58 protein-coding genes and 1 other RNA gene (2 of these 59 cut by a window edge) are annotated in these 57,671 nt (G+C 33.8%); 39 read left to right on the top strand and 20 right to left on the bottom strand.

Annotated features, from left to right (window positions below):
• On the top strand, nucleotides 1-1,258 hold the 3' portion of the coding sequence (locus tag AC23L6_RS04645; RefSeq protein ID WP_487561199.1) for a gluzincin family metallopeptidase. The gene continues 1,484 nt to the left of window position 1, outside the view; the window shows 1,258 of its 2,742 coding nt (coding positions 1,485-2,742); the start codon falls outside the window, past its left edge; the stop codon is at nucleotides 1,256-1,258.
• A gap of 35 nt (nucleotides 1,259-1,293) precedes the next feature.
• On the opposite strand, the gene AC23L6_RS04650 is transcribed toward AC23L6_RS04645, so the two are convergent.
• Nucleotides 1,294-1,650, bottom strand: coding sequence for a helix-turn-helix domain-containing protein (locus AC23L6_RS04650; protein ID WP_487561198.1), 357 nt, complete (start codon nucleotides 1,648-1,650; stop codon nucleotides 1,294-1,296).
• A gap of 230 nt (nucleotides 1,651-1,880) precedes the next feature.
• Between AC23L6_RS04650 and AC23L6_RS04655 the strand changes: the two genes are divergently transcribed.
• From AC23L6_RS04655 to AC23L6_RS04665, 3 genes are all read left to right on the top strand, one after another.
• Nucleotides 1,881-4,043 (top strand): T9SS type A sorting domain-containing protein, encoded by a 2,163-nt coding sequence (locus AC23L6_RS04655; RefSeq protein WP_487561197.1) that lies wholly within the window; start codon nucleotides 1,881-1,883, stop codon nucleotides 4,041-4,043.
• Between the two features lie 282 nt (nucleotides 4,044-4,325).
• Complete coding sequence (locus AC23L6_RS04660) at nucleotides 4,326-6,728, top strand: alpha-ketoacid dehydrogenase subunit alpha/beta (RefSeq protein WP_487561196.1); 2,403 nt, start codon at nucleotides 4,326-4,328, stop codon at nucleotides 6,726-6,728.
• A 103-nt stretch (nucleotides 6,729-6,831) separates the two neighbouring features.
• Nucleotides 6,832-7,311, top strand: a complete 480-nt coding sequence (locus AC23L6_RS04665; RefSeq protein ID WP_487561195.1) for a nuclear transport factor 2 family protein — start codon at nucleotides 6,832-6,834, stop codon at nucleotides 7,309-7,311.
• 3 nt (nucleotides 7,312-7,314) lie between these two features.
• Here AC23L6_RS04665 and AC23L6_RS04670 read toward each other — a convergent pair whose 3' ends face one another.
• From AC23L6_RS04670 to AC23L6_RS04690, 5 genes are all read right to left on the bottom strand, one after another.
• A complete protein-coding gene (locus AC23L6_RS04670) occupies nucleotides 7,315-8,352 on the bottom strand; it encodes an o-succinylbenzoate synthase (RefSeq protein ID WP_487561194.1) in 1,038 nt (345 codons plus the stop codon).
• A 13-nt stretch (nucleotides 8,353-8,365) separates the two neighbouring features.
• Nucleotides 8,366-9,562: a tetratricopeptide repeat protein gene (locus AC23L6_RS04675; protein WP_487561193.1), complete on the bottom strand. Its 1,197-nt coding sequence runs from the start codon at nucleotides 9,560-9,562 to the stop codon at nucleotides 8,366-8,368.
• Nucleotides 9,563-9,572: 10 nt separating this feature from the next.
• Nucleotides 9,573-10,253 (bottom strand): metal-dependent hydrolase, encoded by a 681-nt coding sequence (locus AC23L6_RS04680; RefSeq protein WP_487561192.1) that lies wholly within the window; start codon nucleotides 10,251-10,253, stop codon nucleotides 9,573-9,575.
• A gap of 10 nt (nucleotides 10,254-10,263) precedes the next feature.
• Complete coding sequence (menA, locus tag AC23L6_RS04685; protein WP_487561191.1) at nucleotides 10,264-11,214, bottom strand: 1,4-dihydroxy-2-naphthoate octaprenyltransferase; 951 nt, start codon at nucleotides 11,212-11,214, stop codon at nucleotides 10,264-10,266.
• A 71-nt stretch (nucleotides 11,215-11,285) separates the two neighbouring features.
• A complete protein-coding gene (locus AC23L6_RS04690; protein WP_487561190.1) occupies nucleotides 11,286-12,119 on the bottom strand; it encodes a 1,4-dihydroxy-2-naphthoyl-CoA synthase in 834 nt (277 codons plus the stop codon).
• 259 nt (nucleotides 12,120-12,378) lie between these two features.
• Here AC23L6_RS04690 and AC23L6_RS04695 point away from each other — a divergent pair, with 259 nt between their 5' ends.
• The 7 genes from AC23L6_RS04695 to rlmH all read left to right on the top strand — a co-directional run bounded on the left by AC23L6_RS04695 (nucleotide 12,379) and on the right by rlmH (nucleotide 16,644).
• Complete coding sequence (locus AC23L6_RS04695) at nucleotides 12,379-12,519, top strand: hypothetical protein (RefSeq protein ID WP_487561189.1); 141 nt, start codon at nucleotides 12,379-12,381, stop codon at nucleotides 12,517-12,519.
• 604 nt (nucleotides 12,520-13,123) lie between these two features.
• Nucleotides 13,124-13,675 (top strand): hypothetical protein, encoded by a 552-nt coding sequence (locus tag AC23L6_RS04700; protein WP_487561188.1) that lies wholly within the window; start codon nucleotides 13,124-13,126, stop codon nucleotides 13,673-13,675.
• 177 nt (nucleotides 13,676-13,852) lie between these two features.
• Nucleotides 13,853-14,302: an SRPBCC family protein gene (locus AC23L6_RS04705; protein WP_487561187.1), complete on the top strand. Its 450-nt coding sequence runs from the start codon at nucleotides 13,853-13,855 to the stop codon at nucleotides 14,300-14,302.
• A 35-nt stretch (nucleotides 14,303-14,337) separates the two neighbouring features.
• A complete protein-coding gene (locus AC23L6_RS04710; RefSeq protein WP_487561186.1) occupies nucleotides 14,338-14,757 on the top strand; it encodes a VOC family protein in 420 nt (139 codons plus the stop codon).
• Between the two features lie 196 nt (nucleotides 14,758-14,953).
• A complete protein-coding gene (locus tag AC23L6_RS04715) occupies nucleotides 14,954-15,226 on the top strand; it encodes a DUF4242 domain-containing protein (RefSeq protein WP_487561185.1) in 273 nt (90 codons plus the stop codon).
• A gap of 178 nt (nucleotides 15,227-15,404) precedes the next feature.
• The gene (locus AC23L6_RS04720) at nucleotides 15,405-16,043 is read left to right on the top strand and encodes a trimeric intracellular cation channel family protein (protein WP_487561184.1); all 639 of its coding nucleotides are present in this window, start codon (nucleotides 15,405-15,407) and stop codon (nucleotides 16,041-16,043) included.
• Between the two features lie 127 nt (nucleotides 16,044-16,170).
• Nucleotides 16,171-16,644, top strand: coding sequence for a 23S rRNA (pseudouridine(1915)-N(3))-methyltransferase RlmH (gene rlmH, locus AC23L6_RS04725; RefSeq protein WP_487561183.1), 474 nt, complete (start codon nucleotides 16,171-16,173; stop codon nucleotides 16,642-16,644).
• 41 nt (nucleotides 16,645-16,685) lie between these two features.
• Here rlmH and AC23L6_RS04730 read toward each other — a convergent pair whose 3' ends face one another.
• Nucleotides 16,686-17,306, bottom strand: coding sequence for a hypothetical protein (locus AC23L6_RS04730; protein ID WP_487561182.1), 621 nt, complete (start codon nucleotides 17,304-17,306; stop codon nucleotides 16,686-16,688).
• Nucleotides 17,303-18,133, bottom strand: a complete 831-nt coding sequence (gene folP, locus AC23L6_RS04735; protein WP_487561180.1) for a dihydropteroate synthase — start codon at nucleotides 18,131-18,133, stop codon at nucleotides 17,303-17,305. Before folP ends, AC23L6_RS04730 begins: the two co-directional genes overlap by 4 nt.
• A 138-nt stretch (nucleotides 18,134-18,271) precedes the next feature.
• On the opposite strand from folP, the gene AC23L6_RS04740 reads away from it, so the two are divergent.
• The 7 genes from AC23L6_RS04740 to AC23L6_RS04770 all read left to right on the top strand — a co-directional run bounded on the left by AC23L6_RS04740 (nucleotide 18,272) and on the right by AC23L6_RS04770 (nucleotide 22,856).
• Nucleotides 18,272-18,820, top strand: a complete 549-nt coding sequence (locus AC23L6_RS04740) for a DUF1599 domain-containing protein (RefSeq protein ID WP_487561179.1) — start codon at nucleotides 18,272-18,274, stop codon at nucleotides 18,818-18,820.
• A 59-nt stretch (nucleotides 18,821-18,879) separates the two neighbouring features.
• Nucleotides 18,880-19,980 carry a BT_3928 family protein gene (locus tag AC23L6_RS04745; RefSeq protein ID WP_487561178.1) on the top strand — a complete coding sequence of 367 codons (1,101 nt, stop codon included), beginning with the start codon at nucleotides 18,880-18,882 and terminating at the stop codon, nucleotides 19,978-19,980.
• A 20-nt stretch (nucleotides 19,981-20,000) separates the two neighbouring features.
• Nucleotides 20,001-20,288, top strand: a complete 288-nt coding sequence (locus tag AC23L6_RS04750; protein WP_487561177.1) for a cytochrome b family protein — start codon at nucleotides 20,001-20,003, stop codon at nucleotides 20,286-20,288.
• 75 nt (nucleotides 20,289-20,363) lie between these two features.
• A complete protein-coding gene (locus tag AC23L6_RS04755) occupies nucleotides 20,364-20,867 on the top strand; it encodes a TlpA family protein disulfide reductase (protein ID WP_487561176.1) in 504 nt (167 codons plus the stop codon).
• A complete protein-coding gene (gene tpiA, locus AC23L6_RS04760) occupies nucleotides 20,867-21,619 on the top strand; it encodes a triose-phosphate isomerase (RefSeq protein WP_487561175.1) in 753 nt (250 codons plus the stop codon). The genes AC23L6_RS04755 and tpiA overlap by 1 nt, the downstream gene beginning before the upstream one ends.
• A 74-nt stretch (nucleotides 21,620-21,693) precedes the next feature.
• Nucleotides 21,694-22,527, top strand: a complete 834-nt coding sequence (prmA, locus tag AC23L6_RS04765; protein ID WP_487561174.1) for a 50S ribosomal protein L11 methyltransferase — start codon at nucleotides 21,694-21,696, stop codon at nucleotides 22,525-22,527.
• A gap of 53 nt (nucleotides 22,528-22,580) precedes the next feature.
• Nucleotides 22,581-22,856, top strand: coding sequence for an ATP-dependent Clp protease adaptor ClpS (locus AC23L6_RS04770; protein WP_487561173.1), 276 nt, complete (start codon nucleotides 22,581-22,583; stop codon nucleotides 22,854-22,856).
• Nucleotides 22,857-22,864: 8 nt separating this feature from the next.
• Here AC23L6_RS04770 and AC23L6_RS04775 read toward each other — a convergent pair whose 3' ends face one another.
• Nucleotides 22,865-23,278, bottom strand: coding sequence for a DUF6691 family protein (locus tag AC23L6_RS04775; protein WP_487561171.1), 414 nt, complete (start codon nucleotides 23,276-23,278; stop codon nucleotides 22,865-22,867).
• Between the two features lie 3 nt (nucleotides 23,279-23,281).
• Nucleotides 23,282-23,842 carry a YeeE/YedE family protein gene (locus AC23L6_RS04780; RefSeq protein WP_487561170.1) on the bottom strand — a complete coding sequence of 187 codons (561 nt, stop codon included), beginning with the start codon at nucleotides 23,840-23,842 and terminating at the stop codon, nucleotides 23,282-23,284.
• Nucleotides 23,843-23,950: 108 nt separating this feature from the next.
• Here AC23L6_RS04780 and AC23L6_RS04785 point away from each other — a divergent pair, with 108 nt between their 5' ends.
• From AC23L6_RS04785 to AC23L6_RS04805, 5 genes are all read left to right on the top strand, one after another.
• Complete coding sequence (locus AC23L6_RS04785) at nucleotides 23,951-24,436, top strand: DUF4199 domain-containing protein (RefSeq protein ID WP_487561169.1); 486 nt, start codon at nucleotides 23,951-23,953, stop codon at nucleotides 24,434-24,436.
• A 1-nt stretch (nucleotide 24,437) separates the two neighbouring features.
• The gene (locus AC23L6_RS04790) at nucleotides 24,438-24,887 is read left to right on the top strand and encodes a 2-dehydro-3-deoxyphosphooctonate aldolase (protein ID WP_487561168.1); all 450 of its coding nucleotides are present in this window, start codon (nucleotides 24,438-24,440) and stop codon (nucleotides 24,885-24,887) included.
• Nucleotides 24,888-24,961: 74 nt separating this feature from the next.
• A complete protein-coding gene (kdsA, locus tag AC23L6_RS04795; protein ID WP_487561167.1) occupies nucleotides 24,962-25,780 on the top strand; it encodes a 3-deoxy-8-phosphooctulonate synthase in 819 nt (272 codons plus the stop codon).
• 40 nt (nucleotides 25,781-25,820) lie between these two features.
• On the top strand, nucleotides 25,821-26,666 hold the full coding sequence (locus AC23L6_RS04800; RefSeq protein ID WP_487561166.1) for a hypothetical protein: 846 nt from the start codon (nucleotides 25,821-25,823) through the stop codon (nucleotides 26,664-26,666).
• 116 nt (nucleotides 26,667-26,782) lie between these two features.
• The gene (locus tag AC23L6_RS04805) at nucleotides 26,783-27,028 is read left to right on the top strand and encodes a hypothetical protein (RefSeq protein ID WP_487561165.1); all 246 of its coding nucleotides are present in this window, start codon (nucleotides 26,783-26,785) and stop codon (nucleotides 27,026-27,028) included.
• 62 nt (nucleotides 27,029-27,090) lie between these two features.
• Here the strand turns inward: AC23L6_RS04805 and AC23L6_RS04810 are convergent, their stop codons facing one another.
• From AC23L6_RS04810 to AC23L6_RS04830, 5 genes are all read right to left on the bottom strand, one after another.
• Nucleotides 27,091-28,527, bottom strand: a complete 1,437-nt coding sequence (locus tag AC23L6_RS04810; protein WP_487561164.1) for a sugar MFS transporter — start codon at nucleotides 28,525-28,527, stop codon at nucleotides 27,091-27,093.
• Between the two features lie 20 nt (nucleotides 28,528-28,547).
• Entirely contained in the window at nucleotides 28,548-30,647 is a 2,100-nt protein-coding gene (locus AC23L6_RS04815) for a glycoside hydrolase family 97 protein (protein ID WP_487561162.1), read from the bottom strand.
• 106 nt (nucleotides 30,648-30,753) lie between these two features.
• Nucleotides 30,754-33,045: a beta-glucosidase BglX gene (gene bglX / locus AC23L6_RS04820; protein ID WP_487561161.1), complete on the bottom strand. Its 2,292-nt coding sequence runs from the start codon at nucleotides 33,043-33,045 to the stop codon at nucleotides 30,754-30,756.
• 12 nt (nucleotides 33,046-33,057) lie between these two features.
• Entirely contained in the window at nucleotides 33,058-33,759 is a 702-nt protein-coding gene (locus AC23L6_RS04825; protein ID WP_487561160.1) for a carboxylesterase family protein, read from the bottom strand.
• Nucleotides 33,760-33,992: 233 nt separating this feature from the next.
• Nucleotides 33,993-35,195, bottom strand: coding sequence for an NAD(P)-dependent oxidoreductase (locus tag AC23L6_RS04830; protein WP_487561159.1), 1,203 nt, complete (start codon nucleotides 35,193-35,195; stop codon nucleotides 33,993-33,995).
• 208 nt (nucleotides 35,196-35,403) lie between these two features.
• Here AC23L6_RS04830 and AC23L6_RS04835 point away from each other — a divergent pair, with 208 nt between their 5' ends.
• The 4 genes from AC23L6_RS04835 to AC23L6_RS04850 all read left to right on the top strand — a co-directional run bounded on the left by AC23L6_RS04835 (nucleotide 35,404) and on the right by AC23L6_RS04850 (nucleotide 44,525).
• Entirely contained in the window at nucleotides 35,404-36,591 is a 1,188-nt protein-coding gene (locus tag AC23L6_RS04835) for a serine hydrolase domain-containing protein (protein ID WP_487561158.1), read from the top strand.
• Nucleotides 36,592-36,665: 74 nt separating this feature from the next.
• Nucleotides 36,666-37,062, top strand: a transfer-messenger RNA (tmRNA) gene (gene ssrA, locus AC23L6_RS04840).
• A 247-nt stretch (nucleotides 37,063-37,309) separates the two neighbouring features.
• Nucleotides 37,310-43,486: a PKD domain-containing protein gene (locus tag AC23L6_RS04845; protein ID WP_487561157.1), complete on the top strand. Its 6,177-nt coding sequence runs from the start codon at nucleotides 37,310-37,312 to the stop codon at nucleotides 43,484-43,486.
• Between the two features lie 10 nt (nucleotides 43,487-43,496).
• Complete coding sequence (locus AC23L6_RS04850; protein ID WP_487561156.1) at nucleotides 43,497-44,525, top strand: PorP/SprF family type IX secretion system membrane protein; 1,029 nt, start codon at nucleotides 43,497-43,499, stop codon at nucleotides 44,523-44,525.
• 131 nt (nucleotides 44,526-44,656) lie between these two features.
• On the opposite strand, the gene AC23L6_RS04855 is transcribed toward AC23L6_RS04850, so the two are convergent.
• The 4 genes from AC23L6_RS04855 to AC23L6_RS04870 form a co-directional block, all read right to left on the bottom strand.
• Nucleotides 44,657-45,571 carry a pseudouridine-5'-phosphate glycosidase gene (locus AC23L6_RS04855; protein WP_487561154.1) on the bottom strand — a complete coding sequence of 305 codons (915 nt, stop codon included), beginning with the start codon at nucleotides 45,569-45,571 and terminating at the stop codon, nucleotides 44,657-44,659.
• The gene (locus tag AC23L6_RS04860) at nucleotides 45,564-46,490 is read right to left on the bottom strand and encodes a PfkB family carbohydrate kinase (protein WP_487561153.1); all 927 of its coding nucleotides are present in this window, start codon (nucleotides 46,488-46,490) and stop codon (nucleotides 45,564-45,566) included. Before AC23L6_RS04860 ends, AC23L6_RS04855 begins: the two co-directional genes overlap by 8 nt.
• Before the next feature lie 85 nt (nucleotides 46,491-46,575).
• A complete protein-coding gene (locus AC23L6_RS04865) occupies nucleotides 46,576-46,965 on the bottom strand; it encodes a c-type cytochrome (protein ID WP_487561152.1) in 390 nt (129 codons plus the stop codon).
• Nucleotides 46,966-47,221: 256 nt separating this feature from the next.
• Entirely contained in the window at nucleotides 47,222-47,542 is a 321-nt protein-coding gene (locus tag AC23L6_RS04870; protein ID WP_487561151.1) for a rhodanese-like domain-containing protein, read from the bottom strand.
• Nucleotides 47,543-47,692: 150 nt separating this feature from the next.
• On the opposite strand from AC23L6_RS04870, the gene AC23L6_RS04875 reads away from it, so the two are divergent.
• The 3 genes from AC23L6_RS04875 to AC23L6_RS04885 are packed head-to-tail and all read left to right on the top strand — an operon-like array spanning nucleotide 47,693 to nucleotide 49,389.
• Nucleotides 47,693-48,145, top strand: coding sequence for a MarR family winged helix-turn-helix transcriptional regulator (locus tag AC23L6_RS04875; RefSeq protein ID WP_487561149.1), 453 nt, complete (start codon nucleotides 47,693-47,695; stop codon nucleotides 48,143-48,145).
• Nucleotides 48,146-48,161: 16 nt separating this feature from the next.
• On the top strand, nucleotides 48,162-48,794 hold the full coding sequence (locus AC23L6_RS04880; RefSeq protein WP_487561148.1) for an NAD(P)H-dependent oxidoreductase: 633 nt from the start codon (nucleotides 48,162-48,164) through the stop codon (nucleotides 48,792-48,794).
• Nucleotides 48,795-48,819: 25 nt separating this feature from the next.
• The gene (locus AC23L6_RS04885) at nucleotides 48,820-49,389 is read left to right on the top strand and encodes a YceI family protein (protein WP_487561147.1); all 570 of its coding nucleotides are present in this window, start codon (nucleotides 48,820-48,822) and stop codon (nucleotides 49,387-49,389) included.
• Between the two features lie 65 nt (nucleotides 49,390-49,454).
• On the opposite strand, the gene cysK is transcribed toward AC23L6_RS04885, so the two are convergent.
• Complete coding sequence (cysK, locus tag AC23L6_RS04890; RefSeq protein WP_487561146.1) at nucleotides 49,455-50,366, bottom strand: cysteine synthase A; 912 nt, start codon at nucleotides 50,364-50,366, stop codon at nucleotides 49,455-49,457.
• Between the two features lie 354 nt (nucleotides 50,367-50,720).
• Between cysK and AC23L6_RS04895 the strand changes: the two genes are divergently transcribed.
• The 9 genes from AC23L6_RS04895 to AC23L6_RS04935 all read left to right on the top strand — a co-directional run.
• Complete coding sequence (locus AC23L6_RS04895; protein WP_487561145.1) at nucleotides 50,721-52,121, top strand: anthranilate synthase component I family protein; 1,401 nt, start codon at nucleotides 50,721-50,723, stop codon at nucleotides 52,119-52,121.
• A 55-nt stretch (nucleotides 52,122-52,176) separates the two neighbouring features.
• Nucleotides 52,177-52,746, top strand: a complete 570-nt coding sequence (locus tag AC23L6_RS04900) for an anthranilate synthase component II (RefSeq protein ID WP_487561144.1) — start codon at nucleotides 52,177-52,179, stop codon at nucleotides 52,744-52,746.
• A gap of 54 nt (nucleotides 52,747-52,800) precedes the next feature.
• The gene (gene trpD, locus AC23L6_RS04905; protein WP_487561142.1) at nucleotides 52,801-53,793 is read left to right on the top strand and encodes an anthranilate phosphoribosyltransferase; all 993 of its coding nucleotides are present in this window, start codon (nucleotides 52,801-52,803) and stop codon (nucleotides 53,791-53,793) included.
• Nucleotides 53,794-53,795: 2 nt separating this feature from the next.
• Nucleotides 53,796-54,575, top strand: coding sequence for an indole-3-glycerol phosphate synthase TrpC (gene trpC / locus AC23L6_RS04910; RefSeq protein ID WP_487561141.1), 780 nt, complete (start codon nucleotides 53,796-53,798; stop codon nucleotides 54,573-54,575).
• 3 nt (nucleotides 54,576-54,578) lie between these two features.
• The gene (locus tag AC23L6_RS04915; RefSeq protein WP_487561140.1) at nucleotides 54,579-55,187 is read left to right on the top strand and encodes a phosphoribosylanthranilate isomerase; all 609 of its coding nucleotides are present in this window, start codon (nucleotides 54,579-54,581) and stop codon (nucleotides 55,185-55,187) included.
• A 9-nt stretch (nucleotides 55,188-55,196) separates the two neighbouring features.
• Nucleotides 55,197-56,378, top strand: coding sequence for a tryptophan synthase subunit beta (gene trpB, locus AC23L6_RS04920; RefSeq protein ID WP_487561139.1), 1,182 nt, complete (start codon nucleotides 55,197-55,199; stop codon nucleotides 56,376-56,378).
• A 7-nt stretch (nucleotides 56,379-56,385) separates the two neighbouring features.
• The gene (locus AC23L6_RS04925) at nucleotides 56,386-56,706 is read left to right on the top strand and encodes a gamma-glutamylcyclotransferase family protein (protein WP_487561138.1); all 321 of its coding nucleotides are present in this window, start codon (nucleotides 56,386-56,388) and stop codon (nucleotides 56,704-56,706) included.
• A gap of 36 nt (nucleotides 56,707-56,742) precedes the next feature.
• A complete protein-coding gene (gene trpA / locus AC23L6_RS04930; protein ID WP_487561137.1) occupies nucleotides 56,743-57,504 on the top strand; it encodes a tryptophan synthase subunit alpha in 762 nt (253 codons plus the stop codon).
• 113 nt (nucleotides 57,505-57,617) lie between these two features.
• Nucleotides 57,618-57,671, top strand: the beginning of a protein-coding gene (locus AC23L6_RS04935; RefSeq protein ID WP_487561136.1) for a hypothetical protein. It continues 429 nt past the right edge of the window; the window shows 54 of its 483 coding nt (coding positions 1-54); the start codon lies at nucleotides 57,618-57,620; its stop codon lies off the right edge, out of view.

The following is a 57,671-nucleotide window of genomic DNA, read 5'->3' on the forward strand; positions in this document are numbered from 1 at the left end:
TCCAATACCCGTGTATGGAGTAAAGAAAAATGAAATTATTTTTAAAAAATGGTACGATGACATCCAAAATGACAGCACTTTTACCTTAGAGCGAAAAAATGCTGATAAAATAGTTCTTAACTATAAAAACGAAGTGCCAGAATACAATTTGAGAAACAACTGGAAATCTTTAAAAGGCTTCTCTCCTACTAACAGACCCATAAAGTTTGCCTTCATGAAGGATTTAGAAGATCCCTATTACAATCAAATTTTATATGTTCCTATGCTAGCTTATAATCTTTATGATGGTGTAAGTCCAGGAATTAGATTTCATAACAAAACTATTTTAGATAAACCATTTACATTTGACGTTAACCCTTCCTACTCACCAAAAACAAATATGATGATAGGAAATTTCTCTTTCGGTATCAATCAAAATTACAGAGAAAGTAGGTTATATAATGTAAGATATACCATGAACGGTTCTTATTTTCATTATGCTCAGGATGCAGCCTATTTGAAAATAAACCCTGCCGTTATTATGAATATTAGAGAATCTAATTTTAGAGACAATAGAAAACAGGCCATTATTTTTAGATATAATATTGTTGAAAAAGAACCTTCAAAAATTATTAATGATACAAATGAAAATTATTCTGTATTCAATTTCAAATATTTCAATACCAAAACAGAAGTAACCAATCATGTGAATTTTAATTCCGATATTCAATTCTCTAGCGGTTTTGGTAAAGTAGCTGGAGAAGTTCAATACCGAAAATTGTTCAATAGCAATCGTCAAATTAATTTGCGATTGTATGCAGGAGCATTCACATACAATGATAATAAAACAAATTCCTATAATTTTGGTGTTTTTCAACCAAATGACTACCTCTTTGAACACAATTTATTTGGTCGATCGGAAACATCGGGATTGTTCAGTCAACAATTTATTCTTGCTGAAGGAGGATTCAAATCCAAAGTATTGACATCATCAATCAATCAATGGATAACAACATCAAATATGAGTTTTAATGTTTGGAATTGGATTGAAATTTATGGTGATCTTGGATTGGTTAAGAACAAATATACCAGCCCCGAATTTATCTATGATAGCGGTATTCGTCTCAATCTTGTAACCGACTATTTTGAGCTTTATTTTCCTGTGTATTCCAATTTGGGTTGGGAAATATCTCAAAATAATTATTCCGAAAAGATTCGGTTTGTCATCACATTAAGTCCAAAAACGTTAATGAATCTTTTTACAAGGAAGTGGTTTTAAACAATTGAAAAAGAATAATTGTTATGAATTAAAATTCAACGCTTCTTTTTTTTCTCTAATTCTTCAATCTTCTTATCTTTTTCTACTATCATTCTTTCATATAATTCTATTACTTTTTCTGAAAGCTGGTTAACTACAGTATTACTTATTATATTTCTCTTTTGATTTTCACTTATAATTATATATTTTTCCAAAGGAAGAATTAATTCTTCTTCTTCAATTTTATAAATACTACATATTTTATCAATCTTAGAAGTCCATGTGGCGGTTTCTCCTTTTTCCATTCTTGAGTATGTTGAAGTTGATATATTTAATCGTTCTGCAATTTCATCAAGAGTAAAACCATTTGATTTTCGCAATTGTTTTAACTTATTACCAATGGCCTTATTCATAATCAGATGGTTTTATATCAAAAATAGAAAAAAAATATTCATTTTGTGATGACTTATCTTAATAAAATGTTAACTAATTTTATAAATAACTCAAAATACAAAATTTATGATGTACAACTAGCAAAATTTAATATTATTTTATTTAAATGCTAAGAACAAAATAGCATTAGTCAGACTCTTTTCAAAACCATTTATTAAACAATAATATAACCAATTTAAATAATTACAGTATGAAAAACAAAACCTCAAAACCGTTATTAATTTTTTTATTTTTGAGTATGTCGGTAGTGTTATCTATTAATTCAGTTTATGCTCAAACTTGCATTCCATCCCCTAGACCTTATACGTTGGTTAATCTTATTGGAGCGGATGTTTCAAATACTAGCACAGATATATCAAAGACAATTATTAAAACTTCTACAATAAATATTAATAAATGGTATAACTCTGGTGGTGTATGTTCCCTAAAACTTCGAAAAGGTGAAAAAATTCAATATAAAGTTAATGCAAGTAACATCTATGTGAGTTTAACTCCATCAACTAATAATTATAACTATGATTTTAATAATACAAACTTGGTAAATGGAATTTATACTAGAGTTAATGGTACTCAGCATATAGCACATGTCTATAATAATGGTTCAACGACAAACAATTATGCGATTCCCTTGACTAGTTTTCTATCATTACCCCCTGTATATTCAATAGAATTTACAACAGACTCTAAAATTATATATAGAAGAGGTAGTACCACTTTGAATCCATCAGGAAATGTTTCTTCTGAAGTAAATGAGTTTGATATTGTTTTCTCTTTGTACAACGAAAATTCTCAAATAATTGATTTTCAAATTTTTAAATGTTGTGATGGTGATGATGATACCGACGGTGTATGCAATTCAGATGATAAATGCCAAGTGGGAGACGGAAAAGATCTTTTAGATGACAATCAAAATGGAATTCCTAACAGTTGTGATAATATAATTTCAACTCAATGTAATGATTATAATTTGTACCTCGATACAGAAGAATATTCAGGTATAGATATTTCAGGAGCTAATACTATTAAAAAATCATTTGTAGATAGTTTTACAAATGCTGGTATTAAAAATAGTAAAACCATACTAACTGAAGGAAGTTATTTAACTTATCAAGTTAAATCAGGTAAAACATTATTCTTGGGATTATCACCTAGCTCTTCCGTTGATGATAATTATGGTACAACTGGTATAAAACATGGAATATATACTAAGTCAGATAATTACATTTATGTTTGTGAAGATCAAGTAAATGAAAGAAAAACAGTAGAATACAATGAATCAACAATTTTTAAAATTTTATATGAAAATGGGAGGGTAAAATATTTCTATCGTGACAATAATTTTAATGATCCAAATTATTATAAACCAATTTACATTAGTAAAGTTTTGTATGTCCCTACCGATTTATTGAGGTTAGATTTTTCTTTGTATACAGAAGATTCAGAAATCAGAAATTTAAAAATTTGTACTCCAACACTTGCTTGTCAAAGCCCTACTGCAAATTCGACAGATAACAATAGAACATTTCCTTTTGGTAATCAATTTGTGATTACTTATAATACTGCAAATGTTACTAATGTTGTATTTAATTTGCCTGAGCCTTTAGTTGGCAGTTTTAATGAAAATCTACAAAAAATAGAAATTAAAAATAATTATATTAACAATCCTAATGGTCCTAATTTATTACCTATTGGAAATTTCAATTATTCCTTTGCTTTGACTGGACCTTGCGGTACTGTAAGCATTACTGACTCAATAGTTGTAAATACCCAATTAAGAGTAAATATGTTTTGTAATGTAGCATTGAGTGTGATGTATAACGTGATTCAAGCTGAATATGATTATGCCGCAACTCAATATCAATTTGAAATTTCAGGAGAAGCTCCATTCGCTACTCAAACTTTTTTGACTCCCGAAAGAAGTCCTAGTCATCCGAACCCCTATGCGATACAATTCCCTACAAGTTTTAACAATATTCAATATAATACGGCATATCAAATAAAAGTCAAAGCTAAAATAGCGAGTGGTTGGACCGATTGGGGGGCGGCGTGCACTATAACTACTCCAAATGCTCCATCTGCAAGAATGTCCAATACACTAAGCGATTCTATTTTTAATGTTAAAGCTTATCCAAATCCATTTTCAAGTCCATTTAAATTAGAGATCGAAAGTTCAAGCGAAGCTAGTTTAGAGATGAAAATATACGATATAATAGGACGTCAAATTGAAGCCTACAAAGCTTCAGCATCAGAACTGAATGTTCTTGAAATAGGTCGTAATTATTCCAAAGGTGTTTACAATATTTTAGTTTCACAAGGACAAAAAATAAAATCTTTGCGAGTAATCAAAAAATAATTTTAGGATAATAAATTTTGTAATGATTTTGTAAAAAAAACTCCACAAATGAGCACTGAATTTGTGGAGCTTTTTTAACTTTTAATCTTTTGAGCAAAAAACACTTCAAAAAAATTATCACAGATATACACCCAAAATCAATTCATTGCGAATTAATGAAAAAGAATTGAAATAAAGCTCCAAAAAGCAAACTAGAAATGATTAAATAGATATTTCACATTGCATATATGAATATCACTTGTTTTTAATTAAATTTGTTGCATTAAGCTATACTTTCAATTTATGATACAAGCAGAGACTAATGCGGCATTGACTTTTGAAGACTTCAAAACTGAGGTGTTAAATGATTACAAAATTGCCGTTACTAGTAGAGAATGTAGCCTTTTAGGAAGAAAAGAAGTTTTGACAGGTAAGGCAAAATTTGGAATTTTTGGTGACGGAAAAGAAGTCCCACAATTGGCCATGGCTAAAGCCTTTAGAACTGGAGATTTTCGTTCAGGTTACTACAGAGATCAAACCTTTATGATGGCTATTGGTAAATTGACTGTACAAGAATTTTTTGCTGGCTTATACGCTCATGCCGATATCAATTATGACCCTATGTCTGCTGGACGACAAATGGGTGGACATTTTCAAACGCATAGTCTAAACGAAGACGGAACTTGGAAAAATTTAACGCTCCAAAAAAATTCCAGCTCTGATATTTCTCCAACAGCAGCACAAATTCCTCGTTTATTAGGTTTGGCTCAGGCTTCCAAAATATATAAAAATGTTGAAGGTATTGATGCTACCAATTTTTCTAACAATGGTAATGAAGTAGCTTGGGGCACAATAGGTAACGCAAGCACCTCTGAAGGATTATTTTTCGAATCGATGAATGCTGCTGGAGTATTGCAAATACCTATCGTTTTGAGTGTTTGGGATGACGAATACGGAATTTCTGTTCATGCCAAATACCAAACAACCAAAGAAAGCATATCTGAAATTCTAGCAGGTTTTCAACGTAATGAAGAACAAGAGGGATTTGAAATTATAAAGGTTAAAGGTTGGGATTATGCTGAACTAGTTGCTACCTACGAAAGAGCTGGACAAATCGCCAGAGAAGAACATGTACCAGTAATAATCCACGTAATTGAACTCACTCAACCACAAGGACATTCAACATCTGGCTCTCATGAACGCTATAAAAACGAAGAGCGCTTAGATTGGGAACGCAATTTTGATTGTATCAAACAAATGAAATTGTGGATGATGGCCTACAATATTGGCACAGAAGAAGAATTGAATGAAATTGAGAAAAATGCAAAAAAGGAAGTTTTAGAAGCAAAAAAAGCAGCTTGGGAAGCCTACTTGAATCCTATAAAAACTGAAAAAGCAGAATTGATTGCTCTAATACAAAAAGTCGCTAATAGCAGTGTTAATAAAGTATTTGTACAAAAATATGCCTCTGATTTAGAGTCTAACAAAGAACCTCTTAGAAAAGATGTTTTAATAATAGCTCGTAAGGTTTTACGAATGCTTATTAATGACGAAAGTAAAGTAGAACTTTCGAAGTGGATACAAGATTACATAAAAAAAATTCAACCAAAATACAGTTCTCATTTATATTCAGAATCTAATTTTTCCGTTTTGTCCATAAAAGAAGTTTTACCTACTTATGATGAAAACAAGGAAGATGTTGATGCTCGTGTGGTTTTGAGAGACAATTTTGATGTTATTTTTAACAAATATCCCCAAACCTTAATTTTTGGTGAAGATGCGGGAAATATTGGTGATGTAAACCAAGGTCTGGAAGGAATGCAAAAAAAATACGGAAACTTTCGAGTTACTGATGTTGGCATTCGAGAAGCATCTATAATTGGTCAAGGAATAGGAATGGCTATGCGCGGATTGCGTCCAATTGCAGAAATCCAATATTTGGATTATTTACTGTATGCTATACAAATTTTAAGTGATGACCTAGCCACACTGCAATACCGTTCTTACGGAAAACAAAAAGCTCCATTGATTATTCGCACAAGAGGTCATCGACTAGAAGGTATTTGGCATTCAGGTTCTCCTATGGGCATGATTATTAATGCCTTAAGAGGAATTCATGTTTTGGTTCCTAGAAATATGACCAAAGCTGCAGGATTCTACAATACCTTGCTGGAAGCCGATGAACCTGCACTAGTTGTGGAGTGTCTTAATGGCTATAGATACAAAGAAAAATTACCAACCAACTTAGGAGAATTTAAAACGCCAATTGGTGTGGTGGAAACCATAAAAGAAGGAGAATCTATAACCTTAGTTTCTTATGGTTCTACCCTGCGTTTAGTGGAACAAGCGGCAAAAGAACTACTAGAAATTGGTATCGACTGCGAAATCATAGACGTTCAATCGTTACTGCCTTTTGATATTCATCATGATATTGTAAAGAGTATTATGAAAACGAATCGATTATTAGTTATTGACGAAGATGTACCAGGTGGAGCAACAGCCTACATGATGCAACATATACTAGAAAATCAAAATGCATACGATTATTTAGATAGCAAACCTCAAACTCTAACAGCTCAAGCACATAGACCTGCTTATGGCACCGATGGGGATTATTTTTCTAAACCTTCAGTTGAGGATATTTATGAAAAAGTCTACGCCATGATGAGCGAGGTAAATCCAAAAAAATATCCAAGTTTATATTGATATAAAAAACCAAAATACCAAAAAATCCCAATTACTGTAATTGGGATTTTTAGTTGATACCGATAAAATCATAAAATACTTTTAATGATAATTTTGTTGCAGTATGAATGAAAATCAGCACCTAATAGAACAATTTTATACCGCTTTTTCAAATCAGGATGCACAAAAAATGGCAGATTGCTATCATCAGCATGCTCAATTTAAAGACCCTGTGTTTGGAACTTTAAACAGAACTTCAACTGTAGCTATGTGGAAAATGTTGATTGAACGCAGTGAAGGTAATTTAAAAATTGAATTTTATAATCTGAATACAGCGGATAATAAGGGAACCGTAACTTGGGTAGCCACCTATAACTTTAGTAAAACCAAACGCAAAGTTGTTAATGTAATTGAGGCTTCGTTTGAGTTCAAAGACGGCTTAATCTACAGACATTCAGATGTCTTTAACTTATGGAAATGGAGCCGACAAGCATTTGGATTAAAAGGATTTTTATTGGGTTGGACTGCCTTGATGCAGGATAAAATCAAAAAACAAGCTAAAATAGCTTTAGAAAAATACCAGGTTGAGAAAAAAATCATTTAGTTTCTATTTCAAAACAAAATCCCAATCGCTATCTTTTTTATACCATAATTGACCATTGGAAACCTCTAAAGGACAGCTAAAATTATTTGTGTATAAAGCTCCCGTTCCTAATCCCTGTGGCAGTGCATTATTTTGAAGAAATGTCCATTGTGCAATCGCATTAAGTCCAACATTACTCTCTAAAGCGGAAGTAACCCACCATCCTATTTTGTGTTTATTTGCTATATCAATCCATTCTTGTGTACCACGAAAACCACCTATAAAACTAGGTTTCAAAATGATGTATTGAGGCTTGATTTTTTCCAATAACAACTCTTTTTCATTCGCAGAAAACACACCTATTAATTCTTCGTCTAATGCAATCGGAATGAGTGTGTTTTTACACAATTCTGCCATACTGTCAGTTTGATTTTTTTGAATAGGCTGTTCTATACTATGTATTTTAAATTCAGATAGTTGGTTAATTTTATATAAAGCTTCATTTGCATCAAAAGCGCCATTAGCATCCACTCTAATTTCAACTTGATCAGTACTAAAATGCTGTCGAATATACCGCAATAATTGGAGTTCTTTTTCAAAATCTATAGCACCAACTTTGAGTTTTATGCAATGAAAACCACTAGCCAATTTTTCATTGATTTGCTCCAGCATAAAATCTTCATTTCCCATCCAAACCAAACCATTTATAACTATAGATTTCTTACCAGAAGTAAAATCTGAAGGAAAAAAAACAAAGGGATTCTCACTGGCTAAAGATTGGAAAGCCATTTCAATTCCAAATTGAATGGAAGGAAATTCAATTAGGTGCTCCCAAAGCAATTCTTTTCCTAAATGTATATTCGCACAAGTCCATCGCAATTTTTCTTCATAGTCAGACCTATCATCAGCGCTCAACCCTCTTAGAAGACCGCATTCACCTACTCCTTTTTTGTTATTTTCCTCAAGAACAATAAACCAAGTTTCCTTCACGGTCATAACACCTCGGGATGTCCCTGAGGGCTTCTTGAAATTCAAAATGTATTTGTGGTAGGTTGCTTTCAAAGAAAAATAGTTATCAATTGAACATCTTTAAAATTCTGTCAAAATCATTGCTTTTTAGTCCCGCTTTTTGAAAGGCAACAAAATCCAAACTTACTTTGTCTTTCCAACTCAAACTATCCGTGACATTTTGCGATTGGTATTTTTTATAAATGGACTTTGCTTTACTGTAATTATCGTTCATCAAGTAAGCATGCGCCAAATTTAATTTTAATGCCAGTTCTGTATCGTCTAATTTCTCGCCTTCTTTAAGATACTTTAAGGCTTTTCCATATTGTTTGGTTAAAAGATACGTATTCCCTAGTGTATTGTAATCTAGTACAGTTCCTTGATTAGCACTAATAATCACCAACGATTTTTCGATTACATCAGCATATTTTCCTTGCTCGAATGAAGTGTTTATTTGACTTCGTAAAGAGGCATAAACGCTACTTGAGCCACCCATTTCTTTGAAACAGGAGTTTCCAAAATCTCTAATTATTTTAGTTTTTTCCACAGCTAACAAATTCTGATAGTCTTGGTAACGATATTCTTTCTGTACTTTTTCTAAAACACATACACAATAATCGTCTGAATTTGGCATTTTCTTCGCCAAATCGGTGGTCTTACAAAGATTTAAAATGGCTTTTCTGTTCTCTAAAGTCCATCCTCTGCTTAGTTTATTGTCAACCCACGGCACAACTTCCAGGATAATTTTTTGATTCATAATCCAATTCTTATTTTCAAAACCAAACCACAATCGGTTGGACTTTAAACAAGAAGAAGTTGTTATGGAAAGTCGTTTAGCATCTTTGTTTATAGAGTTATTTTGCACGTAACAAGCCTTTTCGGTTTTCCCGTCTTCCTTGTAGATAGAAGCTAGAGATTCATCCGAAAAAACCGCATACTTACACTTATCTTCTCCTGAAATTTTAGATAATAATAAAACTGCACCTGCCGAACCCTGACTAATTCCTGTAGGATCTGGAATTGCTTTCAGTACTGAGACCAAGCTGTTGGCCATTTGCTGATTTTCATCAAGAAGAGTTATCCTGAAAACCACTTCGGTTGTTCCTGTTGGCAAATCTTCTGATGCAATGACTACTCGGTTTCGAGCTTTAACAACTTCTTGCCTAATGGTAGAACGCTCTTTATCCCAATAGCCACTTTGCTGAGCAAATAAAAGGGTGGTGAACAAAAAAAAGACAATTGAAGTACAATGTTTATTTAGCATAAATAAGTTATTACAATTCAATACTTTGACCTATTTCTAAAAGCATTAAATCTTTTCCTTTATCAAAAAACTTACGTATGGCTTCTTCATGGTTAATTTCAATAAAACCAAAGGTATCATAATGACATCCTAATATCTTATCGCATTCGATAAAATCAGAGGCTAGAATAGCATCTTCAACATCCATCGTGAAATTGTCTCCAATTGGTAAAATAGCTAAATCCAGTTTGGTACGTAAAGGAATCAACTTCATGTCCATAGTGAGCGCTGTATCACCAGCAATGTAAATGTTTTTATGTTCACCTTCTATGACAAAACCGCCTGGATTTCCTCCATGAGTTCCGTCGGCAAAGGAGCTTGAATGAACTGCACTTACATATTTTACTTTACCAAAATCAAATTTCCAGCTTCCACCATGATTCATACGATGGTTTTTAAAGCCTTTATTTTCATAATGCACCCCTATCTCCCAATTGGAAACCACAATGGCCTCAGGATTATTTTGCAAAATATAATCCACATCCAATGTATGATCTTGATGGGCATGCGTTAGAAAAATATAGTCGGGTTTCAATTCGTTCACATTGATGTGACTCGCCTTGGGATTAGCAGTAATAAATGGATCTACAAGGATGGTTTTTTCGCTAACTTTAATCTCAAAAGTGGAGTGTCCGTAGTACGTAATTTTCATAAAGTATAATTTAAGAATTATTGACTAATACATCAGAAATAAAGAAAATCATACACAAAGCTAATAAGACAGATAGTGCAAAAGTACTTAATGCTACTTTTTTTAATTCGGGGTCTAATGCTTTTGGGTTATCATTTTTGTATACTGTAATCAGATGTTTGATTAAAGGAATATAGGCCAAGACAAATAAGTATTGGTCAAAATGAAAGTCATCAATAATTGCAAATAATATCACCAAAATCATAGCCGTAATAATCAAAAAGTAATGGTATTTTTTGGCATTAGCACCTCCAATTTTCACCACAATGGTATTTTTATTCACTTTTCTGTCGGATTCTTCATCACGCATGTTATTTAAATTGAGCACTGCAACGCTTAACAACCCTATAGCTATGGCTGGTAAAAAGAGGTCGAAATCCAATTGTTTGGAATATAAAAAATTAACGCCTAACGTACTCACCAAACCAAAAAAGACAAAAACAAACAGATCACCATACCCACGATATCCATAAGCGGTATTCCCAACAGTATATCTAATCGCCGAGGCAATGGCTAAAATCCCTAAGCCCAAATAAAACAAAGAAAGTCCTAAATTAGTGTATCTAAAAGCATAAAAAATCAATACTATTGCAGAAAATAAAGTAAGAACAGAAGTAATAATAATAGCCCGTTTCATGGCTTGCGGCGTAATTACGCCACTCTGAATAGCGCGTTGAGGTCCTACTCTATCTTTATTATCAGTACCTTTTACACCATCACCGTAATCATTGGCAAAATTGGACAATACTTGCAAGCCTAAGGTTGTTAAAATAGCAAATCCAAATATCTTCCAGTTAAAAACTTCGGTTGGAGTGAGTACAGTATCGGTTGGATGTGCCAATGCATACATACTTCCTACAATAATTCCCGAAACGGATAAAGGCAATGTTCGTAATCTGGCGGCTTGAATCCAATGTTTCATTTTTTAATTTATTTTCTGTTATTTGTAAATTTAGTTACTATTTATTAAGCTAACTGAACACTGAATACTTGTTACGGCAACCATTTATTATCTCCAAAATTGGGTTTTCGTTTTTCTAAAAAGGCATTACGACCTTCTTTAGCTTCCTCGGTCATGTAGGCTAAACGTGTAGCTTCACCAGCAAAAACTTGTTGTCCCACCATGCCGTCATCTGTCAAGTTCATAGCAAATTTTAGCATTTTGATAGATGTTGGAGATTTAGCCAATATTTCCTGTGCCCATTCGTATGCAGTAGCCTCTAATTCGGCATGTGGAATTACCGCATTTACCATTCCCATATCTAAAGCGTCTTGTGCAGAATAATTACGTCCTAAAAAGAAAATTTCTCTTGCTTTCTTCTGCCCTACCATTTTAGCCAAATAGGCAGAACCGTACCCACCATCAAAACTAGTTACATCAGCATCCGTCTGTTTGAAAATAGCGTGCTCTTTACTGGCCAATGTTAAGTCGCAAACCACATGTAAACTATGTCCGCCACCAACAGCCCATCCAGGAACGACAGCAATAACCACTTTTGGCATAAATCGGATTAAGCGTTGAACATCTAAAATATTCAATCTATGATACCCATCTTCTCCCACATAGCCTTGATGTCCTCTTGCTTTTTGGTCACCTCCACTACAAAAAGACCAAATACCATCTTTAGCACTGGGTCCTTCTGCCGAAAGCAAAACCACTCCAATGGAGGTATCTTCTTGCGCATCATGAAACGCATCCAACAATTCGGAAGTTGTTTTTGGACGAAAGGCATTGCGCACCTCAGGGCGATTGAAAGCGATTCGGGCTACCCCATTGCATTTTTTATAGGTGATATCGTCATATTCTTTGACCGTAATCCAATTCATTACAATTGATTTAAATTATTGAAGTGTAAAAATAAACCATTTTTTACTTTTATACTATTCTATTTACCAAAGCTTTGGTAATCCTTATCTGACTAAACCTTTTAGAGTGTTAAAAAATGAAAAATAAATGCCTTTTTTAAAACAACCTATTGTATTATTTTTTAACTTTAAGCGTTGTTAATCAGTAATTTAAAATTTATTTTAAAAACCGATTGGCAACAGATTGTTCACTGAATTAGTAACCTAAAAAAAGAATTATTTGAATGTAGAAAAAAATCATTTTGCTCCTTTTTCAAAGGGTATTAATTCACATCTTACTTACAGTATTGAGAAAGAGGAACAAGTGAAAAAATCATTTTCTGAAAATCGTGAAAAATTAGAAAGTAGCAACCACGGTTAATATTAGAATCGACCTCCTATTATAAAACCAATAGGAACATTCTTTACTTAATAAAACGGCAACCAAAGGTTCAAATGTAAAATCTATTTTAACTCCTCAAGAAAATGATCAGTGCAATTTTAATCTATTTTACAAGAAAATTGCTGCTCAAATTTTTGTAATCAAAGACTTATAAGTGAGTAGTTTCATTTTTTTTAAAATAGAAAAACTATTCTTTGATTTTTGTTTTTTTAACTCTCGAAAACAAAAATAAAAAGGGAAAGACTAAACCAGAACGTTTAGTCTTTCTTTTTTTAGGTACATTTAGGAACTTTTCAGATTAGTGTAAAAGGTAGTCCAAGCGAAAACCCAGAAAAAGTGGTCGCTACTAAGATAGAAAGTGCCTCAATTGTTTACAGACCGGGTGTCTTTGCTAATGGTATCCTCTAAACTAGCTAAGTACATCTGATGTCGGGATATTCCTTGTGTGTATTGCATTACTAAACATACTAAAAAGAACTACTTCTTAAAAACATTTTGCTATATTTGTTTGGAAGGCTGTGAAGTTTTTTCACAGTCTGACGTTAGTGGGAATATCACCAAACAATACTTTTAAACAAAAAATATGAATTCAATTATCTACCTTAAAGATGTTCCTTTGTTTAAGAAAGCACTTGGATTTGTTATATCAATATTTGGCTTGTACGTTTTTGTATTTGCAAACATCATATTTGGAGCAATTTTTCTTGTGATAGGTTTAAACCTATTGTCAACAGAAGGTTCTGAAATTAATCTGGAAACCAATACATTTCGAAATGTAATATCAATATTTGGATTCAATTTTGGAAAATGGAAGCAATGTCCAGAATTTGAATATGTTTCCGTTTTTAAAACAAGAGAAAGCCAAACTGTACGAGTTATAACTGCAGAAGCAACTTCACAAACAGATGTGATCTTATTAAATTTATTCTACAAAGGAAATAAACATATTACATTTTATAAAACACAAGATAAAGATGATGCTTTCGATGTTGCAGAAAAATTTAAATCAATTTTAAAATTGATATTCTTGACGCAACAGAAAGGGAAAAAAGATGGTTATAAGTTAAACAATGCTTCTAATATCCGTAACTATTGCACAACCTCAATAAAAAACTGTCCCGAAGCTTCGGGATAAAATTGTTATACTAAACGGCCTCTTTTATCCCGAAGTATCGGGACTTTTAAAGTAGGTTTGTTTTTTAGTTCACTAGAGTATTTTTTTGTTTCTTTTTCTTAACTTCGTTACTACAATAAAATAAATACTAATTTGTTGCAATCACAATACGATTGCTACATACTTAAAATAAACACCATGGCAAATAATAGCGTCAAGCTGCATCGCGTTTTTGCAGCACCTGTAGAAAAAGTGTACAAAGCATTTACAACCCCTGATGCTCTGGCTTCATGGATTCCGCCCTATGGGTTTGTAGGCAAAGTTCATGCTATGGACTTTACAATTGGGGGTTGCTACAAAATGTCGTTTACCAATTTCACAACAGATAGCAGCCACTCCTTTGGTGGTGAATATCTAGAAATTGTGCCTAATGAATTGCTAAAATACACTGACAAATTTGACGACCCCAATCTGTTAGGGGAAATGATTACCACTATAGAATTTAAAAAAGTACTATGTGGAACCGAATTATTCGCCACCCAAGAAGGAATCCCAGATGTAATTCCTACCGAAATGTGCTATTTAGGCTGGCAAGAGTCCTTAGATAAATTAAAACGTTTGGTTGAACCAAATATCCCCGATGCCTAATTCTATTTACCCTTTAATTCTCTAAACTCATCAAAATGGCAAAGCAACTATTCATCAATTTAGCAGTAAAAGAGCTCCAAAAATCTATGGATTTTTACACGGCATTGGGTTTTACCAACAATCCTCAATTTTCTGACGAGGCAGGTAAATGCATGGTATGGAGCGAAACCATTTATGTAATGCTTTTGACATACGAAAAGTTTTCAAACTTTGCCACCAAACCAATCGCAGATACTAAAAATGCAGTAGCAGGACTTTTTTCTTTATCGGTTGAAAGTGTTGATGAGGTTAATACCCTAATGACTAATGGACTTAACGCTGGAGGGATAGAGCCTAGCGAAATGAGAGATTACGGTTTTATGCAACAACGAACCATTGAAGATTTTGACGGGCACACTTGGGAAATTTTCTATATGGATATGACAAAATTTCCAACAGAATCGATTTCCGACTAATACTTCCTCTAATCAAAATGGGTATTATTAACCGTTTGATAGAATATGCTTTTTATGTCGTACTTTTATATTCATAAAAATATTTATTGTGCTTGGATATTACCAATTATTTGAGAACCCAATTCAATTCATTTTTATGAAAAACGGAGCAACCGAAAACCGACAAGAGTAGGTAAAACACAAAAAGATAAAGATTATGCCAAAGTATGTAATTGAAAGAGAAATCCCTGGAGCTGGAAAACTAACTCCCGAACAATTGAAGTCGATTTCACAAACCTCATGTGGAGTGCTCAACAAATTAAGTCCACAAATTCAGTGGGTTCACAGCTATGTGACAACGGATAAAATCTATTGTATTTATAATGCACCCAATGAAGACGTTGTTCGTGAACATGCAAAACAGGGTGGATTCCCAGCAAACTCAGTCAGTCAAGTATCAACAATCATTGACCCTACCACTGCAGAATAATATATCAGTAGTGTCAAGGCTGATTTTTTTGCCTTAAAGACTCAGCCTTTTTATTTTTACTCTCTGGAAAATACTATTTATCCACAGTTCGTAAAACTAATAATAAAGGCATATAATCAATCTTTACAGATGTAGTACAACTTTATGAATTACATAAAAACTAATCACGAAAAGTATTTTGCACATTAGCTTTACCATACTATTAGACCTTTTAGGGACATTTGCTTTTGCGGTAAGCGGAATTCGTATGGCTTCTGGAAAACAAATTGACTGGTTTGGAGCCTATATCATAGGTTTGGTAACTGCAATTGGAGGAGGAACATTGAGAGATGTGCTACTTGATGTTACACCTTTTTGGATGTTGGATGTTAAATACATTCTAACAACTGGACTTGCGCTTGTTGCAATTCTAATGTTTGGAGACAAATTGTTTAAATTGGGAAGTACTTTATTTTTATTTGACACCATAGGGCTCGGTTTATTCACCATAGTGGGTATTACTAAAAGTATTGATGCTGGACTGCCTTTTTGGGTTTGTATTATTATGGGGACTATTACCGGTTCAGTGGGTGGTGTGGTGAGAGATGTGTTGCTAAACGAGGTGCCTTTAATTTTCAGAAAAGACATTTATGCCTTAGCTTGTGTTGCTGGTGGTGGCGTGTATTTTATTTGTAATTACTTTACTTTTTATACCGATGTTACTACACTACTTGCAGCACTAACGGTAATTGTTTTTCGATTGTTGGCAGTTAAATTTCATATCCATTTACCACAGCTTCAACCGATACAAAGTGAGTCAAAAAATAAAGTTGATTAATTACAATCTTTAAGTTGTTTCCATTTCATTTTCAAATCAATGACTTCAACGCTTTTTCTCATTAAAACGTACTTGAAATAATACTTTCCTAACTTTCTTATATTTGCTCTATCAAAAATAGATAACAATGACCATCAAACTCCTTGCTATTGGAAAAACCGACAATAAAAATCTACAATCGCTACTTGAGGAATACCAAAAGCGTTTGTCATTTTACATCAAATTTGATTTAGAGATTTTGCCCGATATTAAGAATGTAAAAAATCTATCTGAGAGCCAACAAAAAGAAAAAGAAGGTGAATTGATTTTGGCTAAAATCACACCAACAGATCAACTGATTTTGTTGGACGAGAATGGGAAAAGCTTTTCCAGTATAGGTTTTTCAGAGGAACTGCAAAAGAAAATGAACTCAGGAATTAAAACCTTGGTCTTTGTCATTGGAGGACCCTATGGCTTTTCGGAAACCGTTTATGCTAAGGCACAAGGGAAAATTTCGCTCTCGCAAATGACCTTCTCCCATCAAATGGTGCGTTTGTTTTTTATCGAACAGTTGTATCGTGGTTTTACGATTTTAAAGAATGAACCGTATCATCATCAGTAGAAAGTGGTCAGTGGACAGTGGTCAGTTTGCAGTAAGAACTTTCAATACATGTATTCTTCGTACACTTGACTTTTAATGTCTGAATTGAGAAGGAAAATTTTATCTTGAACGTAACACTCATAACTTAAATCCGCAGAAAAACTAAAACTATAGTTTGTTGTATTTTTATTTGCGAGTTCCTCTAGAAAATTTTTCAATTTATCTTTCTTTATCATCAAGTTATTGACCCAAATTTGATTGTTTTTATCAAAGAAAATAACTTCAGTTCTTTTTGGTTTCTCCATTTTGTAAAACACTTTTGTGAAAGGTAAAAAAGCTAGGTTCTTACCAACACTATCGGCATAGGAATAATAATTTTGGGCCGCCTCATTTTGGTGTGCTTTTTCGTTGCGCTTCTTTTCTTGCAATTTGATTACCTCAGGAATTACCAACCGAAGTGGTAAACGTTTGTCAATAGTAAAAATCCAATTGGTGGAAATGATACTGTTTTTTCTATTTACATCAGCAAGGGTGTCTTTTCCGTTAACTTTAAAAAAAATATAAATTGGCGAGTGATCCTCAACATTTTTGACAACAGTTGTATCTGATTTTGGTAATGCAACGGTTTCTTTATTTGCGCATGAAAATACTACTAATAAAACGGAAATGCTTAGATATTTCATTCCTTTGAATTTAGTTTATTGAATAACGTAACACATTCCATAGCTTCTTTCACATCATGCACTCTAAGAATTCCTGCGCCTTTGGTCAACGCAATCGTATTTAAAAAAGTAGTTCCGTTTAAAGCTTCTTGTGAATTGGTATTCAATACTTTATAAATCATTGATTTTCGAGATATTCCAGCCAGAATTGGCAATTCTAACATTTGAAATAACTCTAATTTTTGCAGTACTTCATAATTTTGGTCTGTCGTTTTTGCAAAACCAAAACCTGGGTCTAGTATCAAATCATTAATTCCAAAACTTCTTGCTTGGGCTATTTTTTTAGAAAAATACAAAAGTATTTCTTTGACAATATTATCGTATTGGGTTAGACTTTGCATCGTTTGCGGATTGCCTCGCATGTGCATCATGACATAAGGCAGTTGATACTGAGAAACGATTTCCATCATTCTTTCATCCAAGCCCCCGGCTGAGATATCATTGATTAGCGCAGCTCCATTTTCAATACACACTTTTGCCACTTCGCTTCTGAAAGTATCAATAGAAAGTATTGTTTCTGGAAAATGTTTTAGTATTAGATTGACAACAGGTACAATTCTTTGCAATTCTTCTTGTTCTGAAACAAATTCAGCATTGGATTTGCTTGAATAGGCTCCAATATCAATGAATGTAGCACCTTCATCTAGCATGACTTCTACTTGGTAGAGGATTTCTGTTTCGTTACTGTACTTCCCTCCATCATAAAAAGAATTGGGAGTAACATTTAAAATCCCCATTATTTTTGGCGTAGCTAAATCGATAAGGTTTCCTCTGCAATTTATGGTCATTGACTGAATTTTAAAATTTGATTTTTAGTGTTTTGTACTCTCCTATTCTCTATTCAAAAAAATGTACTATTTTTGACCCGAAGCCTGAAGGTTAAATCGTGCGAAACAAAAAAATTTGAATACAAATATACATCAATAATGAAGAATACTTCACAAGAATATGATGCGGTAATTGCAATTTGTCGCAAACTTTTTATCAATAAAATGTCGGATTACGGAAGTGCTTGGCGCATTTTGAGACTGCCTTCTCTGACCGATCAAATTTTTTTAAAAGCACAAAGAATCAGAAGTTTACAAGAAAACGCTATTCGGAAAGTTGATGAAGATGAAACTGGTGAGTTTATTGGAATCATCAATTATTCAATTATGGCTTTAATACAACTTGAACTGGGTGTTGTTGACCAACCTGATTTGGACGTATCTAAGGCTACTGCACTTTACGATGAAAAAATCAAAATTACCAAAGAGTTGATGGAAGCTAAAAATCACGATTATGGAGAAGCTTGGCGTGACATGCGCGTGAGCTCTCTAACGGATTTGATTTTACAGAAGTTGCTACGTGTCAAACAGATAGAGAACAATAAAGGAAAAACAATAGTCTCTGAAGGTATTGATGCCAACTATCAAGACATGATTAATTATTCTGTTTTTGCACTTATTTTGATGGGTTTTTCATCAAATAAATAATTTACAGCTATTTTTTTTAAATAATCTTATTTATATTTACGTTTTATAACTAGACAAGCATGAAAAATTTGATTGTTCAATTTTCAAGAATTTTTGTTGGAATACTCTTTATTATTTCAGGTTTAATTAAACTAAACGACCCTGTTGGTTTTTCCTATAAACTTGCTGAATATTTTGGAGAAACCGTTTTGAAATTGCCATTTTTTATTCCGTTTTCCTTAGCTATTGCTATTTTTATTGTCATATTTGAAACTGTTTTAGGATTCATGTTACTTGTAGGTTTCAAATCTAAATTCACTATTTGGAGCCTATTGTTAATGATTGTATTTTTTACATTCCTTACCTTCTACTCTGCCTATTTCAATAAGGTTACAGACTGTGGTTGTTTTGGTGATGCATTGAAGTTAACTCCATGGCAATCCTTTACGAAAGATGTTATTCTGCTGGTTTTTATCTTGATTTTATTTGCTTACAAAAACGCTATTCAACCTCTTTTTAGTACAAAACTTACTTCGAGACTGGTTGTATTGAGCACATTATTGTGTTCATTTATGGGATATTGGGTTTTGAATCATCTGCCTCTGAAAGATTTTAGAGCTTACAAAGTGGGAACAAACATACCTGATGCCATGAAAATTCCTGATGATGCTCCAAAGAGTGTTGTAGAAATGATTTTTATTTATAATGTAAATGGTGTAAACAAAGAGTTTAAAGAAAAAGACTTGATGTCAATTCCAGAAGGAGCAACATTTGTAGATAGAAAAGATAATGTCATCAGTGAAGGTTATGTTCCTCCTATTCATGATTTTACCATGGAAAAAGACGGTTCCGATTATAAAGATGAATTGCTAAAAGAACCCAAACTATTGGTATTTGTTGCGTATGACTTGATGAAATCTGACGAAAAAGGCATGCAAAAATTGGAAGCACTCAATAAAAAAGCACAATCTAAAGGATATAAAGTAATAGGTATGACTGCCTCTATTCCTGATGACATCAAGAATATTAGCAAAAAGTACGGTTATACTTTTGACTTCTATTTCTGTGATGGAACGACATTAAAAACCATAGAAAGAGCTAATCCAAGCATTGTAGTTCTTGAGAATGGAACCATAAAACAAAAAGTACACTACAATGACAGTGACGCTTTAGATTTATAGTTATAATCAATTATTAGTATATGAGTAGTTCTAAAACTAGAAGAGAAAAAAGAAGCAGAAATCTAAAAATAATGGCTATTTGCGTCGTTGTTTTTGGGTTAGGGTATTATATTCTCAATCATATATCAAGAATGGAAAAACCATTTTTAGGAAACACCTTCCATATTATTTTTGGCTGCATTTTAATGGCAGTTTCATCGCTGGTTTTTGGATATATCACTAAAAAACAATTTTTTCCAAAAAAAAGAAAAAGAACCAAACAAGTATTTTTGGAAGACATCAAAAAAAATATGGATACTCCTAAATAGCTTAAATGAAATTTACAATCAATTCGTTTTAGAATAAGAATTTATAAATGTAAATTTGCATTTCAATTCCAGAAAATGAGTCTCAAAAGAATAATTTGCCTTTTTATTGTTGTTATTAGCTCGCTGTCGTGCTCTAATGCTCAAAAAACAGATTTCAAAAAAGAAGCATTAGACCAAAAAATAATCTCGCTTGATGGAAATTCAGTCACATTTCAAGACGTTTTAAATCAATTTAAAGGAAAAACCATTGTGTTGGAAGTTTGGGCTTCTTGGTGTGGCGATTGTGTTAAAGCAATGCCTCAGATGAAAGAACTACAAGCGAATAATCCAGATGCAATCTACCTATTTCTTTCGATGGACAGAACAATTGACAAATGGAAAGCTGGAATTGAAAGACACCAACTAAAAGGCAATCATTATTGGGTTAATGGAGGAATGAAAGACTCATTTGGAAAAGCCTTAGATTTAGATTGGATACCTCGATATATTATTATTGACAAAACTGGAAAAATTGTTATTTATCGAGCTATTGAGACCGATTTCGAAAAAATAAACACAACCTTAAAATCACTTAACTAATGAGATCAAAAATTGTTGCAGGAAACTGGAAAATGCATAAAAATGCTGAAGAAACAGAAGATTTATTAAACGACTTGATTGATAAATTACCAAATGATATAGAAGCTGAAATTATTGTAGCTCCAACATTTGTAAACCTATCTTCGGCAGTTGGACATTTAGAATTTACTAATATTCAAGTAGCGGCACAAAATATGCATCAAGCAGAAAGCGGTGCTTACACTGGAGAAATATCTGCTAGTATGCTAAAAAGCATTGGAGTTAACACCGTAATTCTTGGTCATTCTGAGCGTCGTTCTATTTTTCATGAGACAGATTCAATTATTGCTTTAAAAGTCGATACTGCTCTAAAACACGATATGAGAGTTATTTTTTGTTTTGGAGAAGAATTAAAAGACCGTCAAAACAAACAACATTTTAATGTAGTTGAAAATCAATTGAGAGACGGATTATTCCACATTCAAAAATCATCTTGGGAAAATATTGTTTTGGCCTATGAGCCTGTTTGGGCCATTGGAACTGGTGAAACAGCAAGCCCTGAACAAGCTCAAGAAATGCATGAATTTATTAGAGAAACTGTTCGTAAATCCTTTGGTAGTGATGTTGCTGAAGACCTTACCATATTATACGGTGGAAGTGTAAAACCTGATAATGCAAAAGAAATATTTGGAAAACCAGATGTTGACGGTGGACTTATTGGTGGTGCGGCATTGAAAGCTGAGGATTTTGCTGCGATTGTAAACGCTATTTAATTAATAAATCAATAGTAAAAAGAGATTTGAATAAATATTCAAATCTCTTTTTTAATGGAATACAAAAAATTGACATGTCAAACGTTTATTTAGGATATCATTTTACTGTTGAACCCAGAGAATTGGGTTCAGAAATTCTAGTTGCTGAACTTGGAGAATTACCTTTTGAAAGTTTTGTTGAAAGTGAATTTGGTGTAACTGCCTACATTCAGAAACAACTATGGAATGAAAATATCCTTGAAGACCTTCAAATTTTACATTCTCCTGAGTTTGTTATTTCTTATACCGTAGAAGAAATAGAACAAGTAAATTGGAATGAAGAATGGGAGAAAAATTTTGAAGCCATCGATGTTGACGGAATTTGTCATGTTCGCGCTCCATTTCATCCCAAAACTGATGCTCAATTTGACATTGTAATTGAACCTAAAATGAGTTTCGGAACGGGTCACCATGAAACTACACACATGATGATTCAACACTTGCTTGAAATGGATGTTGTAGGAATGAAGACTTTGGATATGGGTTGTGGTACCGCTATTTTGGCAATTCTTGCAGAAATGAAGGGAGCTAAACCTATAGATGCCATTGATATTGATAATTGGTGCTATTTGAATTCGATAGAAAATGCTGAACGCAATAATTGTAAAAATATCACGGTTTATGAGGGTGATGCTGCTTTATTAAAAGACAAAAAATACGATTTGATTATTGCCAATATCAACAGGAATATTTTGTTGAATGATATGCAAAGTTATGTAGATTGTTTGAACCCAAATGGGACAATACTATTCAGTGGTTTCTATCAAGAAGACATTCCATTTATCGATGCATCCTGCGTAGAAAAAGGATTAACGTATGTTAAAAAACTAGAAAGAAACAATTGGGTTTCTTTAAAATACGTAAATTAGCCTATTATATTACTGTTTAAAAACTAAAACTAAATTTTAAAAAAGTAACGATAATGGCAACTATTGAAAAAACAAAAGAAAAAACTTCCCTACGTGAAGCCATTGACATCAACAACGAAATCATTTTGTATAATGATGATGTAAATACTTTTGACCATGTTATTGATACCTTAATTGCTGTTTGTAATCACACCTCAGAGCAGGCTGAACAATGCGCCATCTTAGTACATTATAAAGGAAAATGTACAGTAAAAACTGGCTCTTTTGAAGAATTAAAACCTCAATGTACCCAATTGTTAGAAGCTGGATTGAGTGCGGAAATAGTGTAAAATCTATTTTAATGAGGTAATTTGTCTTTGATTAGTCCGTAGATAAACGTTCCTAACAACGCTCCTACAAGAACTAAAATAACGGGTAGAAATCCTGCTCCAATCAATATGAAAATTGGACCTGGACAAGAGCCAACTAGTCCCCAACCCAATCCAAAAAGCAATCCTCCTATCCAATAGCGCATAGAGCCTTCCTCCTTGTCAGGAACAAGGAATGCATCTCCTTTTATATTTTTCAATTGCAATTTCTTAATTATCTGTAATCCTACTATTCCAGTCGCAACAGCAACCATAATAATACCATACATGTGAAACGATTGAAACTGAAACATTTCATAAATACGATACCAGGAAACTGCCTCCGATTTGGTTAACACAATTCCAAAAACAAAACCAACGATTATATATTTTAAAAACTTCATCTTTTAGAAAATTAGAGGTAAAATAAAATGTGACATTAGTAACCCACCAATAAAAAATCCAATCACCGCCTTTAAAGACTGAATCTGTAAATTACTCAATCCAGCAATGGCATGACCAGAAGTACAACCAGAAGCGTAACGAGAACCAAAGCCAATTAAAATTCCTCCAATTATAAGAATAAAAATCATTTTTGGTGATTGCCAAACTTCAGTACCAAAAAGCGTATTCGGTACTAATTTTCCATTTGGAGCATCAATTCCTAATACAGTTAATTGTTCAATCGTTTTGGTATTGATAGCAACATTAGATGGATCACTCAAGTAATGTACAGCAACATAACCCCCTAGCATAGCACCAAAAATAACCGCTAAATTCCATCGTTGGGATTTCCAATCAAATTTAAAAAAATCTGCAAACCTATCGGCACCAGCGATAGTACAAAGTGTCTTTAAATTGGATGACATTCCAAATACTTTCCCAAAATAATTCAAGATTAGCATGATTATTGCAATTAAAAAACCAGATATATACCATGGCCAAGTATGGGACAAAATTGAATTCATATCATTTTTATTTTTGGTAAAAATAAGAAATTGAATGATTTTTTACGCTAAATAGTCTAGTAATAAATAAACTATTACTTTTGAATACGAATTGAAAAAACAATACCAATGAAAAAATTTGCAATTGAGATTAAATGGGGAATTCTTTTTAGTATAGCCACATTGGTCTGGATGATAATAGAAAATTCTGTTGGTTTGCATGACGTTTACATCAGTAAGCATGCTATTTACACGAATTTATTTGGCATAGTGGCTATTGTATTATTTACTTTGGCCTTGCGAGAAAAAAAATACTTCACTTTCAATGGCGAAATGAGCTGGCAACAAGGTTTTCTTTCGGGCGTAATACTTTCTGTAGTAATAAGTATTTTAAGTCCTTTGGTTCAATTTATTACTTTTACATACATCACGCCTCATTTTTTTACGAATATCATTCAATATGTCGTAGAACATAAAATACAAACTCTTATTCAAGCTGAAAATTACTTCAATCTAAAAAGTTATATTCTTCAGAGCATTTTTGGTGCATTATCAATGGGCACCATAACATCCGCAGTAGTTTCGTTATTTTTAAAAACTAAAAAAATACCTTAAAATGAAAAACTATTTAATACTATTAGTACTAACATGTATAATAAGTTCATGCGTAAGTACGAAATCGACATTGAAAAATGTAGATGATAACGCTCCTAATCTACGATTAACTCCTGATAATACATTTGCAATAACACATTACAGCACAGATAATAAATACGGCTATGATGAAGATTATCCAATCAATATTTTCTATAAAAGCAGTAAAGATGATGTACTCAATCAACAACGTTTTTTGAATGCTTTGGCGGGACCAAATGGAGAAAAAATTACCTATAAAAAAATAGAATCCTGTTGTCCATTTCCAACTAAAAGAAGTGAAATGGGTGCAGGTTTCCTAGATGTTTATGAATTGACTTGGGAAGGTCAAACTACACCAGTAAAACTGTATTTGAATATTTATGAAAAAGGGGTTCTAATGGTTCCCGTTGGCTTGACTTTAAAAAAATAGATACAAATATTAACACCCTTTTGTAATTCAAATTTGGCAATTCCTAATTATCTTTGCCACATCAAATAAAAATCATGAACATTCAACATATTCCTCAAATAAAGCATACCGATAGTGATAACTTTTTTTTACTTGCTGGACCTTGTGCCATTGAAGGCGAAGAAATGGCGATGCGAATTGCTGAAAAACTAGTAGGTATTACAGATAAATTACAAATTCCTTACGTTTTCAAAGGCTCTTTCAAAAAGGCGAATCGCTCCAGAATTGACAGTTTTTCTGGAATTGGAGATGAAAAAGCACTAAAAATTCTCAGAAAAGTTTCAGAAACCTTTCACATACCAACGGTTACCGACATTCATACCAACGAAGATGCTGCTATGGCTGCTCAGTATGTAGATGTATTACAAATTCCTGCATTTTTAGTTCGCCAAACAGATTTGGTAGTTGCTGCTGCAACTACTGGAAAGGTGGTAAACCTGAAAAAAGGACAATTCATGAGTCCAGAGAGCATGAAACATGCCGTTCAAAAAGTATTGGATTGCAACAATCAAAATGTAATGGTTACCGATAGAGGAACCATGTTTGGTTATCAAGATATGATTGTTGATTTTCGTGGTATTCCTACTATGCAACAATTTGCAACGACCGTTTTGGATGTAACGCACTCTTTACAACAACCCAATCAAACAGCTGGAGTTACTGGAGGTAGACCTGATATGATTGAAACTGTGGCTAAAGCTGGAATTGCAGTAGGAGTTGATGGGATTTTTATCGAAACTCATTTTGATCCTGCAAATGCAAAAAGCGATGGAGCAAATATGTTGCATTTGAATCTTTTTGAAGGCTTAATGACTAAGCTGGTTGCCATTAGAAAAACTATAAATCAATTTTAACAAATTACTCTAAACTTTAGTAATCTATAGAATTTATTCCATGAAATTTCAATATTTATATACTTTGCTACTATTAGCGGGTATTTCCTATCAAACATTTGCACAAGAAGAAAACAAATTAACTAACAGATATACAGCGAATAACAAAGGTAAATTTTTTGTTTCTTGGGGAGGAAACAGAGAAAGTTTTTCAGAATCGGATATAACTTTTAGAGGCGATGATTATCATTTTACATTATATGATGTTGTAGCACATGACAAACCAAAAGGATATCACATTGACTATATCAATCCTAGTAGAATGACTATTCCTCAAACCAATTTTAGAATAGGGTATTTTATAAATAACCATTATAGCATTGCACTAGCCTTAGACCACATGAAGTATGTTATGTATCAAGATAGAGAAGTTGCTATCGATGGATATTATCCGAATCCCGGTTCGTATGGGGAGGTTTTACCAGACGACAAAATTCTTTTAACCGAAGATTTTCTTACTTTCGAACATACCGATGGTTTGAACTTTGTGAATGTGGAGTTTTCAAGATATGACGATATCTCTTCACTATTTAAAATGAACAACACCGATAAAATACAAATTAATGTTACGGAAGGGATTAGCGGAGGAATTTTGTATCCAAAAACGAATGCTAAATTATTAGGTAAAGATAGACACGATGATTTTCATGTTTCTGGTTTTGGTACAGCGATAAAGGCAGGTTTGAATATTACTTTCTTCAAGCATTTTTATTTGCAAACAGAATTAAAAACGGGTTACATTAACATGCAGGATATTCGAACTACTAAAAATCCTTCTGATAAAGCGTCGCAAGACTTCTTTTTCTTTCAGAGAATTGTACAATTAGGTGGTATTTTTAGACTGTAATAAGTTTATCCATTTTTCATTTTCTCTGTTTATTTTAAGATATATTTATCTTTTTCGAGCTTATAAAATTCAAAGGCATTTTGTAAATTAGCTATTCAACTTAAAAATAATTGAATATGAAAAAATTAATTGTAATGCTACTTGCTGTTTTGGGGTTTAGCTTGACCTCTTCTGCACAAAATGGAACTACAAAAGCAGTTAAAAAAACTGAAAAAGCCGTAAAAGAGGTAAAAAAAGCAGAATCGAAAGTCCCTTTAAAAAAAGATGGAACTCCTGATAAGCGTTTCAAGGAAAACAAAAAGCCACAAGTTCCTCTTAAAAAGGATGGTACACCAGATAAACGTTTCAAACAAAATAAATAAAAAATAGGCTGTCTTAAAATTCAAGACAGCCTATTTTTTTAACACTAATGGTCAACTATTTTTTAATGCCCTCCACTTATTTTTTGGTCAAAATTGATTCCTTGATTTTTTAATATTCCGCTTACCTTCCACGCATAGAATGCTAAATAAGCAAAGCAAACAACTCCAACTATATAACTAGAATGAATGGTCGTTAAATCGGCAACATAGCCTTGCAATAAACTAATAAATCCGCCACCCATAATCATCATTATCAAGAAACTACTACCCTGACTAGTATGTTTTCCTAATCCGCTTACTGCCAATGTAAATATACATGGCCAAAGTGTACTACAGAATAAACCAACGCTAGTAAAAGCATACACACTAATCATACCGTCTGTTACCATTCCAATCAATAATGCTAAAATACCCAAACCAGAAAATATCAATAACATTCTAGCTGGATTTCCTTTGCTTGCCATATCGGCAAAAATTAATACTAGGATAATTAAGGCATACACATAGAAAGGAGTCAAGTCATGTTCCATAAACTTATTTACCGCCAAGAAAACTCCAAATGCCAGATAAGGAGCGATGAATCGCAACAGTTTTTGTGTATTCATATTGTCGGTAAATGCCTCAACAGCACCTGTCCAACGTCCAATCATTAAACTTGCCCAATATAACGAGATGAATGGTGCAATGTCTTTGGTTAAAAAACCAAGATTTTTTTCCATATAGGCAGGCAAATTACTCGCAGTAGAAACTTCTACACCTACATAAACAAATATGGCTATCATTCCTAAAACCAATTGAGGATATTTCAGCGCAGATCTTCTTGAAGCATTGGTATCATCCACAGATTCAACAACCGTTTTGGGCTTATCAGGCAAAGAAGATGTTTTTAAAAGAATGGCTACTGCCAAAAAAGCTACGCCCAAAACTAAGTAAGGAATCTTTACACTCTCGATACTCATATCAGTGTTTCCAGAAGATGCTGAACCAAAAATGGCAAAACTTACAATTAAAGGACCTATTGTAGTACCAAGATTATTGATTCCACCAGCTAATGTCAATCGCTGTGAACCAGTTGCAATTGGTCCTAATGCAATTGCTAAGGGATTGGCTACTGTTTGCTGTAATGAAAACCCAAGAGCTACAATAAATAAACCTGATAACATCAAAGGAAATGAGCCTAAATTCGCCGCAGGATAGAATAACAATGTTCCTAAAGCCGAAATGCTAAGCCCTAAAGCCAAAGAATTTTTATAACCAATTCTATTTATCAAATCGCCTTTGGTTAGATATGAAATTAATAAATAGATTAATGATCCAACCGTATAAGCAATGTAAAATGCTAGAGAAACCAACTGGCTCTCAACCTGAGAAAGGTCAAAAGCTTTTTTGAAAACTGGAATTAAAATATCATTACTGGCTGCTACAAATCCCCAAAAGAAGAAAACTGAGGCTAGAGGAATAAAATGTGCCCAATTGGTTTTTAAATTTTCAGAGCTCATAAATTAGGGTCGTTTTTTAATTAATTAATAGGTTCAAATGAAATGGCAGTTCCACCTCCACCAGCTAAATGTAATTTAATTTTTGTTTTTGAGGTAACTTTCATCGTTTTAATTTCATAACTAATTGGATTCTTTTGCCAATCTGCCGTTTTTCCATCTTGATAAATAATCGCTTTGTATTTTTTATTGGGAGTTAAGAAATCTAATTTTATTTCTGTTTTTCTTGGTTTTTCATCAGTAATTGCTCCTAAAAACCAACTTTCTTTTCCTTTAGCTTTTCTTGCAATAGTTAGATAATCACCAGGTTCTGCTTCAAGATATTTACTCTCATCCCAATCAACAGCAACATCTTTTATAAACTGAAAAGCATCTGGATATCTTTCATAGTTTTCAGGCAAATCGGCAGCCATTTGCAAAGGAGAATACATGGTTACATAAAGTGCCAATTGTTTTGCTAAAGTAGTATATACTTGCTCCTTTTTTGAAGTATCATAATGACTCATTTTGATTTCAAAAATTCCTGGAGTGTAGTCCATTGGACCTCCTAACAATCGTGTAAAAGGTAAAATCGTTTCATGCATAGGTGGATTTCCATTACTCCATGCGTTAAATTCAGTTCCACGTGCAGCTTCGGCAGCTATATAGTTAGGATACGTCCTGCTGTAACCTGTTGGTCTTGAACTTTCATGTGAATTGACCATTAGTTTATAATCGGCTGCTCTTCGTGCCACAAAATTAAAATGATTGACCATGGTTTGTCCATCATGGAATTCACCTCGAGGAATGATTCTTCCCACATAGCCTGTTTTAACCGCTGGATAATCATATTTTATCATGTTTTCAAAAGAGCGGTCTAAATGCCTTTCAAAATTACCAACAGAACCAGAGGTTTCACTATGCATAATCATCTTAACTCCTTTTGACTTGGCATAAGCAGTAACTTCAGCAATATTAAAATCTGGATAGGGAGTTACAAAATCGAATACATCTTCTTTCCAGTTGCCAAACCAATCTTCCCAACCTACATTCCACCCCTCTACCAATACACCATCAAAGCCGTGTTTAGCAGCAAAATCAATATATCGTTTGGTATTTTCAGTAGTGGCTCCGTGTTTTCCTGTAGGCTTCAAATCTTTTACTAAAGCATTCTGTGCATTTTGAGAACCCGCATAATCCCAAGTTGATTTGCCTACATGCATTTCCCACCAAACACCAACGTATTTCATTGGCTTAATCCATGACGTATCATCAATTTTTGAAGGTTCATTAAGATTCAAAATCATTTTAGAGCTTACAATATCTCGAGCATCATCACTTATCATAATGGTTCTCCAAGGCGAAACACAAGCAGCTTGCAGGTAGGCTTTATCTCCTATAGCATTGGGAACGAGATGCGATTTGAATTTGTTTTGATTAGGAACTACATCCAAGTGCATTATAGGGTAATTGACTACAGCTGCCTCAAAAATATTGATATACAGTCCTTCCTGCGATTTCATCATCAAAGGTGACTGTACAGTATATTTACTGAAAATAGTTTTTAAACCGATTCCATTGTTTAAGTTAACAGCATCAGTGTTAATTTCGGAAATTTTGGTTTCCATGTATGGATATTCTTGACTGTCATAATCTCCTGGAATCCAAAAAACTTTGTGATTTCCGGCTAAATTAAATTCAGATACTTCATCCGAAATAATAAAATAATTTAAGTTTTGTTGTTTCGGAAAATCATATCTAAATGCAACACCATCATTAAAAACTCTGAAAATAATATTCAGTTTAATATTAGCTTTTGTTTGAGATAACGCAATGGTTAACTCGTTGTAATTATTAACAATATTGGCTTGTTCTCCTAAAACAGGATGCCATGTTTCATTAAAAGTACTTGTTTTTGAATCTTCTACTTTAAAATTAGAAGTTAAATCAATTCCTCCTTTTAATTTTAAACCCAAAAAACTTTCTAGAATTACAGGTTTATTTTTATAGGTTACCGAATAATTGGGCTTGCCATTTTCTCCAAGTTTAAAGTTTAAAGTTATCGCTTTGGATGGAGATTGCACACTTTGAGAGTGGATGGTACTAAATGCAAAAAAGAGAAAAAAAGAATAAATAAATTTCATGTTGTTTTGTTTTTTATAAAGTATAAATGTAACTAAAATAAATTCGATTTTAAAAAACCCTTCAATAAAAAACATGAAGGGTTTACAAACAAAAAAACCAAAAAAATTAATTTATTAACAGGAATTTTTCTTTTAATTGTGTATCCGAATTTCCTCCGATAAAAACCTCAAACTCTCCCGGTTCTGCAACAAATTGCAAATCAGAATTATAAAACTTTAAATCTTCTTGTGTTATTTCAAAAGTTATTGTTTGCTTTTCACCTTTTTTAATTGCTACTTTTTGAAAACCTTTTAATTCTTTGATAGGTCTTGTTACTGAGCCTACCACGTCTCTTATATATAATTGTACTACTTCTTTTCCATCATAATTGCCAGTGTTACTAACATCTACAGATACTTTTAGTGTTTCATTGGAATTAATTTTAGAAGCAGAGATTTTCATATTACTGTATTCAAAATTGGTGTAGCTCAAACCATATCCAAAAGGAAATAAAGGTTCATTTCGTTCATCGATGTAATTGGATTTGAATTTTTCAAATTTGCCATCATTATTACCTAAAGGTCTTCCTGTATTTTTAGAAGCATAATAAATAGGCACTTGACCAAGGCTTCTCGGAAAAGTAGTTGTCAGTTTTCCAGATGGATTTTCGTCTCCGAATAATACGTCAGCGATGGCATATCCAGCTTCGCTACCTGCAAACCAAACATCTAAGATTGCTGGAACAGTTTCTTTTTCTTGTTTTAAAACCAAAGGTCTTCCGTTAAATAAAACCAAGACAACTGGTTTTCCCGTTTTAAGTAATTCTTGTAACAAATCTTTCTGGGCTTGTGGAATTTCGATGGTAGTCCTACTGCTACATTCTCCACTCAATTCGGCAGATTCTCCAAGTGAGGCAAGAATTACGTCTGATTGATTAGCGATTTTTAATGCTTCAGCAAGTAATTCTTCTTTGGTTCTATTGTCACGGTGCAACGTTTTTCCGAACATTGTTCCTTTTTCTTCTAATGTAGCATCATAATCAAGATTACTTCCTTTAGCATAAAGTACTTTGGCAGAAGTTCCAACAACAGATTTAATTCCAGCAAGTAGTGACATTGAGTTTTCTTGTTTTGTAGCAACACTCCAAGTTCCTGCCATATTTTCTTTGGCGTCAGCCAATGGACCAATGACAGCAATCGTTCCAGATTTTTTTAAAGGTAGAACTTGATTGTCATTTTTTAGTAAAACTAAAGATTGTGCTGCAATTTTTCGGGCTTCACTCCTATTGGAACTGGTGAAAATTTCGGTTTTAGCTCGGTTTGTATCACAATATTTGTAAGGATCTTGAAATAGTCCTAAATCATATTTAGCATTTAAAATTAAACGAACAGCGTTGTCAACAACATCTATGGAAATTTTACCCTCATCTAATGATTTTTTTATGGTTTTCAAAAAACCTTCACTCACCATATCCATTTCTACACCTGCATTTAGAGCCAAAGCAGAAACCGTTTGCAAATCTCCAATACCGTGATATTCCATTTCCATAATCGCAGTATAATCGGTGACAACAAATCCTTTGAATCCCCATTGTTTTCTCAAAACATCGGTCATTAACCATTTATTGGCAGTAGCAGGAATTCCGTCCACTTCATTAAAAGATGCCATTACCGAACCAACTCCAGCATCAATAGCCGCTTTGTAGGGTGGAAAATATTCATTATACATTCTAATTCTGCTCATATCCACCGTGTTGTACTCCCGTCCCGCTTCTGGCGCTCCATAAAGTGCAAAGTGTTTTACGCAGGATAAAATGGTATTGTTTTTTGACAAATCATCGCCTTGATAACCCGTAACCATCGCTTTTGCTATTTGACTTCCAAGGTAAGTATCTTCACCTGAGCCTTCAGAAACTCTTCCCCAACGCGGGTCTCGAGAAATGTCTACCATAGGAGAAAATGTCCAATTAATACCATCGGCACTGGCCTCTTGAGCGGCAATTTGAGCACTTCTTTTTATTAAATTCATATCCCAAGTACAGGATAATGCTAGAGGAATTGGAAATGTAGTTTCGTATCCATGAATAACGTCCATACCAAAAAGTAATGGTATTTTAAGACGGCTTTTTTCAACAGCTATTTTTTGTACTTCTTTAATCTTTTGAACTGATTTTATATTGAACAAACCACCTACTTTTCCTTGCTCAATGTTTTTAGCAACGTTAGAACTATTGGCTTGACCAGTAGTAATATCTCCAGATGTTGGTAAATTTAGCTGACCTAGTTTTTCTTCCAAAGTCATCTGAGCCATTAAATTAGTGACGAAAATATCTTTAGGTGCAATTGTTTTAGTTGCTTTTGACTTTTGAGAGTAGCCTGAAAATAAGCTAAATAATAGCAAGGGAAGTATGTATTTCATTCTCATTTTAAATTATGGGTTTTTAGTTTGTTGAAACATCCAATTATAAATTTCTTGATTATCATAAACTCTCGACCAACTGTCATGTCCAGAATCGTCAAAAATAGTTAGTTTGACATTAGCATCACAAGATTTTAATCCTTTATAAGCAGAAATTGCATAATCGACTGGTACAACATCATCGAGCAGTCCATGATAAATTTGAACTGGAATCGTTTTAATTTTACAGATATAATCCATTTGAATTAAATCTACAAATCCTGAAATAGGCACAATCGCAGCAAATAATTCAGGATATGAAATGGCAAGATTCCAAGTAGCCCATCCACCTGAGCTTATTCCCGTGAGGTAAATTCTATTTGCGTCTATAGAATATTCTCTTTGAACTTTTAAAATTAATTGATGTATGCTCTCGATATCCCAATTTTCATTTTCTAGGCATTGTGGAGCTAAAATATAAGCGTCTAATTGGTGTGTTTTAAGGTATTTAAAGGGACCGTGAATTTTAACTTTTTCAGTGTCAGTTCCCTTTTCTCCATCGCCGGGAATAAAAACTAGTAAGGGTTTCTTCTCATTTTTATTTTCAGGAATGTGTAAAAGATATGCTGTTTTCTTTTTTAAGACAACCTCAGAGGATAATACTCCTTTCAACTCAGATTGTGAGAAAGATATATGAGCAAAAAATAAGAATAGAAACAATACATTTTTTTTCATGAATACATTAATTTGTTACAACTAAAATTCGTATTGAGTTGAATGAAACCATAAATTTAGTAATCCTAACTCCTGTGAAAAAATAGTAGAAGTAGATAGCAAAAAAATAAAAAAAGTAATGATTTATATTTCAAAACAATAGATTTATAGTCAAATATAATCACATTTTTATAATTTTAATAGCAATTGGAGAAAACAAAAAATGCTTCAATAATTGAAGCACTTTACTAATTTCAGTTTTCACTAACAAAATCCTGAAGATATTGAAATCGTTCGGTAAGTTTTCCGTGTTCGGTCATTTTGGCTCTTTGAAGTATTCCGTCTTTATCACCATTAAAAAAAGCAGGAATCACATGTTGCATGAACATTTCTCCGAAACCTTCACTAGAATCTTTGGGCAATTCACAAGGTAAATTATCGACAGCCATCACAACAATAGCTGCAGGATGAGTATATGGAACTTCTTTATTTTCTACAGGCAAATATCCATAAAAAGGCTCTGCAATCGTAGATGACCTCAAAGTACAAGCTAGCGGACCATTAACATCACATGAAATATCAGCAACAATTTTTATTTTACAATCTTTAGACTGAAGCATTTCTTTTGAAAGGATAACTGGTGCATTATTTCCATAAAAATGAGCCGCCATGTAAATGTCTGATACTTTTGTGAAACGTTCAAAATCTGAAACGTATTCTGTTGGATTTTTATAAAAATCGGAATTACCTAAAATCTGACCGTCTTTTCTTTTATTATAATCTAGTACATCAATCTGGACATAAACTGGCTCCGCATATATCTTAGTCAAGAAATTATCTACAGAAACCTGTTTGATTTTCATTCCATTCAGAATTTCCTTCACTCCTATTCCTGCTTTACCACATCCTGTTACAACAATTTTAATAGGGGGTAAAATTTGTCTTTTGAGTTTAGCTATCAATGCTTCTTTTCCTGAAAGGGCTTCTGCTTTTGGGAGATGGAAAAGTTCGAACTTAATTCCAAATGCTCTAAAACCATTGTACGCTCCAACTAAACCTGCATATTTCCCGAAACCAATTAAACGATTGTTCTTAGCATCTACTATCGTTTCATGGTCATACAACTCTATATTTTTTTGCAGAATGGCTTGTAATAACTTTCTATTATGAGCTTGCTTTTTAATTGTATGTGAAAAAAAGAAATACTTTTTATTGGGTAATAAAGCATCGGTGGGAACTTCTTTAATTCCGAATAAAACATCACAATCGGAAACATCATTCGTGACTTCAATGCCTAAATCAGAATACTCCTTATCTGTAAAAATTCGAACATCAGAGGTCTCTACTTTAATAGCTATACTTGGATATTCTTTCTTTAATCGAACTAATTCTTCTGGACTAAATACGACTCTTCTATCGGGTGGATTTTTTCTTTCTTTTATAATTCCGAACTTCATATTTATGAGGGCTTATTTCTATTTCGGCGTCAAATGTACATCTTTACTATAACGTTTTCAAAACTTTTTTTATTCAAAAATATCTTTTTTTAAGAGCTGAAAATCAAACAATTGCTATAAAAAGTTAATAAATACTAAGGAATAGTTAATAAAATGCTCAATTGATAAATTGATACTTTGGCTACATTTGCTTTTTAAGTTTACAATAATGCTGTCAAAACTCTCTTTTTACCTCTTTTCTATTTTACTTTTATCTTGCACTAAACTGGACAATTCCGATTCATCTGCTATTGAAGATGATGGTCTGGTACCAAGGATGAAACCTTCAAAAGTTGAATATCCGATAATTGACGATACGTATAAAGCTTCTAAAAGCGCTAGTATCGAACGCTTTTGTGAAAAATATTGGAGCAGTGAAAACAGTAATCTTAGCTTTTTGGTAGCTAAAAATGGGCAAATTATTTATGAACGTTACCAGGGATTAGCAAATAGAACCACTGAAGAAACGATGACCAAAGACACCCCTTTGCACATTGCTTCAGTGAGTAAAGTATTGACAGCAACAGCTATTTTGCTTTTGATTGATAGAGGCGATATTAACTTAGACCAGAAAGTAAATACTCTTTTAAAAAACTTTCCTTATCCAAAAATCACTGTTAGAACCTTATTGAATCATCGAAGTGGTTTACGTAATTATGCCTACTTTACCGAGGACAAAGGCGTTTGGGATCGTAAAAAAACATTGACCAATCAGGATATTCTCCATCTGTTTAAAGACAAAAACATTCAATTAGAGTCTCCAACTGACACTCGATTTGCGTATTGTAATACTAATTATGCCCTTTTGGCATTGATTATCGAAAAAGTTACTAGATTAAACTATCGCGAAGCCATGAAGGAAATGATTTTTAAACCATTAGGCATGAATCATACCTTTGTATTTGATTATGAAAACGACAGAAAAAATGTAACTCCTTCCTATAAAGGCAACAATATAGAATTGGCCTTTGATTATTTGGATGCTGTATACGGAGATAAAAATATCTATTCTACGCCTCAAGATTTACTGAAATTTGACCTTGCGAGAAATGCTCCTACATTCTTGAATGAAAACTTAAGAAATCAAATCTACAAAGGGTACAGCAATGAACGTAAGGGAACAAAAAATTACGGTCTAGGAATTCGCATGATTGAATGGGAAACGGGACAAAAGTTCTATTTTCATAATGGATGGTGGCATGGCAACACTTCGGCATATATTCCTCTTGCTAAAGATAATGTTACGATAATCGCCCTGTCTAATAAATTCACTAGAAATGTTTATGCGGTAAAGAAATTGGCACCTCTTTTTGGTGATTATCCCTTTGAAGGTGAGCAAGGTGAAAAAGAGGAATGATTTTTGTTAGAACAAAGATGATTCTAATACGACAAAATTGAATACATTTGCCGACTTATTTGAATGTACACAAAGGGGTCGACTGGTTTTGACAGCAAGTCGAATTGAAAAATAAGCACGTCGAGAACTGGGATAATTCTCGTAAATAAAAGGTCTCAAAACATTTACACGGCGAAGGAAACTACGCTCTTGCTGCATAATCCGAATTATAGTAAGATTAGCCTCGTCCTACAAGGTAGGAAAGCAGGATTCACCTCGAAAGCTTTGGTTTATAGCGGTCGGCACAGGTGAATCGTAAAGATAAACCTAGATTTTCACAAGCTTTAGGTGGATTTCGAAACTAAAGAAGCTAAGCGATGTGTGGCTGTTTCTGGCCTAGCACAAAGTCGAAAACTCAATCAGGAAATAAGCGTGTAGAAAGTTTTTTAGTTGCTTGTTTGGACCCGAGTTCGATTCTCGGCGACTCCACATTATTTAGAATGAATAGCCCCTTGTTGAGGGGTTATTTTTTTTGGATATAAGTTAACCTTATACTTTTGATGGCTACAGATTAATAAAAATGAAAAAGAAAGTCTATGCAATTATCAATATGCTATTTTTGATAACACTAAAAAATAAAATTACTAAAATAATTGTAATCAATTCAATATCACTAAAAATAGTGATATTGAATTGATTTTTTAACATTATATTTGGAAATTAATCTTTATTCCAAAAAATGAGATTCATAGATGAACTTTACAAATGTTCTTCAACTCACAAAAGTCAGTACACACACTATATGAAGCAACTCTACACTACACTCCTTTTTCTTTTAGCATTCCTTATAAATACAGCCGCAAATGCTGAAAGTCAATCTCGTTTTTTCAAAAGTACTAAATTTGAAAAAATAGTGGCACCCACCGCAACAATAAAAGGAACTACAACGGTATGTCAAAACTCAACTAGTCCAGAAATAACTTTTACGGGTTCTGGAGGGACAGCCCCGTACACTTTTACCTATAAAATTAATAACGGTACTGATGTCACAGTAACGACAACTACTGGCAACAGTATAACTGTGGATCAAGTTACTACCGTAGCTGGCATTTTTAAATATACCTTAGTAAGTGTAAAAGATGCTTCAAGTGCTTCGCAAGCAGTAAGTGGTACTGCGACGATAACGGTTAGTTCTCCTCCTACAGTTGACTTCACATTCACAAATAACAGTACTTGTTCGGGAACACCCATGCAATTTTCATCAACCGTAACAGGTACAGGTCCTTATACCTATGCGTGGGATTTTGGGGATTCTGGGACCTCATCTCAGCAAAATCCCAGTCATACTTTTGTTTCCTTAGGGTGTGGCACAGAAACTTTCACCGTCAAATTAACGGTTTCTGGAAACGGTTGTACGGTATCCAAAACAAAAACCATTTCTGTAAAACAAAAACCAGATATCAATTTTGATGACGTAACTAATCCATTCGACCCTTTTAATAATTGTTCTAATGCCACTTCAGACCCTGTTTATACCATAACAGTTGGAAATAGCTCACTTTCTAATTGTATCACTTCTTACTCAATTAATTGGGGAGATGGCTCTGCAATTGAACCCAATGTCACCTTCCCTTTGACACATACTTACACCTCAATTGGCGCTTATAATATGGTTATTAATGCTTTAGGAAATAATGGATGTAGCGCTACAAAAAATTATATTATCAAAAATGTATCCAATCCCTCAGGAGGATTAACTAGTCCTGGAAGTACACAAAATTTATGTGCTCCAACCTCTGATTTGCAATTTGCAATTTCAAATTGGGGTACCAATTCACTAGACACTACCTATGCCATTGATTATGGTGACAGTTCGCCTATTATAACACTTACACAAAATCAATTAATTAGTTCTGTCTATTATAATTCTTCCAATCCATCAATTTCCCTGAATTATCCGATTCCTCATATTTATACCATCACAAGTTGTCCCACTGGAACGTTTACCGCTACTCTTACCGTTACTAATGCATGTAGCTCTACCCCTTTTACAACATCTAACATCAGTATACTTACCAAACCAACACCAAATTTCACCTATCCTCCTGAAGCCTGTATCAATTCAAGCGTTCTATTTACCAATACCACTGCATCAGGGTTTGGGCAAAATTGTGCACAAAATGCCATTTATACTTGGGATTTTGGCGATGGGTCGCCTATAGTAACTACCCCTGTCGGTCCGGCACAAAATATTACTCATACTTATACGAAAATTGGAACTTTTACAGTTACATTAACAACCCAAAATTTTTGTGGGAAATCCAGTATAACCAAACAAATATGTATAGAGCCCGCTTTAGTGCCTATTTTTACCTTAAGTACTAATTCTGGCTGTATTCCTTTAACAGTTTCAACCAACAATACTACCGATATCTCCAAGTCTTGTTCAGTACCTACTTATCTATGGACCGTAACTCATACCGATTTAGACTGTGATGTTTTAGCAGCAGATCCTACTTATTTAAACAGCACTACTTCGGCTTCACAAAATCCTGTATTTAATTTTACTGCTCCAGGGAATTACACCATTCAATTAAAAGTAACCAACTCCTGCGGTGAAGTTCAATCCTCTATTCAAACCTTAACTGTCAGAAAACCACCAAAAGTTACTGTAGCTCCTATTGCTAATTTATGTGGTGGTAGTTCAGGAGCCACAACCATTACTCCAACTGCAACCGTTCAAAACTGTGGTTTTACCAATGCGGATTTGGTTTATAATTGGAGCTTTCCGGGAGGAACTCCAGCTACTTCTAGTGCTATTGCCCCTCAAGTTACTTACTCTAGTGGTGGTACAAAAACAGTTTCGCTATCTATTTCGACAGTAGGTGATTGTGCTACTTCTGCAACAAGTACCGAAACTTTTGCAATAGGAACAGCACCCACTTTAGGAGCTTTGAGTCCTGCAACACAAACTATTTGTTCGGGTTCATCAACAGTTGCTTTGCCTCTAAATGCTCAAACTGGAACCGCTTTTTCATGGGATGCTTCAACGATTCCAAATGGAGTAACGGTGAGTCCGTCCTCGGGAAATGGAAATTCAATCCCAGCCTTGACTATTAGCAATACTACTACTAGCCCTAAAACAGTCATTCTAACTATTATTTCAACATTAGATGGTTGCCCTTCTACCAACACCTATGACATAATTGTGAATCCAGGTCCTACACTTACGCAACCCACGGGAAGTACTATTTGCTCTGGAGGTACACTAACACCCCTTTCTGTAGTAGTTACACCTACTCCTGCTGTTGGAACTGCTACTTACAAATGGTACTCCAATACTGACGGTAGTACCTCAATAGCCACTTCAAAATTGGTAAACACTTCAACAACAGATGGTACTTATACCCCACCGTCTACACTTGGTACTTTATATTATTTTTGTGAAGTTACTTTTTCTGCTTCAGGAAGTTGTCCTAATCTAGTATCAAATGCTGTCCCTATAACCGTAAATCCTGGTGCGTCAATAAATCCGCAACCTATTCAAAGTCAAAGTATCTGTGTTGGTTCAACACTTTTAATTCCCTTATTTTCAGATTATAGTAATGGAACTGGTATCGCAACTTATCAATGGTATAAAAATACAACCAACAGTTCAACTGGAGGTGTTTTGATTAATGGAGCAACGACTTCAAGTTATACTCCACCTGTCTTTAATGCACCTGAAATAGCTTATTACTATCTTACTATTAGTTTTTCAGGGAGTGGTTGTGGACCAATTTCATCTGATGTTGCTGAAATAAAAGTATTTGCTGATCCAATCGTAAATTCCATCTTACCTACAACACAATCTTTATGTTCAGGTGCTACTCCAATTAATTTTACTATTACGGCAACTGGTGCTCCCTCTTTAGGTGCATTATCTTATCAATGGTATTCTAATAGTATCAATTCCAATTCAGGAGGTACTTTACTATTTGGTGAAACAAATGCCATTTTTACACCACCAACTACTAATGCAGGAACTCTGTACTACTATTGTGTGGTTAGCCAAAATGGTGTAGGTTGTGAAACTACTAGTGATACAGTAAGTGTTACCATCAATCTTGCAGCTACTATTACGCAACAACCCCAATCGAGTATTCTTTGTTTAGGAGAGACTCCAACCGTTTTGGAAGTAGCCTTTATTAATGGTGTAGGTACTCCGCAATACCAGTGGTATTCGAATTCGATTAGTAGCGTTGTTGGGAGTACCGCTATTTCTGGCGCTACTAATGCTACTTTTGCACCGCCTAAATCAACAGTTGGAACTGTTTTTTATTATTGTAAAATTACGCTACCGAGTGGCGGTTGTTCAGAATTAAATTCTGATTTTGCTGAAGTTACCATCAATCAAAATCCTGTGATTGCGAATACAACAGATATCATTTGTAGTGGAAATACCTTTACTATTTCACCTCTAAATTCAGGTTCAGAAATTGTGCCTATTGGAACTACTTATACATGGTCAGATCCTATCATTAATCCTGCTAACTCCATTACTGGAGCCTCGTCAGAGACTATTTCACAAACTGAAATCAGTCAAACACTTTTCAATTCCACAACAAATCCTGCTACTGTTACTTATACAGTAACCCCAATAGTTGGTGTTTGTAGTGGAGTCCCTTTTACTATCACAGTTACAGTAAACCCTGCAATAAGCAATACTGTTACCCTTGAAGATAGCAGCTGTTTTGGAAAAAACAGTGGTTCTATTCAAACGAATATCACTGGAGGTATTCCCTTTAGTTCTGGTAGTGCCTATCAAGTTTCTTGGACTGGGCCTAATGGCTATACTGCAACAGATTCAAACATTTCTAATTTAGCACCAGGAGACTATACTCTCATGGTTACCGATGAAGGAGGATGTCCGTTCTCCAATGTTTATACCATTACCGAACCTGAGGATATTACTATTATCACCGATTTAGAAAAAAATATTACTTGCTTTAGTGCTGCGAATGGAGCAATTGGCATTACCATTTCTGGTGGTAGTCCGAATTATACTTATAGTTGGACAAAAGATGGAAATCCTTTTTCTACTGATGAGGATATTACTAACCTAAGTCCTGCAAAATATGAAGTTACCGTTTCTGATGCTAATACTTGCGGTCCAAAAACCATATCCTTTACAATTACTGAACCACCTATTCTAGCAGTAAATTTAACCGATAAAAAGGATATTTTGTGTTTTGGAGATAGTACTGGAGTAATAACTATAAATGCTACAGGAGGAACTCCAATAGAAATATCAAGTGGCATTTTCGATTATAAGTATGAATGGAGTGGACCAAATGGTTTTGTAAGCTCCAACCAGAATTTGAGTGGACTTATAGCTGGTACATACGATTTAAAAGTAACAGACAATTTAGGTTGTGAAAAAAGTCTTTCCGTTACACTGACACAATCCTCTGAAATTATAATCCAAGCAACAACAACAGAAATAAAATGTTATGGGGATGATAATGCCTCTATAAAAATAGCTATTTCAGGAGGGAATCCTCCCTATGAGGTGAGTTGGAGTAATTTTGCAGAAGGATTGTTTTTAGATAATTTGTCTGCTGGGGATTATACTATAACCGTAAAAGATGGATTAGATTGTATTCAAAAACGAACTATCATTATCGCTGAACCTGTAGTATTTACGGTAAATCCAGTGGTTAAAAACATCAGCTGTTTTGGTGCAAATGATGGAAGTATTCAACTTAATTTTGTTGGCGGATTGGCCCCAATATCCCTTGCATGGTCAGATAATCCACTAGCAGGTAGCGACAGAAATAATTTAGGACCAGGAACCTATACTGTTACAATCAATGATGGAAAACCTTGTACTATCACCAAAACATTTACAATACTCGAACCTCAAAAATTAATTATTAGTGCAAATACTATTAATGCATTTGATTGTGACAATGCCAATAGTGGTAGTATAAACCTCCTAGTAGCAGGCGGCTCTGCTCCTTTTACTTATTCGTGGTCAAATGGGGCAATTGTTGAAGACTTAAATGATATTTCAGCTGGTAATTATTTAGTTACGGTTACTGATACTAATGGCTGTTCTGAAAAAGGTCAATATAGTATCTCTAGGCAACCTCCTATTGTTATTGCTGTGAATACCAAAACCGATGTTGATTGCGATGCTAAAGAGATTAAACAAAGTTTTGTAGCGAACGTATCAGGAGGAATTGCTCCCTATCAATTGGCCTGGTCAAGTGGTACTGTAAGCGGCACGAATAATGAGATTATGCAAACAACAACAAATGGATTAGTACAACTTACAGTTACTGATAGCTATAAGTGCAAAGCTAATTATACTTTCACGGTCGATACACCTGAATTAGGTGCTGCCAATTTCACTATTGAATCCAATAGTTTTACCAATTATGGCATTTATTCTGTAAATGACCCTATTCAATTTACTACCACGGCAACGGGAGATTATGAAAGTGTGATTTGGGATTTTGGTGATGGTACTTTTTCTTCAGAGCTCAATCCAATTCATACATTTATAAATCCTAAGGATTATGTAGTGACTCAAAAGGTAACGTATCCGTTTGGGTGTGTGTATGAACAGAAAATCACTTTAATTATTGAAAAAGGGTATTTCTTGGTTGTTCCAACAGCCTTTACACCTAATAATGATAGAATTAATGATACTTATAGACCTATTATTAAGAGATTAAAAAATGTACGATTGGACATTTACGATACATGGGGTTCACTGATATATTCTGAGACTGGTGATGTATTACGTGGATGGGATGCTACTATTAAAGGTAAAAGCGCTGAAAACGGTAATTACAATTGTAAGATTAGTGCGGAGACTTTTTACGGTACTATTATTAATGAAGCCCGCACATTTGTACTAATAAAATAAGCCGAATCGCATGAAATTACACTATTTACTATTTTTATTACTTTCTTTATTTTCTATAGGAGTTAGAGCTCAAGATCCAATATTTACTCAGTTCTTTTTGGTTCCTGAAACCCTTAATCCAGCAGTTACCGGTTTGGCAAATACATGGAATGCAGGTATTATCCATAGAAGACAATGGCCAGACGGCACTAGAAAAATCGATACCCAATACGGTTTTGCGAATAATTTGGTAAGCGATGAAATTGGTTTGGGTGCTACCTTTATAAACCATCATGAAGAATTTACAAATTATAATTATTCCCAATTTAATGGGGCGTTCTCCTATAATTTAGAGCTAGACTACGACTGGAACGTAAGATTTGGTCTACAAGCGGGTTATGGACGAAAAAATTATAATTTCAAAAGCCTATTACTTGAAGACCAAGTTAATATTAATGATGAAATCATTAGTAGTGGAAGTGTTGATCCCGGTGTACTCAATTATAGTGACCATATTGATTTCTTTGATATTTCAGCAGGATTCTTAGTAGTTAATGAAAATGCTTGGTTTGGTGCGGCTTTAAAACATTTAAATCGACCAGACATTTCATTTACCGAATATGGAAATGTTCCTTTAGATCTTTTTTTGACTATTCATGGAGGTTATTATATAGCATTTGATGGCTCTCCTTTACTCTATTCGCTTGGGGATCCAACATTACTATTGACAGCTAATTATATGAGGCAATCACAGTACAACAGATTGGACTTAGGCGGTGTTTTAGAATTTAGTCGGTTTTCTTTTGGTGTTATCGCAGCAACAAATCCTGAAGGAAAAAGCACCAATAGTTCTATTCTCACATCGGTAAGTCCTGTTATTTCCTTTAAGATGAGTGAATTTAGTTTTGGTTATTCTTATGATGCTAACACTACTAAATTTGGCAATTCACAAGGCGTTCACGAACTATCGTTGACTTGGCAATCCAGTAGACGCTGCGATAAATGTGATAATTACAAAGTAAAATTAAAACGAAATGGAGTTGATGGGTATCAAAAATAATAACTACGAACGTCATCTATCTTAAAATTTACAAGGAAAACATATCTGTAATTAGTATGTTTTTATCCTTTGAAATATGTAGCAATGAGATTTTCCTCCCTTTATTGAATTAAATCAAGAGGTATAACTACTTATTTACTCATTGCCACTGCTATACTAGCCGCTACCCTAGCATTATTTTTTATCAATGCAATGTTGGCTTCCAAACTTTCACCTTCAGTATTTTTAGCAATATATTGTAATATAAATGGTGTAACATCCTTTCCTTTAATATGGTGTTTATCCGCTTCATTTAGTGCTTTTACAATGTGTTTTTCTATCTCTTCCTCCTCCATTTCATATTCTTTAGGAATGGGATTAGCAATTAATACGGAACCGTTAAGTCCTAAATCCCATTTGGATGTTAATAACGATGCCATTGCTTCTGGTGTATCCAATCGCAAGGGAGATCGAAATCCACTTTTTGAGGAATAAAAGCTAGGAAACTCATCTTGTCCGTAAGTAACCACCGGAACTCCAATAGTCTCTAAATATTCTAAAGTCAACCCAATATCTAAAATGGACTTTACACCTGCCGCAACCACAGCTACATTCGTTTGTCCCATTTCTGTTAAGTCAGCAGAAATGTCCATCGTTTTTTCGGCTCCTCGATGCACACCTCCTATTCCTCCTGTAGCAAATATTTTTATTCCAGCCATAGAAGCAATTCGCATTGTGGTGGCAACTGTGGTTGCACCTGGTAGTTTTTTGGATATGACAAAAGGCATATCGCGTAAACTCACTTTCCAAACGTCTTTAGCTTGTCCAAAATAATCAATATCCTCTGAAGATAAACCCACAAAACATTTGCCGTCTTTTATGGCTATGGTAGCTGGAATTGCTCCATATTTTCGTACTTCGTCTTCCACTGCTTTTGCAGTTATCGCATTTTGAGGCCATGGCATTCCATGAGAAATAATAGTAGATTCTAAGGCAACTACAGGTAGATTGTTGTCTAAAGCATGTTGTACTTCTGGGTGAATAATTAAAAAATCGTTTTTACTCATTGTAATATGTTTTTTTTATCTGGTATAATTTTTCTTTTTTTATCCGAAAATCTACTGCGCCTTTCATTTTCAGAACTTCTAAAGCTAAAGAATGCCCCAATTGTAGGGATGTCAATTCATCTTCGTCATTAACATAACCGAAAATCCAACCTGCTAATGCAGCATCACCTGCACCTGTACTATCTACAATAGTAATGGATGGAACTGAAAGTGGTGTAATTTGTTGAGAAGAATACATTACTGAACCTTGATTTCCTTTTCTAAGCCAAACTTTGGCAACTCCTTTTTCATGTAAGGATTGAATAGATTCTTTTTCCTTTTGAATTTCAAAACTTGTAATAACCGAAAGTTCTTCCTCATTTGGAGTAATCATATACACTCCATCTAAATTCAAATGCGATAATTTAGACGCTTTGGGCACAGAAACTGGCTCAACGATGAGAGTTTTATTATTCGCTTTTGCAAAATCTATAATCCATTGAATCACGTTAGCATCCAAATTGGTATCGATGATGATTATATCAAAATCAGTCATGTACTCCATTTTAGATTCAAGAAACGGAATAGTAACATATTTTGGACTATTATCTTGGCAAGCAGAAACGAACAAGTTACCATCAGAATTCAATATGGAAACATACTTTCCTGTGGTATCGTCTACAAAATTTGATTCGCTTAGATGTATGCCTAAATCATTAAAAGTTTTGGTGATGTAATTAGCGTCACTATCAGAACCTAAAGCAGTAATCAAGGAAACATTGACTTCCAATAAAGCTAAATGCTGAACAATGTTACTAATAACACCTCCTATGCTCTTTGTCTTTTCTGCTGGATTTGAAGAATGCGGAACAATGGTATCTTGACAAAAATACAATTCATCAATGAGTGTTGCGCCAATACATAAAACGGTTCTTAACATGAAAACAAATATATAGAAATTATTTTCATGAGTATTTAAGATAAATTAAATACTATCAATCAGACTAAATTATTACTGATGCGTCTTATCTTTTCTCAAGTTCCCTAATATAGTTGACTAATTTCCACCGTTGTTCTTCAGACAATAATCCTTCGTAGGATGCCATGGGTGGATTTCCCTGAGTAATTTTCCAAAATATTGCTCCATCGGTTTGATTCATAACATTTAGTGCCAAAAAATTTGCTGGCTTTTTTTCAAGACTTAGTCCCGCTTCTCCATTACCTTTACCATATATTCCATGGCATAAAACACACATTTGATTGAAGATTTTCTTTCCTTCGGCTGTAGCGCTTTCTTTTCCTTTGAAAGGATTAATTAGATCGTTTGAATATTTTGGAGCCAACCATCTGTTATCTTGAGCGCAACTTTTATTACTGTATAGCATTACAACTACCAATACTGCTGTACATATCATTTTTATTTTCATCGCAATACAATTTAATAGGTTTGTGTATCAAAGTTATCTGAAATTCTAAAAAATAAGAATGATATTTATCATACAAGTGAGATGAGAAAGATATATTTCTAACTCATAAAAATTCTCTTCTAAAAATTAAATTATTCGTTTCAAGGCTACCTTATAAATGCTCTTTTAAAAACTTTAAAACATAAAAAACCTCCAAATAGTTTAACACTTTTTGGAGGCAGTCTATAATAGTTATTTCTGTTTTTTATTCTTCTTCAGGAAAAGCTATATCTCCTTCCCATTGCATAAAACCACCCAATAGGTTGTAGGTTGTATCAAAACCTAGTTCATTCATAATTTGACAGGCTCTTGCACTTCTTGCCCCAGAACGACAGTAGACATAATAGTTTTTAGATTTATCCAATTCTTCAATTTGATATACAAAACCTTGCCCTTTATTAATATCAATCATTATTGCATTTGGAATAATTCCTTCATTACATTCGTCTTCAGTTCTTACATCGAGGATTACAGCATTATTATCTTCCTCTAATTGTTCCACCCATTCTTGTTGTGTCAAATCCATAACTTATTTTTTATTCAAAAATAACATTTTATATTAAAAAATTATCCTAAAAATCAATTCTAATTTTTTTAACAAAAAAATAACACAACATTTGTATATACAACTATAAATAATTATACATTTGTACATACAAATTTTGTTATTACAATTATGAAAATTGAAGAGGTTATAAAATCAAATGTAGAAATTGATAATTCAAAAAAAGTCGTACTGAATATTATCTACACACAAAACGTACTCAGTGATCATTTTAATGAAATATTAAAACCGTATGATTTATCAAGTGAGCAATACAATGTATTACGTATTTTAAGAGGTCAAAAAGGATGTCCAGCAAACATGTGTGTCATTCAAGAACGCATGTTAGCCAAAACCAGCAATACTACTCGATTAGTAGACAAATTACTTTTGAAAGAATTTGTTACTCGTGAAGTTTGCCCTGAAAATAGACGAAAAATAGAAGTTTCAATAACACAAAAAGGTTTGAATGTGTTAACCGAATTAGACCCAAAAGTAATTGAACATGAAAAAAAGTTTTCTAAAAATTTAACCTCACAAGAATTAGAACAACTGAATATTTTACTAGAAAAATATAGAAATTAATAAATACAAAACAATTATGAGCGCATTCCTTACCAATCAAAACTGGCGATATGCCACAAAAAAATTTGATTCAAGTAAAAAAATATCGGCTGAAGATTTAAAAACTCTTAAAGAAGCCATTAGAATTTCTCCATCATCCTATGGTCTTCAACCCTATAAAGTTATTATAGTGGAAAACCCAGAATTGAGAGCCAAACTGCAACCGGCAGCTTGGGGACAAACCCAGATTGTTGATGCCTCACACCTATTTATCTTTGCTAACATTACCAACTTTGGTGATGCTGAAATCGACAGTGCTTTGAATAATTTCACTGCAGTACGTGAGCTTCCTTCAGATGCACTAAATGGATATGGTGATTTCATCAAATCAAAGATAGCTACTCTTCCTGTTGAAGCTAGAAATACATGGACATCTAAACAAACTTATCTAGCTCTTGGAAATCTTTTGAATGTAGCGGCCGAATTAAAAATTGACGTTACTCCTATGGAAGGATTTGAACCAGCATTAGTAAATGAAATTTTAGGATTAGACAAATTAGGTCTCAATGCGTCTTTAATAGCAACTGCTGGATACCGTCATGAAGAAGACGCAACACAACACTATAAAAAAGTAAGAAAATCAAACGAAGAATTATTTATCACACTATAATTATTAACTTAAAATTAAAATCAAAATGAAAAATCTAAAAACACTTGTATTAGCAGTAGTAGTATCTGTTTCAACTCTATCAATTTCAGCACAAACTAAAAAAGTAGATGTTGCTAAAAGTAAAATTAATTGGGTAGGGAAAAAAGTAACAGGTCAACATGAAGGAACAGTAAATCTAAAAGATGGTGCTCTAGTTTTCAAAGGAAAAAAACTAGCTGGAGGAACTTTTACTGTTGATATGAACTCTTTAGTAGCAACAGATTTGAAAGCTGGAGAAGGAAAAGAAAAATTAGAAGGTCACTTGAAATCAGCTGATTTCTTTGGAACTGACAAATATGCAACTTCAACATTAGTTTTCAAAACAATAGCTAGTAAAGGAAAAAATGTATATACCGTTACTGCTGATTTAACTATCAAAGACAAAACAAATCCTGTAACTTTTGACATTACTGTAAAAGGAAACACTGCTTCAGCAAGCTTGAAAGTAGACAGAACTAAATATGATATTAAATATGGTTCAGGAAGTTTCTTTGACAACCTAGGAGACAAAGCAATTTCAGATAACTTTGACTTAGCAGTTAGCTTACAATTTTAATTTTGTACACTTTTAAAAAGAAAACCCCAGCAATTGCTGGGGTTTTCTTTTTAAAATACTTGAGACTAATACAAGCCTTCAATGGATAAATAACGCTCTCCAGTATCGTAATTAAAAGTCAAAACTACTGCTCCATCGGGAATAGCTTCTAACTTTTTAGCGACTGCAGCTAGTGATGCTCCTGTAGAAATTCCAACTAAAATTCCTTCTTGTCTTGCAATTTTTCTAGCATACTCAAAGGAATCCTCTTTACTAACTTGAACCACTTCATCAATTAAATCACTGCTGTAAATAGACGGTACAAATCCGGCTCCAATACCTTGCAAAGGATGTGGACTCGGGCTTCCTCCACTCAATACTGGTGACAATTCTGGTTCAACAGCTATTACTTTCAAATTAGGAAATGTAGCTTTCAAAACTTTTGCCACACCCGTAATGTGTCCTCCAGTACCAACTCCAGTAATAATATAATCTAACCCATTTGGAAAGTCCGAAAGAATTTCCTGAGCTGTCGTTCTTTCATGCACTTCAACATTTGCTGGATTATCAAACTGCTTTGGCGACCAAGCATTAGGTGTTTCTGAAACTAATTCGGCTGCTCTTTCAATAGCGCCTTTCATTCCTTTTTCTCTGGGGGTCAATACGAACTCCGCTCCATAAATTTCCATCAATTTTCTTCGCTCAACACTCATCGATTCAGGCATAACCAAAATTACTTTATAGCCTTTCACAGCAGCCACAAGCGCCAATCCAATTCCTGTATTCCCAGATGTAGGCTCAATAATTACTGAATTTGGATTCAATAGTCCTTTTTGTTCAGCATCTTCTATCATAGCTAAAGCAATTCTATCTTTAATGCTATTTCCAGGATTAGATCGTTCAAGTTTAATCCAAACTTTCTTTTTATTTCCAAATAGTGTATTAATCTGAACAACGGGTGTATTCCCAATGGTTTCTAAAATGGTAGTTGCTTTCATGAATCTTCTTTTTATTTTTTGTATGTGTCACGTAAAAGTACCAAAAAAAGTAATTTCAATTTAAAAATTAACTTTGTTAAAGTATATAATATAACTAAATCGATAGTATTTGTTTAAATTTAGAAAAAAACAAATATTCTGTTTGGAAAGTTGAAAATCATTTTTACATTTGTGATTATAAAAATTAAATATGAAAACTGTAACAAATACTTCTTGGTGGTGGAGCAATTTACGTCAGACGTCGTGAAATAGTCTACTTATTGAGTATTTTTTTTATAAATAACATCAAAAGGGCTTGTCAATCACGACAAGCTTTTTTTATGTCCAGTAGTAGCAATGAATAAAATAAACCAAATGAAATCATTTCAATTAAAAACAATATACAAACAAATTCTAGCCGATACCATAACGCCTGTTAGTGTCTATCTCAAAATTAGAGACAAATTCCCAAATAGTTTGTTACTAGAAAGTAGCGATTATCACGGCAATGACAACAGTTTCTCCTACATTTGTTGTAATCCGATTGCTTCGATTAAAATCGAAAATGAAACTATTTTCAAAACCTATCCTGATGGAAGTTCTGAAAAAATAGCAATTGACAACAGGACCAATATTCCAGAAGTTATTCAAGAATTTTCAGGCGAATTCCATTCGGATAAAAATAATTTCAAATTCATTAATAACGGATTGTTTGGCTATATTTCTTATGATGCGGTTCGCTACTTTGAAAAAATTAGTATTGCCAAAAAAGAAAACAGTAACACCATTCCTGATGTATATTATGCCGTGTATCAAAATATAATCGCTATTAATCATTTTAAAAATGAAGCCTATATTTTCTCTCATAGCATAGATGGAACCAATAATATCTCTGAAATCGAACAATTATTACAATCCAGAAACATCGCTTCCTACAAATTCTCGAAAGAAGGCGAAGGTTTTTCTAATTTAACGGATGAAGCTTTCAGACAAAATGTAGCCTTAGCTAAAAAACACTGCTACAGAGGTGATGTATTTCAATTGGTTTTGTCCAGACGATTTACACAAGGATTTAAAGGTGATGAATTTAATGTATATAGAGCTTTACGAAGTATCAATCCTTCACCCTATTTGTTCTTTTTTGATTATGGCGATTTTAAAATTTTTGGTTCTTCACCCGAAGCCCAAATTATTGTAAAAAACAGAAAAGCCGAAATACACCCCATTGCAGGAACTTTCAAAAGAACTGGTGATGATGAAAAAGATGCAGTAATTGCCAAACAACTATCCGAAGACAAAAAAGAAAATAGTGAGCACGTGATGTTGGTCGATTTAGCCAGAAATGATTTGAGCAGAAACGGACACGATGTACAAGTTGAAAAATATAGAGAAGTGCAATTTTTCTCCCATGTGATTCATTTGGTTTCGAAAGTAACTGGACATTTATATCAAAAAGCAACCACTATGCAGGTCGTTGCCGATACCTTTCCCGCAGGTACACTAAGCGGTGCTCCAAAACACAAAGCGATGCAACTCATTGAAGAATATGAAAAAACAAATCGTAATTTCTATGGCGGCGCCATTGGTTTTATGGATTTTGAAGGTAACTTTAATCATGCCATTATGATTAGAACTTTTTTAAGCAAGAATCATCAATTGCATTACCAAGCTGGAGCAGGAATTGTGGCCAGTTCTGATGAAGAAAGTGAAATGCAAGAAGTATATAATAAATTAAGAGCTTTGAATACGGCTTTGGATTTAGCAGAGACAATTTAAAAAATTATAAATAATAATGCGAGATTGCTTTGTGCTTCGCAATGACATAATAAAAATGAAAAAAATATTAGTTATAGACAATTACGACAGTTTTACTTACAATTTAGTTCACTATTTAGAAGACTTGAATTGTGAGGTTACTGTCTACAGAAATGACGAATTTGATATTGAGGAAGTCAAAAAATTCGATAAAATTCTACTTTCTCCTGGACCAGGAATTCCTGATGAAGCAGGCTTATTAAAAGAAGTCATCAAAACCTATTCGCCTAGTAAAAGTATTCTTGGCGTTTGTTTGGGACAACAAGCCATTGGAGAAGTTTTTGGTGGAAGCCTTACGAATCTTGACAAAGTATATCATGGTGTTGCAACCAATGTCTCCATTCTTGTAGATGACGAAAGTCTTTTTAATGGTTTGGAAAAACAGATTGAAGTGGGAAGATACCATTCGTGGGTAATAAATCCTGAAAATTTTCCAGAATCACTAGAGATTACTTCTGTGGATGAAAATGGACAAATCATGTCTGTACGCCATCGAACATTAGATGTGAAAGGAGTACAATTTCATCCAGAAAGCGTGTTGACACCTCAGGGGAAAAAGATGCTTGAAAATTGGGTAAATTCATAACTATTAAATTGTAAAACAAATACATAAATTATTTTTATTAAAGTAAATAATTAAATGAAAACCATACTCAATAGACTCATTAATCACGAAATTCTCAGCAAAGAAGAAGCTAAAACTATTTTGGTTAACATTTCTAAGGGAAGCTATAATCCAAGCCAAATTGCCAGTTTTCTAACCGTTTATATGATGCGAAATATCAGCATAGATGAATTGGCTGGGTTTCGTGAGGCGTTGTTAGAATTATGTATTCCTATCAACTTATCTGGATACAATGCTATCGATTTATGCGGTACAGGAGGTGATGGCAAAGATACTTTCAACATCTCCACACTAGCTTCGTTTATTACCGCTGGTGCTGGAGTTCATGTTGCTAAACATGGTAATTATGGTGTATCCTCAATATCAGGCTCAAGCAATGTTTTAGAAAACTTAGGTGTAAAATTCAGTAATGATAATGATTTCTTAGAAAAATGTATTAACGAAGCAGGTATCTGTGTTTTACACGCTCCTCTATTTCACCCAGCCATGAAAAATGTGGCACCTATCAGAAAGGAATTGGCTGTAAAAACTTTTTTCAATATGCTGGGACCAATGGTCAATCCTTCTTTTCCTAAAAATCAATTGGTGGGAGTTTTCAATTTAGAATTGGCCAGAATGTACAGTTACTTGTATCAAAATACCGATATCAATTATACTATTTTACACAGCTTAGATGGCTATGATGAAATCTCATTAACAGGAAATACTAAAACTATTTCTAATAGCATTGAAGCCATGCTAAAACCAGAGGATTTTGGAGTGGAACAATTAAGTCAAAAAGACATTGAAGGGGGAACAACCATTGAACAATCTGCTCAATTATTTGTTGACATTATTTCAGGAAAGGGAACTGAAGCTCAAAATAATGTAGTTTGTGCCAATGCAGGAATGGCAATCGCAACAGTAAAAAAACTCACTCCTATAGAAGGTTTTGAACTTGCAAAAGAAAGTTTATTCTCTGGAAAAGGATTAAATGCATTAAAGAAATTACAGCAATTAAGCAATTAATTATGAATATTTTAGATAAAATAATTTTAGACAAAAAACGTGAAGTCGAACTCAAAAAATCGCTCATTCCTGTTTCGCAATTAGAGCACTCTGTACTTTTTGATAGCAGAACTATTTCTTTGAGTAAAATACTCAGAAGCAGCCAAACTGGAATTATTGCGGAACACAAACGTCGTTCACCGTCAAAAGCAGAAATAAATTATAGCTTTACGGTGGAAGAAGTGGTAAAAGGGTATGAAAGTGCTGGAGTTTGCGGAATTTCGGTTTTGACAGATGGAAAATATTTTGGTGGTTCGTTAGACGATTTACTATTGGCAAGAGCCTCAGTTAATGTACCTCTTTTACGAAAAGAATTCATTATTGATGAATATCAAATTTTAGAGGCTAAGGCACATGGAGCCGATTTAATCCTTCTAATTGCAGCCGTTTTAACTCGTGAAGAAATCAAACAGCTATCTGAATTTGCAGAATCTTTGGGATTAGAAGTTTTATTGGAAGTTCATAATTTAGAAGAATTACAAAAATCGATTATGCCAAGTTTGAATATGATTGGTGTAAACAATCGCAATCTAAAGACCTTCGAAGTGAGTTTGGATTTCAGTAAAGAATTGGCCTCTGAAATTCCGAATGAGTTTGTAAAAGTTTCCGAAAGTGGTATCTCGTCTATTGAAGCGATAAACGATTTAAAGAACTATGGCTATAAAGGGTTTTTAATTGGAGAAAACTTTATGAAAACAGACAATCCTGGTGAGGCTGCAAAACAATTTATTTCAAAATTATAAGCTATGAAACTCAAAATATGCGGCATGAAATATCCCGACAATATACTCGAAGTAAGTCAATTACTTCCTGATTATATGGGCTTTATTTTCTGGGAAAAATCCAGTCGTTTTTTTGATGGTGAAATTCCAAATCTGCCGAAATCCATTCAAAAAGTGGGTGTTTTTGTTAATGCTCCGATTGATGAAATAGTTTCAAAAATAAAAAAATACCATCTCGATTTAATTCAGCTACACGGAAATGAATCTGTGGAATTGTGCACCGATTTAAAAAAAGAAAACATCCAAATTATAAAGGTTTTTTCTGTAAATGACGATTTTGATTTCAACGTTCTTGAGCCTTACGAGGCGGTTTGCGATTACTTTCTCTTTGACACCAAAGGAAAATTGCCTGGTGGCAACGGCATTGTTTTCGACTGGAAAGTGTTAGAAACATATCCTTCAAAAAAACCTTTTTTCCTGAGTGGAGGAATCGGAATAGAAGAAATTGCATCTGTAAAACAACTGTTAAAAACCAATTTACCCATTCACGCCATAGATATAAATAGTAAATTTGAAATTGAACCTGGCCTGAAAAACATAGAATTATTAAAAGAATTTAAAAACACTATTTAAACCAAAAATATGAGCTATCACGTTAATGAAAAAGGATTTTATGGCAACTTTGGTGGTGCCTTTATTCCTGAAATGTTGTATCCTAATATTGAAGAATTACGTCAAAATTATCTAAAAATTACTGCCGAACCCTCTTTCAAAAAAGAGTTCATGAGTTTGCTTATCGATTATGTTGGTCGTCCTACTCCACTCTATTTTGCGGAGCGATTATCCAAAGAATACAACACCAAAATATACCTGAAACGCGAAGATTTGTGCCATACAGGATCACACAAAGTAAACAATACCATTGGTCAAATTCTTGTTGCTAAAAGACTAGGCAAAACTAGAATTATTGCTGAAACTGGTGCTGGACAGCACGGTGTAGCAACCGCCACTGTTTGTGCACTGATGGGATTAGAATGTGTAGTGTATATGGGTGAAATAGACATTAAACGTCAAGCGCCTAACGTGGCACGAATGAAAATGCTTGGTGCCGAAGTTCGTCCAGCGACATCGGGTTCCAAAACACTTAAAGATGCTACCAACGAAGCTATTCGTGATTGGATTAACAATCCTGAAAATACCTATTATATTATTGGTTCTGTCGTAGGGCCGCATCCTTATCCAGACATGGTAGCTCGTTTTCAAGCTATAATTTCAGAAGAAATCAAACAACAACTAGAAGAAAAAGAAGGTCGTGAAAATCCCGATTATGTCGTGGCTTGTGTAGGTGGCGGAAGCAATGCCGCTGGAGCTTTTTATCATTTTCTGGATGAAAAAAACGTAAATATTATTGCAGTTGAAGCAGCAGGCTTGGGTGTAGATTCTGGTGAGAGTGCCGCTACTTCTGCCTTGGGTAAAATTGGAATCATTCACGGAAGTAAAACCCTGTTGATGCAAAGTCCTGACGGACAAATTACGGAGCCCTACTCTATTTCTGCTGGACTTGATTATCCTGGAGTAGGTCCTATGCATGCGCATTTATTTGAAAGCAAACGTGCCGAATTTATTGCCATTACCGATGAGGAAGCGATGAATTGGGGAATCAAATTGTCTAAAATGGAAGGAATTATTCCTGCAATAGAAACCGCACATGCCTTTGCCGTTCTTGATGTGAAAAAATTCAAACCATCGGACATCGTGGTGATTAACCTTTCTGGAAGAGGCGACAAAGATTTGAATACCTACATTGATTATTTTAAATTATAATTCAGAAATGGAAAAATTATTTGCCTACGGAACGCTAAAAGACAAAGACATCCAAGAAACTATTTTTGGACGTATTTTAACTGGAACTCCCGATACTTTAACAGGATATACCATTCAAGAAATTACAATTGAAGAGGAATTTGGAATGGCAAACTATCCTATTATCACAGCCACACACAATCCTGAAGACCGCATCAACGGAATATTGTATGAACTTAGCGAAAAAGAACTGCAACTGGCTGATACCTATGAAGGATTGCATTACAAACGCATTGAGGTTGAATTGCATTCTAACGAAATTGTGTGGGTGTATAGCGCCAAAGTATAAGCCCGTAAGGAAACCCAATCTGATAATAACAGTACTATGAACAGAATACATCAAAAATTACAAGAAGATAAAAAGTTACTTTCTATTTATTTCTCTGCAGGTTACCCTAATTTGAATGACACCGTAACCATCATTCAGGATTTAGAAAAAAGTGGCGTAGACATGATAGAAATTGGATTGCCTTTTAGCGATCCTTTGGCAGATGGCCCTACTATTCAAGAAAGTTCTACTCAGGCATTGCACAATGGAATGACCACCAAATTACTTTTTGAACAACTTGCAACCATTCGCCAAACCGTAAAAATCCCACTAATCATCATGGGGTATTTTAATCCAATGCTACAATACGGCGTGGAAGAATTTTGTCAGAAATGTGCTGAAATAGGCATTGACGGTCTGATAATTCCTGATTTGCCTGTTGACATTTATGCAGAAAATTACAAGGCTATTTTTGAAAAATACGGCTTAATCAATGTGTTTTTAATTACCCCACAAACCTCTGAAGAGCGAATCCGATTTATAGATAGTGTTTCTAACGGTTTTATTTATATGGTTTCTAGTGCTAGTGTTACTGGTTCGCAATCGGGTTTTGGAAATACTCAGGAAGCCTATTTCAAACGCATAGCGGACATGAATTTGAAAAACCCACAGATTGTTGGTTTTGGAATTAACAATAGAGAAACCTTTGCACAAGCGACTCAGTATGCCAAAGGCGCCATCATAGGCAGTGCTTTTATTAAAAACCTCACTAAAAACGGAGTGAGTAGTATTGGGGAATTTGTTGGGGAAATAATCTAATAGGATTTCCTAAAACTACTTAATACTTATTTAATTCAAGGTTTATTTCGTATATAAATGAGTTAGTGGCAATCTTACAAAAAGTGCTGAAAAACAAGAATATAAAACAAATAATGAAATTTATTTTTAAAATATTAATTGGAATTTTTGTTGTCTATTTTTTGGCT

It is taken from the genome of Flavobacterium sp. R1_16, from assembly GCF_057652095.1.

Excerpts from the sequence above, each read along its gene's own strand:
- AC23L6_RS04655 (WP_487561197.1), top strand. The coding sequence starts at position 1,881 with ATGAAAAACAAAACCTCAAAACCGTTATTAATTTTTTTATTTTTGAGT.
- AC23L6_RS04800 (WP_487561166.1), top strand. The coding sequence starts at position 25,821 with ATGAAATTTCAATATTTATATACTTTGCTACTATTAGCGGGTATTTCC.
- AC23L6_RS04830 (WP_487561159.1), bottom strand. The coding sequence starts at position 35,195 with ATGAAGTTCGGAATTATAAAAGAAAGAAAAAATCCACCCGATAGAAGA.
- AC23L6_RS04900 (WP_487561144.1), top strand. The coding sequence starts at position 52,177 with ATGAAAAAAATATTAGTTATAGACAATTACGACAGTTTTACTTACAAT.
- tpiA (WP_487561175.1), top strand. The coding sequence starts at position 20,867 with ATGAGATCAAAAATTGTTGCAGGAAACTGGAAAATGCATAAAAATGCT.
- AC23L6_RS04740 (WP_487561179.1), top strand. The coding sequence starts at position 18,272 with ATGAAGAATACTTCACAAGAATATGATGCGGTAATTGCAATTTGTCGC.
- AC23L6_RS04825 (WP_487561160.1), bottom strand. The coding sequence starts at position 33,759 with ATGAAAAAAAATGTATTGTTTCTATTCTTATTTTTTGCTCATATATCT.
- AC23L6_RS04790 (WP_487561168.1), top strand. The coding sequence starts at position 24,438 with ATGAAAAACTATTTAATACTATTAGTACTAACATGTATAATAAGTTCA.
- AC23L6_RS04745 (WP_487561178.1), top strand. The coding sequence starts at position 18,880 with ATGAAAAATTTGATTGTTCAATTTTCAAGAATTTTTGTTGGAATACTC.
- AC23L6_RS04700 (WP_487561188.1), top strand. The coding sequence starts at position 13,124 with ATGAATTCAATTATCTACCTTAAAGATGTTCCTTTGTTTAAGAAAGCA.
- AC23L6_RS04855 (WP_487561154.1), bottom strand. The coding sequence starts at position 45,571 with ATGAGTAAAAACGATTTTTTAATTATTCACCCAGAAGTACAACATGCT.
- AC23L6_RS04805 (WP_487561165.1), top strand. The coding sequence starts at position 26,783 with ATGAAAAAATTAATTGTAATGCTACTTGCTGTTTTGGGGTTTAGCTTG.
- AC23L6_RS04780 (WP_487561170.1), bottom strand. The coding sequence starts at position 23,842 with ATGAATTCAATTTTGTCCCATACTTGGCCATGGTATATATCTGGTTTT.
- folP (WP_487561180.1), bottom strand. The coding sequence starts at position 18,133 with ATGACCATAAATTGCAGAGGAAACCTTATCGATTTAGCTACGCCAAAA.
- AC23L6_RS04650 (WP_487561198.1), bottom strand. The coding sequence starts at position 1,650 with ATGAATAAGGCCATTGGTAATAAGTTAAAACAATTGCGAAAATCAAAT.
- AC23L6_RS04755 (WP_487561176.1), top strand. The coding sequence starts at position 20,364 with ATGAGTCTCAAAAGAATAATTTGCCTTTTTATTGTTGTTATTAGCTCG.
- AC23L6_RS04870 (WP_487561151.1), bottom strand. The coding sequence starts at position 47,542 with ATGGATTTGACACAACAAGAATGGGTGGAACAATTAGAGGAAGATAAT.
- AC23L6_RS04770 (WP_487561173.1), top strand. The coding sequence starts at position 22,581 with ATGGCAACTATTGAAAAAACAAAAGAAAAAACTTCCCTACGTGAAGCC.
- trpD (WP_487561142.1), top strand. The coding sequence starts at position 52,801 with ATGAAAACCATACTCAATAGACTCATTAATCACGAAATTCTCAGCAAA.
- AC23L6_RS04875 (WP_487561149.1), top strand. The coding sequence starts at position 47,693 with ATGAAAATTGAAGAGGTTATAAAATCAAATGTAGAAATTGATAATTCA.
- AC23L6_RS04835 (WP_487561158.1), top strand. The coding sequence starts at position 35,404 with ATGCTGTCAAAACTCTCTTTTTACCTCTTTTCTATTTTACTTTTATCT.
- AC23L6_RS04915 (WP_487561140.1), top strand. The coding sequence starts at position 54,579 with ATGAAACTCAAAATATGCGGCATGAAATATCCCGACAATATACTCGAA.
- AC23L6_RS04775 (WP_487561171.1), bottom strand. The coding sequence starts at position 23,278 with ATGAAGTTTTTAAAATATATAATCGTTGGTTTTGTTTTTGGAATTGTG.
- AC23L6_RS04750 (WP_487561177.1), top strand. The coding sequence starts at position 20,001 with ATGAGTAGTTCTAAAACTAGAAGAGAAAAAAGAAGCAGAAATCTAAAA.
- AC23L6_RS04710 (WP_487561186.1), top strand. The coding sequence starts at position 14,338 with ATGGCAAAGCAACTATTCATCAATTTAGCAGTAAAAGAGCTCCAAAAA.
- AC23L6_RS04690 (WP_487561190.1), bottom strand. The coding sequence starts at position 12,119 with ATGAATTGGATTACGGTCAAAGAATATGACGATATCACCTATAAAAAA.
- AC23L6_RS04860 (WP_487561153.1), bottom strand. The coding sequence starts at position 46,490 with ATGTTAAGAACCGTTTTATGTATTGGCGCAACACTCATTGATGAATTG.
- trpC (WP_487561141.1), top strand. The coding sequence starts at position 53,796 with ATGAATATTTTAGATAAAATAATTTTAGACAAAAAACGTGAAGTCGAA.
- prmA (WP_487561174.1), top strand. The coding sequence starts at position 21,694 with ATGTCAAACGTTTATTTAGGATATCATTTTACTGTTGAACCCAGAGAA.
- AC23L6_RS04730 (WP_487561182.1), bottom strand. The coding sequence starts at position 17,306 with ATGAAATATCTAAGCATTTCCGTTTTATTAGTAGTATTTTCATGCGCA.
- rlmH (WP_487561183.1), top strand. The coding sequence starts at position 16,171 with ATGACCATCAAACTCCTTGCTATTGGAAAAACCGACAATAAAAATCTA.
- AC23L6_RS04865 (WP_487561152.1), bottom strand. The coding sequence starts at position 46,965 with ATGATATGTACAGCAGTATTGGTAGTTGTAATGCTATACAGTAATAAA.
- AC23L6_RS04715 (WP_487561185.1), top strand. The coding sequence starts at position 14,954 with ATGCCAAAGTATGTAATTGAAAGAGAAATCCCTGGAGCTGGAAAACTA.
- AC23L6_RS04880 (WP_487561148.1), top strand. The coding sequence starts at position 48,162 with ATGAGCGCATTCCTTACCAATCAAAACTGGCGATATGCCACAAAAAAA.
- AC23L6_RS04675 (WP_487561193.1), bottom strand. The coding sequence starts at position 9,562 with ATGCTAAATAAACATTGTACTTCAATTGTCTTTTTTTTGTTCACCACC.
- AC23L6_RS04815 (WP_487561162.1), bottom strand. The coding sequence starts at position 30,647 with ATGAAATTTATTTATTCTTTTTTTCTCTTTTTTGCATTTAGTACCATC.
- AC23L6_RS04850 (WP_487561156.1), top strand. The coding sequence starts at position 43,497 with ATGAAATTACACTATTTACTATTTTTATTACTTTCTTTATTTTCTATA.
- AC23L6_RS04845 (WP_487561157.1), top strand. The coding sequence starts at position 37,310 with ATGAGATTCATAGATGAACTTTACAAATGTTCTTCAACTCACAAAAGT.
- bglX (WP_487561161.1), bottom strand. The coding sequence starts at position 33,045 with ATGAAATACATACTTCCCTTGCTATTATTTAGCTTATTTTCAGGCTAC.
- AC23L6_RS04665 (WP_487561195.1), top strand. The coding sequence starts at position 6,832 with ATGAATGAAAATCAGCACCTAATAGAACAATTTTATACCGCTTTTTCA.
- cysK (WP_487561146.1), bottom strand. The coding sequence starts at position 50,366 with ATGAAAGCAACTACCATTTTAGAAACCATTGGGAATACACCCGTTGTT.
- AC23L6_RS04680 (WP_487561192.1), bottom strand. The coding sequence starts at position 10,253 with ATGAAAATTACGTACTACGGACACTCCACTTTTGAGATTAAAGTTAGC.
- AC23L6_RS04925 (WP_487561138.1), top strand. The coding sequence starts at position 56,386 with ATGGAAAAATTATTTGCCTACGGAACGCTAAAAGACAAAGACATCCAA.
- trpB (WP_487561139.1), top strand. The coding sequence starts at position 55,197 with ATGAGCTATCACGTTAATGAAAAAGGATTTTATGGCAACTTTGGTGGT.
- AC23L6_RS04885 (WP_487561147.1), top strand. The coding sequence starts at position 48,820 with ATGAAAAATCTAAAAACACTTGTATTAGCAGTAGTAGTATCTGTTTCA.
- menA (WP_487561191.1), bottom strand. The coding sequence starts at position 11,214 with ATGAAACATTGGATTCAAGCCGCCAGATTACGAACATTGCCTTTATCC.
- AC23L6_RS04895 (WP_487561145.1), top strand. The coding sequence starts at position 50,721 with ATGAAATCATTTCAATTAAAAACAATATACAAACAAATTCTAGCCGAT.
- trpA (WP_487561137.1), top strand. The coding sequence starts at position 56,743 with ATGAACAGAATACATCAAAAATTACAAGAAGATAAAAAGTTACTTTCT.
- AC23L6_RS04660 (WP_487561196.1), top strand. The coding sequence starts at position 4,326 with ATGATACAAGCAGAGACTAATGCGGCATTGACTTTTGAAGACTTCAAA.
- AC23L6_RS04705 (WP_487561187.1), top strand. The coding sequence starts at position 13,853 with ATGGCAAATAATAGCGTCAAGCTGCATCGCGTTTTTGCAGCACCTGTA.
- kdsA (WP_487561167.1), top strand. The coding sequence starts at position 24,962 with ATGAACATTCAACATATTCCTCAAATAAAGCATACCGATAGTGATAAC.
- AC23L6_RS04785 (WP_487561169.1), top strand. The coding sequence starts at position 23,951 with ATGAAAAAATTTGCAATTGAGATTAAATGGGGAATTCTTTTTAGTATA.
- AC23L6_RS04810 (WP_487561164.1), bottom strand. The coding sequence starts at position 28,527 with ATGAGCTCTGAAAATTTAAAAACCAATTGGGCACATTTTATTCCTCTA.